Source organism: Curtobacterium sp. MCLR17_051, assembly GCF_003234395.1.
Lineage (GTDB): Bacteria > Actinomycetota > Actinomycetes > Actinomycetales > Microbacteriaceae > Curtobacterium > Curtobacterium flaccumfaciens.
This window is the reverse complement of record NZ_QKTA01000011.1, coordinates 1-57,671: the sequence shown is the minus strand read 5'-3', so window position 1 is coordinate 57,671 and position 57,671 is coordinate 1. Positions and strand designations below refer to the sequence as shown.

Annotated in this window: 46 protein-coding genes and 1 tRNA gene (1 of these 47 running past the window's edge); 29 read left to right on the top strand and 18 right to left on the bottom strand. The window is 72.1% G+C overall.

Going from position 1 to position 57,671, the window contains the following annotated elements; translation table 11 throughout:
- Positions 1 to 659, bottom strand: partial view of a M3 family metallopeptidase gene (locus DEJ06_RS10725; RefSeq protein WP_111039272.1) — the start only. The gene continues 1,366 nt to the left of window position 1, outside the view; the window shows 659 of its 2,025 coding nt (coding positions 1-659); its start codon is at positions 657 to 659; the stop codon falls past the left edge of the window.
- A gap of 227 nt (positions 660 to 886) precedes the next feature.
- On the bottom strand, positions 887 to 1,468 hold the full coding sequence (locus DEJ06_RS10720) for a TetR/AcrR family transcriptional regulator (protein WP_111039271.1): 582 nt from the start codon (positions 1,466 to 1,468) through the stop codon (positions 887 to 889).
- A gap of 122 nt (positions 1,469 to 1,590) precedes the next feature.
- Here DEJ06_RS10720 and DEJ06_RS10715 point away from each other — a divergent pair, with 122 nt between their 5' ends.
- Positions 1,591 to 2,430 (top strand): alpha/beta fold hydrolase, encoded by an 840-nt coding sequence (locus DEJ06_RS10715; RefSeq protein WP_111039270.1) that lies wholly within the window; start codon positions 1,591 to 1,593, stop codon positions 2,428 to 2,430.
- Positions 2,431 to 2,549: 119 nt separating this feature from the next.
- Here DEJ06_RS10715 and DEJ06_RS10710 read toward each other — a convergent pair whose 3' ends face one another.
- Positions 2,550 to 2,801: a hypothetical protein gene (locus DEJ06_RS10710; RefSeq protein WP_027464702.1), complete on the bottom strand. Its 252-nt coding sequence runs from the start codon at positions 2,799 to 2,801 to the stop codon at positions 2,550 to 2,552.
- A 65-nt stretch (positions 2,802 to 2,866) separates the two neighbouring features.
- Positions 2,867 to 5,461: a valine--tRNA ligase gene (valS, locus tag DEJ06_RS10705; protein WP_258372495.1), complete on the bottom strand. Its 2,595-nt coding sequence runs from the start codon at positions 5,459 to 5,461 to the stop codon at positions 2,867 to 2,869.
- A gap of 288 nt (positions 5,462 to 5,749) precedes the next feature.
- Here valS and proP point away from each other — a divergent pair, with 288 nt between their 5' ends.
- Positions 5,750 to 7,312: a glycine betaine/L-proline transporter ProP gene (proP, locus tag DEJ06_RS10700; RefSeq protein ID WP_246552629.1), complete on the top strand. Its 1,563-nt coding sequence runs from the start codon at positions 5,750 to 5,752 to the stop codon at positions 7,310 to 7,312.
- 149 nt (positions 7,313 to 7,461) lie between these two features.
- On the opposite strand, the gene DEJ06_RS10695 is transcribed toward proP, so the two are convergent.
- From DEJ06_RS10695 to DEJ06_RS10680, 4 genes are read right to left on the bottom strand one after another with little or no spacing between them, the layout of a single operon-like run.
- Positions 7,462 to 9,201 carry an ABC transporter ATP-binding protein gene (locus DEJ06_RS10695; RefSeq protein WP_111039269.1) on the bottom strand — a complete coding sequence of 580 codons (1,740 nt, stop codon included), beginning with the start codon at positions 9,199 to 9,201 and terminating at the stop codon, positions 7,462 to 7,464.
- Positions 9,198 to 10,097 carry an ABC transporter permease gene (locus tag DEJ06_RS10690; protein WP_111039268.1) on the bottom strand — a complete coding sequence of 300 codons (900 nt, stop codon included), beginning with the start codon at positions 10,095 to 10,097 and terminating at the stop codon, positions 9,198 to 9,200. Before DEJ06_RS10690 ends, DEJ06_RS10695 begins: the two co-directional genes overlap by 4 nt.
- Complete coding sequence (locus DEJ06_RS10685) at positions 10,094 to 11,089, bottom strand: ABC transporter permease (protein WP_111039267.1); 996 nt, start codon at positions 11,087 to 11,089, stop codon at positions 10,094 to 10,096. Before DEJ06_RS10685 ends, DEJ06_RS10690 begins: the two co-directional genes overlap by 4 nt.
- Positions 11,090 to 11,094: 5 nt before the next feature.
- Positions 11,095 to 12,714: an ABC transporter substrate-binding protein gene (locus DEJ06_RS10680; RefSeq protein ID WP_111039266.1), complete on the bottom strand. Its 1,620-nt coding sequence runs from the start codon at positions 12,712 to 12,714 to the stop codon at positions 11,095 to 11,097.
- A gap of 32 nt (positions 12,715 to 12,746) precedes the next feature.
- Here DEJ06_RS10680 and DEJ06_RS10675 point away from each other — a divergent pair, with 32 nt between their 5' ends.
- Positions 12,747 to 13,346: a TetR family transcriptional regulator gene (locus DEJ06_RS10675; RefSeq protein ID WP_111039265.1), complete on the top strand. Its 600-nt coding sequence runs from the start codon at positions 12,747 to 12,749 to the stop codon at positions 13,344 to 13,346.
- A 341-nt stretch (positions 13,347 to 13,687) separates the two neighbouring features.
- Here DEJ06_RS10675 and DEJ06_RS10670 read toward each other — a convergent pair whose 3' ends face one another.
- A complete protein-coding gene (locus tag DEJ06_RS10670; protein WP_111039264.1) occupies positions 13,688 to 14,710 on the bottom strand; it encodes a cation diffusion facilitator family transporter in 1,023 nt (340 codons plus the stop codon).
- 244 nt (positions 14,711 to 14,954) lie between these two features.
- On the opposite strand from DEJ06_RS10670, the gene ileS reads away from it, so the two are divergent.
- Genes ileS through DEJ06_RS10645 form a run of 5 tightly spaced genes read left to right on the top strand, consistent with a single transcriptional unit; the run spans position 14,955 to position 21,508 of the window.
- Positions 14,955 to 18,212 (top strand): isoleucine--tRNA ligase, encoded by a 3,258-nt coding sequence (gene ileS / locus DEJ06_RS10665; protein ID WP_111039263.1) that lies wholly within the window; start codon positions 14,955 to 14,957, stop codon positions 18,210 to 18,212.
- Positions 18,209 to 19,777, top strand: a complete 1,569-nt coding sequence (locus tag DEJ06_RS10660) for a folylpolyglutamate synthase/dihydrofolate synthase family protein (RefSeq protein WP_181436848.1) — start codon at positions 18,209 to 18,211, stop codon at positions 19,775 to 19,777. Before ileS ends, DEJ06_RS10660 begins: the two co-directional genes overlap by 4 nt.
- Entirely contained in the window at positions 19,774 to 20,190 is a 417-nt protein-coding gene (locus DEJ06_RS10655; RefSeq protein ID WP_051596525.1) for a DUF4233 domain-containing protein, read from the top strand. The genes DEJ06_RS10660 and DEJ06_RS10655 overlap by 4 nt, the downstream gene beginning before the upstream one ends.
- A gap of 35 nt (positions 20,191 to 20,225) precedes the next feature.
- Positions 20,226 to 20,645 (top strand): nucleoside-diphosphate kinase, encoded by a 420-nt coding sequence (ndk, locus tag DEJ06_RS10650; RefSeq protein WP_017885984.1) that lies wholly within the window; start codon positions 20,226 to 20,228, stop codon positions 20,643 to 20,645.
- 14 nt (positions 20,646 to 20,659) lie between these two features.
- On the top strand, positions 20,660 to 21,508 hold the full coding sequence (locus tag DEJ06_RS10645; protein WP_111039262.1) for a thioredoxin domain-containing protein: 849 nt from the start codon (positions 20,660 to 20,662) through the stop codon (positions 21,506 to 21,508).
- 68 nt (positions 21,509 to 21,576) lie between these two features.
- Here the strand turns inward: DEJ06_RS10645 and DEJ06_RS10640 are convergent, their stop codons facing one another.
- The gene (locus DEJ06_RS10640; protein ID WP_111039261.1) at positions 21,577 to 22,440 is read right to left on the bottom strand and encodes a thioredoxin domain-containing protein; all 864 of its coding nucleotides are present in this window, start codon (positions 22,438 to 22,440) and stop codon (positions 21,577 to 21,579) included.
- A 31-nt stretch (positions 22,441 to 22,471) separates the two neighbouring features.
- Positions 22,472 to 23,074 (bottom strand): vitamin K epoxide reductase family protein, encoded by a 603-nt coding sequence (locus tag DEJ06_RS10635; protein WP_164941242.1) that lies wholly within the window; start codon positions 23,072 to 23,074, stop codon positions 22,472 to 22,474.
- A 347-nt stretch (positions 23,075 to 23,421) separates the two neighbouring features.
- On the opposite strand from DEJ06_RS10635, the gene DEJ06_RS10630 reads away from it, so the two are divergent.
- Complete coding sequence (locus tag DEJ06_RS10630) at positions 23,422 to 26,424, top strand: Rne/Rng family ribonuclease (protein ID WP_181436847.1); 3,003 nt, start codon at positions 23,422 to 23,424, stop codon at positions 26,422 to 26,424.
- Position 26,425: 1 nt separating this feature from the next.
- Positions 26,426 to 27,355 carry a hypothetical protein gene (locus tag DEJ06_RS10620; RefSeq protein WP_111039258.1) on the top strand — a complete coding sequence of 310 codons (930 nt, stop codon included), beginning with the start codon at positions 26,426 to 26,428 and terminating at the stop codon, positions 27,353 to 27,355.
- A 95-nt stretch (positions 27,356 to 27,450) separates the two neighbouring features.
- Here DEJ06_RS10620 and DEJ06_RS10615 read toward each other — a convergent pair whose 3' ends face one another.
- Positions 27,451 to 27,723 carry a DUF4031 domain-containing protein gene (locus tag DEJ06_RS10615; RefSeq protein WP_071405560.1) on the bottom strand — a complete coding sequence of 91 codons (273 nt, stop codon included), beginning with the start codon at positions 27,721 to 27,723 and terminating at the stop codon, positions 27,451 to 27,453.
- A 179-nt stretch (positions 27,724 to 27,902) separates the two neighbouring features.
- Between DEJ06_RS10615 and rplU the strand changes: the two genes are divergently transcribed.
- The 15 genes from rplU (at position 27,903) to DEJ06_RS10540 (ending at position 44,178) form a co-directional block, all read left to right on the top strand.
- On the top strand, positions 27,903 to 28,211 hold the full coding sequence (rplU, locus tag DEJ06_RS10610) for a 50S ribosomal protein L21 (RefSeq protein WP_027464715.1): 309 nt from the start codon (positions 27,903 to 27,905) through the stop codon (positions 28,209 to 28,211).
- A gap of 12 nt (positions 28,212 to 28,223) precedes the next feature.
- Positions 28,224 to 28,475 (top strand): 50S ribosomal protein L27, encoded by a 252-nt coding sequence (gene rpmA / locus DEJ06_RS10605; RefSeq protein WP_017885976.1) that lies wholly within the window; start codon positions 28,224 to 28,226, stop codon positions 28,473 to 28,475.
- A gap of 104 nt (positions 28,476 to 28,579) precedes the next feature.
- Positions 28,580 to 30,124, top strand: coding sequence for a GTPase ObgE (gene obgE / locus DEJ06_RS10600; protein WP_111039257.1), 1,545 nt, complete (start codon positions 28,580 to 28,582; stop codon positions 30,122 to 30,124).
- Positions 30,125 to 30,131: 7 nt separating this feature from the next.
- The gene (proB, locus tag DEJ06_RS10595; RefSeq protein ID WP_217499638.1) at positions 30,132 to 30,950 is read left to right on the top strand and encodes a glutamate 5-kinase; all 819 of its coding nucleotides are present in this window, start codon (positions 30,132 to 30,134) and stop codon (positions 30,948 to 30,950) included.
- A 414-nt stretch (positions 30,951 to 31,364) separates the two neighbouring features.
- Positions 31,365 to 32,630 (top strand): glutamate-5-semialdehyde dehydrogenase, encoded by a 1,266-nt coding sequence (locus DEJ06_RS10590; protein WP_111024155.1) that lies wholly within the window; start codon positions 31,365 to 31,367, stop codon positions 32,628 to 32,630.
- Positions 32,631 to 32,670: 40 nt separating this feature from the next.
- Positions 32,671 to 32,871: a hypothetical protein gene (locus DEJ06_RS10585; protein ID WP_035807661.1), complete on the top strand. Its 201-nt coding sequence runs from the start codon at positions 32,671 to 32,673 to the stop codon at positions 32,869 to 32,871.
- An 11-nt stretch (positions 32,872 to 32,882) separates the two neighbouring features.
- A complete protein-coding gene (gene nadD / locus DEJ06_RS10580; protein ID WP_027464719.1) occupies positions 32,883 to 33,482 on the top strand; it encodes a nicotinate-nucleotide adenylyltransferase in 600 nt (199 codons plus the stop codon).
- A complete protein-coding gene (locus DEJ06_RS10575) occupies positions 33,479 to 35,005 on the top strand; it encodes a hypothetical protein (protein WP_111039256.1) in 1,527 nt (508 codons plus the stop codon). The genes nadD and DEJ06_RS10575 overlap by 4 nt, the downstream gene beginning before the upstream one ends.
- A 132-nt stretch (positions 35,006 to 35,137) precedes the next feature.
- Positions 35,138 to 35,512, top strand: coding sequence for a ribosome silencing factor (rsfS, locus tag DEJ06_RS10570; RefSeq protein WP_027464721.1), 375 nt, complete (start codon positions 35,138 to 35,140; stop codon positions 35,510 to 35,512).
- A 108-nt stretch (positions 35,513 to 35,620) separates the two neighbouring features.
- Positions 35,621 to 35,693: transfer RNA gene (locus DEJ06_RS10565), tRNA-Ala, on the top strand.
- A 79-nt stretch (positions 35,694 to 35,772) separates the two neighbouring features.
- On the top strand, positions 35,773 to 36,696 hold the full coding sequence (locus DEJ06_RS10560; RefSeq protein WP_111039255.1) for an aldose 1-epimerase family protein: 924 nt from the start codon (positions 35,773 to 35,775) through the stop codon (positions 36,694 to 36,696).
- Positions 36,675 to 38,192, top strand: a complete 1,518-nt coding sequence (locus tag DEJ06_RS10555) for an anthranilate synthase component I family protein (RefSeq protein WP_111039254.1) — start codon at positions 36,675 to 36,677, stop codon at positions 38,190 to 38,192. The genes DEJ06_RS10560 and DEJ06_RS10555 overlap by 22 nt, the downstream gene beginning before the upstream one ends.
- Before the next feature lie 46 nt (positions 38,193 to 38,238).
- Positions 38,239 to 39,108, top strand: coding sequence for a hypothetical protein (locus DEJ06_RS10550; RefSeq protein ID WP_258372594.1), 870 nt, complete (start codon positions 38,239 to 38,241; stop codon positions 39,106 to 39,108).
- Positions 39,105 to 40,733, top strand: a complete 1,629-nt coding sequence (locus DEJ06_RS10545) for a DNA polymerase Y family protein (RefSeq protein ID WP_084741164.1) — start codon at positions 39,105 to 39,107, stop codon at positions 40,731 to 40,733. The genes DEJ06_RS10550 and DEJ06_RS10545 overlap by 4 nt, the downstream gene beginning before the upstream one ends.
- Positions 40,734 to 40,767: 34 nt before the next feature.
- On the top strand, positions 40,768 to 44,178 hold the full coding sequence (locus tag DEJ06_RS10540; protein WP_111039253.1) for an error-prone DNA polymerase: 3,411 nt from the start codon (positions 40,768 to 40,770) through the stop codon (positions 44,176 to 44,178).
- Between the two features lie 27 nt (positions 44,179 to 44,205).
- On the opposite strand, the gene DEJ06_RS10535 is transcribed toward DEJ06_RS10540, so the two are convergent.
- Together DEJ06_RS10535 and DEJ06_RS10530 are read right to left on the bottom strand one after the other, a co-directional pair.
- Entirely contained in the window at positions 44,206 to 45,717 is a 1,512-nt protein-coding gene (locus DEJ06_RS10535; protein ID WP_111030518.1) for a cell wall metabolism sensor histidine kinase WalK, read from the bottom strand.
- A complete protein-coding gene (locus DEJ06_RS10530; protein ID WP_017885962.1) occupies positions 45,714 to 46,391 on the bottom strand; it encodes a response regulator transcription factor in 678 nt (225 codons plus the stop codon). The genes DEJ06_RS10535 and DEJ06_RS10530 overlap by 4 nt, the downstream gene beginning before the upstream one ends.
- Positions 46,392 to 46,586: 195 nt before the next feature.
- Here DEJ06_RS10530 and DEJ06_RS10525 point away from each other — a divergent pair, with 195 nt between their 5' ends.
- Positions 46,587 to 46,901 (top strand): hypothetical protein, encoded by a 315-nt coding sequence (locus DEJ06_RS10525; RefSeq protein ID WP_110864838.1) that lies wholly within the window; start codon positions 46,587 to 46,589, stop codon positions 46,899 to 46,901.
- 10 nt (positions 46,902 to 46,911) lie between these two features.
- Here the strand turns inward: DEJ06_RS10525 and DEJ06_RS10520 are convergent, their stop codons facing one another.
- Positions 46,912 to 48,006, bottom strand: coding sequence for an aromatic acid exporter family protein (locus tag DEJ06_RS10520; RefSeq protein WP_111039309.1), 1,095 nt, complete (start codon positions 48,004 to 48,006; stop codon positions 46,912 to 46,914).
- Positions 48,007 to 48,086: 80 nt separating this feature from the next.
- On the opposite strand from DEJ06_RS10520, the gene DEJ06_RS10515 reads away from it, so the two are divergent.
- Entirely contained in the window at positions 48,087 to 49,331 is a 1,245-nt protein-coding gene (locus DEJ06_RS10515) for a phosphotransferase enzyme family protein (RefSeq protein WP_071405569.1), read from the top strand.
- 567 nt (positions 49,332 to 49,898) lie between these two features.
- Positions 49,899 to 52,025 (top strand): DEAD/DEAH box helicase, encoded by a 2,127-nt coding sequence (locus tag DEJ06_RS10510; RefSeq protein WP_181436793.1) that lies wholly within the window; start codon positions 49,899 to 49,901, stop codon positions 52,023 to 52,025.
- Between the two features lie 106 nt (positions 52,026 to 52,131).
- Here the strand turns inward: DEJ06_RS10510 and DEJ06_RS10505 are convergent, their stop codons facing one another.
- Positions 52,132 to 52,404 (bottom strand): mycoredoxin, encoded by a 273-nt coding sequence (locus tag DEJ06_RS10505; protein WP_071405571.1) that lies wholly within the window; start codon positions 52,402 to 52,404, stop codon positions 52,132 to 52,134.
- Between the two features lie 58 nt (positions 52,405 to 52,462).
- On the opposite strand from DEJ06_RS10505, the gene DEJ06_RS10500 reads away from it, so the two are divergent.
- Complete coding sequence (locus tag DEJ06_RS10500; protein WP_071405572.1) at positions 52,463 to 53,992, top strand: CYTH domain-containing protein; 1,530 nt, start codon at positions 52,463 to 52,465, stop codon at positions 53,990 to 53,992.
- Positions 53,993 to 54,103: 111 nt separating this feature from the next.
- On the opposite strand, the gene DEJ06_RS10495 is transcribed toward DEJ06_RS10500, so the two are convergent.
- Together DEJ06_RS10495 and DEJ06_RS10490 are read right to left on the bottom strand one after the other, a co-directional pair.
- Positions 54,104 to 56,275 carry a S9 family peptidase gene (locus DEJ06_RS10495; RefSeq protein ID WP_111039250.1) on the bottom strand — a complete coding sequence of 724 codons (2,172 nt, stop codon included), beginning with the start codon at positions 56,273 to 56,275 and terminating at the stop codon, positions 54,104 to 54,106.
- A gap of 29 nt (positions 56,276 to 56,304) precedes the next feature.
- Positions 56,305 to 57,671: Fic family protein (locus tag DEJ06_RS10490; protein WP_111039249.1), on the bottom strand; the 1,367-nt coding region annotated here is incomplete at its 5' end.

Sequence of the window (57,671 nt, the reverse complement as noted above, 5' to 3'; positions counted from 1 at the left end):
AGCGGCAGCGTGATGAGCCAGCCGTCGAGGCCCCGGTCGGCGGCAGCGGCGGCCGCGGCGGACTTCGCCCCGTCGTCGAGCCCCTCGAGCTCGTCCTCGCTCGTCACGTGCACGGCAGAGTGGTTGGTGTCCTCGAGCAGGTTCCGCTCGAAGGTCGTCGTGAGGGTCGAGAGCTCCTGGTTGATCGCGGTCAGACGCTCCTTGCCCGCGTCGTCGAGGCCCGCGCCCGCCAGGGTCATCTCGGCGTGGGTCCGCTCGACCAGGCGCAGCGCCTCACCGGTCAGCCCGGCGGCTTCGGCACCGTCGAGCACCTCCTGCACGCGGGCGTACAGGCGGGAGTCGAGCGTGATCGCGTCACGGTGGGCGGCGAGGAGCGGGGAGACCTCGGACTCGAGGTCGTGCAGCTCCGAGGTCGAGTCGGCCGACGACAGCGTGAAGAACACGTGGCTGACGCGGGTCAGCAGCTGCCCGGATCGCTCGAGTGCGACGAGGGTGTTCTCGACCGTCGGGGCGTGCGGGTCGGTGGCGATGGCCTCGACCTCGGCGCGCTGCTCGGCCATGCCGGCCTCGAACGCCGGTCGGTAGTGCTCGAGTCGCACGTCGCCGAAGGGCGGCAGGGCGTAGGGGAGGGTGCTCGGGACGTCGAACGGGGTTGCCATCTGCCCACCCTATGCACGGGTGCTGGAGTCCGTTCCTTCCCATGACACCCGGACTGGGAAGCGGGATCGGGCGTCCCTGGTCGAAAGAACGTACCCGGTACGCCCGGAACGACCAGGCACGCCCGGAACGGCCCGGCGAGCGCACCGGCGCCCGGCGCGACCAGCGGACGGACGGGAGGCCCGTGGCGGCGCCGCCACGGGCCTCCCGTCCGCTCGCTGGTCGCGTGTCAGCGCATCGCAGCGTCGATCAGGGTCACCGCGGCACGACGCGCGTGCGCGGCCGGCGCCGTGGTGCCGGCGATGGCCGCGGTGGTCTGCGCGCCCTCGGCGAGCAGTGCGAGCTGCGCGGCGAGTTCCTCGGCGTGCTCGGGGTCGGCGACGACCTCGGCGGTGAGGCGCTGCACGAACTGCTGGAACGAGTCCTTGTGCGCACGCGCGATCTCGGCGACGGCGGGCGAGGTCGCACCGAGCTCGCCGAACGCGTTGATGAACCCGCAGCCGCGGAACGTGTCGTCGCCGAACCACGACTCCAGGAAGTCGTAGACCGCCAGGAGCTTGTCGCGCGGGCTGGTCGCAGCCTCGACTGCGCCGTGCACGCCCTGCTCCCACATGTCGTGGCGGCCGGCGAGCACCGCGGCGATGAGCTGCTCCTTGCCGGGGAACGCCGCGTACAGCTTCTTGAGGGAGACCCCTGCGCCCGTGCGGATCTCGTCCATCCCCACGGACTGGATCCCGCGCGTGTAGAACAGCTGGTCCGCGACCTCGACGATGTGTGCTCGGACGTCCGGCTCGACGGTGCTGGTGGCCATGTGTGTACCCCGTTCCCTGAGTGTTCACCGTTCTCGACTTGCGCCGGGAACGGGCGTTCTCTACTGTAGTCCACATCGGCGGAGAACGATCGTTCTCCGCGATACTCAGGGAAGGAACGATCATGGGTGCCATCACCGTCGGAACCGAGAACAGCGTCGACATCGAACTCCACTACGAGGACAAGGGCCAGGGGCAGCCGATCGTGCTGATCCACGGCTTCCCCCTCGACGGCAACTCGTGGGAGGGGCAGGTCCCGATGCTCCTCGAGGCCGGCTACCGCGTCATCACGTACGACCGCCGTGGCTTCGGCCAGTCCTCGCAGCCGTCCACCGGCTACGACTACGACACCTTCGCCGACGACCTGCACACGGTCCTGACGACCCTCGACCTGCGCGAGGTGATCCTCGTCGGCTTCTCGATGGGCACCGGCGAGATCGCCCGCTACATCGGCCGCCACGGTGAGGACCGGATCGCGAAGGTCGCGTTCCTCGCCTCGCTCGAGCCGTTCCTCGCCATCACCGAGGACAACCCCGACGGCGCCGGCCCGATGTCGTTCTTCGAGGGCATCGCCGCCGACGTGGCGAAGGACCGTTACGCGTACTTCACGAACTTCTACCAGGACTTCTTCAACCTGTCGGAGAACCTCGGCACCCGCATCTCCGAGGAGCAGGTCCGCAACGCCTGGAACATCGCGGCCGGCTCCGGCTCGATCGCGTCCGCCGCAGCACCCTTGACCTGGCCGACCGACTTCCGTCAGGACATCCCGAAGGTCACCGTCCCCGCCCTGATCGTGCACGGCACGTCGGACAACATCCTGCCCATCGACGCCACCGGCCGACGCTTCACCCAGGCACTGCCCGCGGCGGAGTACGTCGAGATCGAGGGCGCCCCGCACGGCCTGCTCACCACGCACACCGCCGAGGTGAACGAGGTCCTGCGCACCTGGCTCGCCGAGTCCTGATCCCTCGGCGATCACGCGGGCGCTCCCCGGCGGGGGCGCCCGCATCGTGAGCACGAATGGTCGGGTTCCCACCGGGGACCCGACCATTTCTGCACTCCAAGCGAACCGCTCGCCGCGCGCTAGTCCTCTTCGCCCGCGTCGTCGGGGTTCGTCACCTGGGCGTGCCCGAGCGCGTCGAGGTGGATCGAGGTGCCGTCGTCGAGCTCGACGATCGGCTTGCCCTCCAGGAACGTCAGCGTCCATCCCCACGTCGCCGTGTCGACGGACTCCGCCGCGAGCTCGTCCTCGACCCCGCGCACGGCGACGACCATCGTCTCGGGCAGTCGCGCAGGCGGCTCCCCACCCACGTTCCAGCGTGTGCCCAACTGCATCCGTGCCTCCAGTCCGGTGGTTGACGGGCCGGGTCACCAAGGCGACCCGGCCCGGACAGGCGACGTTACGCCTGCTGTTCCTCGAGCTCGATCTCGGTGACGGCGAGCTCGTCGCCGTCGACGAACGACAGGTTCTCGATGCGGCCGACGGCCGCCAGGTCGACCGCCGCGCGCTCGATGAGCACCCGCGTCTCGGCGGGCGCCGCGACGACCGCACGCGTCACGGGCGTCTTCTGGGACGCCTTCGCCGCCGTCTTCGCCCCGCGGATCCCGATGAGCGCCTGCCCGACGGCCGCGAGCAGCCCGGTGGGGGCCGCGTCGGTCGGCAGGTCGGCAGCGGTCGGCCAGGAGGCCCGGTGCACGCTGGTGTCGTGGGTCCAGGCCCACACCTCCTCCGTCGCGTACGGGAGGAACGGTGCCAGCAGGCGGAGCAGCACGTCGATCGCGCCGCGCAGCGCCAGGACCGCGCTCGCCTGCGTCTCGTGCGTCGCGTCGGACGCGGTGCCGTAGGCGCGCTCCTTCACGAGCTCGAGGTAGTCGTCGCAGAACGTCCAGAAGAAGCGCTCGGTGATCTCGAGGGCACGGGCGTGGTCGAACCCGTCGAACGCCGCGGTGGCCTGCTCGACGACCGCACCGAGCTCGGCGAGCATGTCGACGTCGAGCGCCTCGGTGACGCTCGTGGCGCCCTCGGGCAGCGGGAAGCCGTAGACGAACTTCGCCGCGTTGAGCACCTTGATCGCCAGACGGCGGCCGACCTTGATCTGCTTCGGGTTCTGCGGGTCGAACGCCGCGTCGGTGCCGAGCTTGGACGAGGCCGCCCAGTAGCGGACCGCATCGGCGCCGTGCTGCTCGAGGATCGACAGCGGCGTGACGACGTTGCCCTTCGACTTCGACATCTTCTTGCGGTCGGGGTCGACGATGAAGCCGGAGATGGAGGCGTGCTTCCACGGCACCACGTCGGCCTCGAGCTGGCTGCGGAGCACGGTCGTGAACAGCCAGGTGCGGATGATGTCCTGCGCCTGGGGGCGGACGTCGTACGGGTACACCAGATCGTAGAGCGCCGGGTCGGTCTCCCACTTGCCCGCGAGCTGCGGGGTGAGCGACGAGGTGGCCCAGGTGTCCATGACGTCGAGTTCGCCCTGGAACCCGCCGGGCACGCCGCGCTGGTCCTCGGTGAAGCCGGGGGCGGGCTCGGAGGCCGGGTCGACGGGCAGTTGTGCCTCGGTCGGCACGATCGGCTGGTCGAACACCGGGTTGCCGTCGGCGTCGAGCGGGTACCAGACGGGCAGTGGCACGCCGAAGAAGCGCTGGCGCGAGATGAGCCAGTCGCCGGACAGGCCACCGACCCAGTTGTCGTAGCGCACCCGCATGAAGTCCGGGTGGAACGCGATCTCCTCGCCGCGCTGGCGGAGCGTGCTCTTCAGCTGCTCGTCGCGCGCGCCGTTCACGATGTACCACTGGCGGGTCGACACGATCTCGAGGGGCTTGTCGCCCTTCTCGAAGAACTTCACCGGGTGCTGGATGGTCTTGACGTCACCGATCAGCTCGCCGGACTCGGTCAGCGCGTCGACGACGACCTTCTTGGCCGAGAACACGGTCTTGCCGGCCATCTCGGCGTAGAGCTCCCGGCCCGTCGCGGACTCGATCCAGGCGGGCTCGTCCGAACGCACGCGGCCGTCGAAGCCGATGATCGCGCGGTTCGGCAGCTGCAGCTCGCGCCACCACACGACGTCGGTGGTGTCACCGAAGGTGCAGACCATCGCGATGCCGGCGCCCTTGTCCTTCTGCGCCAGGTGGTGTGCGAGCACCGGGACCTCGACGTCGAACAGGGGGGAGCGGACCGTGGTGCCGAAGAGGTCCTGGAACCGCTCGTCGTCCGGGTGCGCGACCAGGGCGACGCAGGCCGGCAGGAGCTCGGGGCGGGTGGTCTGGATGACGACGTCGTCGCCGCCGTCGGTGCGGTGGAAGGCGATGCCGTGGTACGCGCCGGGCATCTCCTTGTCCTCGAGCTCGGCCTGCGCGACCGCGGTGCGGAACGTGACGTCCCACAGGGTCGGGGCGTCGGCCTGGTAGGCCTCGCCGCGCTCGAGGTTGCGCAGGAACGCGCGCTGGGCGCTCGCCCGCGAGGTGTCGTCGATGGTGCGGTACGACTGGGTCCAGTCGACCGACAGCCCGAGCGTGCGGAAGAGCTCCTCGAACTGCTGCTCGTCCTGCACGGTCAGGCGCTCGCACAGCTCGATGAAGTTGCGGCGCGACACGGGCAGCTGGTCGGCGGCCTTCGAGGACTTGCCGTCCCCGCCCTCGAACGGCGGCGTGAACTCGGGGTCGTACGGCAGCGTCGGGTCGCAGCGGACGCCGTAGTAGTTCTGCACACGGCGCTCGGTGGGCAGACCGTTGTCGTCCCAGCCCATCGGGTAGAAGACGTGCTTGCCGCGCATGCGCTCGAACCGGGCCTTGAGGTCGGTGTGCGTGTACGAGAACACGTGCCCGATGTGCAGCGAGCCGGAGGCGGTGGGCGGCGGGGTGTCGATCGACCAGACGGCGTCACGGTGACCGGCGGCGTCGCGGTCGAAGCGGTAGGTGCCGTCCTGTTCCCAGACCGGCCCCCAGACCTGCTCCAGTCCGTCGACGCTGGGCTTCTCGGGCATGGGCTTGGTCATGGGTGTGCCTTCCGTACGTGTGTGCGGCACCGAGTCCGTGATGAGGTGCCTGAGTGTTCCGCGCCTGACGCGCGGTGCCCCAATCGTAGCGGCCGCGCACGCGCACGCAGGCGGACGAACCGGTCGGACGCGGCCATCACCGAGCAGCGCCTAGCACACCGAACTGTCGGACACGCCCGGAGCCTGCTAGTCTTCCTGGGTTTGTCCGGCGAGCGCAGGGTTCGCAGGAGCTGCAACGTCGCCGTCCGCCGGACGCCCGAAGGAAGCACCGCACCCCGGAGGAACGACTTGGCACCGAACAACGCACCCCACCCGCACGGCGATCGGCCGTTGCGCACGAAGGGCGCCGCGAAGCGCGCTCGTCGCGATCTGACGAAGGACGACGTCACCGTCGTCGAGGAGTCGCTGCTCAAGCGTGCCGTCGCGGCTGCCGCGCTCGGCAACGCCATGGAGTGGTTCGACTTCGGCATCTTCGCGTACCTGACGGTCACCATCTCGCAGGTGTTCCTGCCGCAGGGCGACCCGGCCGCGAACATCGTCGCCACGTTCGGTTTCTTCGCCGCAGCGTTCATCGTGCGCCCGATCGGCGGTGCCGTGTTCGGCCCGATCGGCGACAAGATCGGCCGACAGAAGGTCCTCGCGCTGACGATGATCCTGATGGCCGCCGGCACGCTCATGATCGGCCTGATCCCGTCGTACGACACGATCGGCTTCTGGGCCCCGGTCCTGCTGCTCGTCGCCCGCTTCGTGCAGGGCTTCTCGACCGGTGGTGAGTACGGCGGCGCCGCGACCTTCATCGCCGAGTACTCGCCCGACAAGCGCCGCGGCTTCATGGGCTCGTGGCTCGAGTTCGGCACCCTCGCCGGCTACGTGCTCGGCGCCTCGATCGTCACCGGCCTGCAGTTCGGCCTGTCCGAGGACGCCCTGCTCAGCTGGGGCTGGCGCATCCCGTTCATCATCGCGGGCCCCCTCGGCCTGATCGGCCTCTACCTGCGCCTCAAGCTCGAGGAGACCCCGGCGTTCCAGAAGCAGCAGGAGCAGGCCGCCGAGCGCGAGGGCCAGAAGACCCCGTTCCTCAAGCTCTTCGCCGAGAACTGGCGCTCGCTCATCATCTGCATCGGTCTGGTCCTGGTCTTCAACGTGACCGACTACATGCTGCTGTCGTACATGCCGACCTACCTCGAGCAGAACCTCGGCCAGAACGCCACGTTCGGCCTGATCCTCATCGTCATCGTGATGCTGCTCATGATGGTCGTCATCACCTTCGGTGGCCGGCTGTCCGACAAGTTCGGGCGCCGTCCGGTGCTCGCCGCCGGCTGCATCGGCTTCATCCTGCTGTCCTGGCCGGCCCTCAAGCTGGTCCAGACCGGCACCGGTGTCGGCGTCTTCGCCGGCCTGCTGATCCTCGGCGTCGTGCTGGTCACGTTCACCTCGACCATGCCGTCGACGCTGCCCGCGCTGTTCCCGACGATCATCCGCTACGGTGCCCTGGCGATCGCGTTCAACGTGTCGGTGTCGCTCTTCGGCGGGACCACCCCGCTCGCGACCGCCGCGCTCATCAACGCCGCGAAGGACGCCGGGTACGGCTGGGCCGAGGACATCCCCGCGTTCTACCTGATGCTCGCCGCCGTGATCGGCCTGGTCGCGGTGTACTTCACCAAGGAGACCGCCGCGAGCCCGCTCATGGGCTCCGGCCCGACGGTCGGCTCCGAGGACGAGATCGCCGGCGTGATCGAGGACTACAACGACCCGACGTCGGAGCTCGCGCAGTCCGACTGGGCGAAGGACTTCTCGACGAGCGAGATCCCGATCATCTCGGCCGACGCCCAGAAGGAACCCTCCGGTTCCTGACCACGGGGCCGCCCCGCGGCAACCCGGCCAGGAGGCCCGGTGCACGTTCCGTCTCGGAACGCGCCCCGGGCCTCCTGGCCGTTCAGGGCCGTCGGTGACGTCACGCGCGCAGCGACAGTCCACGGGCAGGAGCGCGCGTGGACTGTCGCTCAGTCCGTGAGGTCGGCTGCGGTCCCCGCTGCGGGGCCGGCTGCCAGCCGCTCCGCGGCGTGCAGCAGCCGCGCGGTCACCGGGTGCGCCGGGCGCGCGAAGACCTCGGCGGCGGGGCCGTGCTCGACGACCGCGCCGCGGTGCACCACGAGGACGTCGTCGGCCATCCGCCGGACCGCCCGCAGGTCGTGCGACACGAACACCATCGCCACGCCGGTCTCGTCGCGGAGCCGTTCGAGCAGCCGCAGCACGGCGTCCTGCACCGTGGCGTCGAGGGCGGTCACCGGCTCGTCGAGCACGATCACCTCGGGGTCGGTCGCCAGCGCACGGGCGATCGCGAGCCGCTGTCGTTGCCCGCCGGACAGGGTGCGGGGGGAGCGGGACCGCAGCACGGGGTCGAGGTCGACCTGCCGCAGGGCCGCGTCGACCCGGTCGCCGAGCGCACCGCGCGCCCGCCGTTCGTCACCGCGTGAGAACGCGTCGGCGAGGACCCGCTCCACGTTCCACCGTTCGTCGAACGTCGCGCCGGGGTCCTGCACGACGGCCGCGAGCCGGTGCCGTCGGGGGCGTCGCTCGCGCTCGGGCAGCGGGACCCACGGTTCGTCGTCGAGCGTGACCGTGCCGGCGTCGGGCGTCTCGAGCCCGAGGAGCATCCGCGCCAGCGTCGTCTTGCCCGAGCCCGACGCGCCGATCACCCCGAGCACCCGGCCGCGTTCGAGCCCGAACGACACGTCGTCGACCGCGAGCACCCCGTCGTACTCCCGCGAGAGCCCCTGCGCCGCGAGCACGTCCCTCGCACCGTGCGAGGTTGCCCGCTCGGTGCCGCGGCTGCCGATCGGCGCACGGTGCGGAGTCGTGCGGTCGGTGCGAGGTTGGCCGCTCGGTGCATCGTCAGACGGCTGCACGGAGCCATCGACCTCGCACCGGTCTGCGAGATCGGCACCGTGCGCCGGCGCGGGCGCAGCCGCCGCGGCAGCGCCGGCCGCGCGCACCAGCGCCCGGGTCGCGGGGTGCTGCGGCGCCGCGAAGACCTCGGCGACCGCGCCCTGCTCGACGATCCGGCCCTCGTGCACGACGGCGACCCGGTCGGCCCACCCCGCGACGAGCCCCAGGTCGTGCGTGATGACGAGCAGCCCGGCACCCCGGGTCTGCGCGCCACGCAGCTGTTCCATCACGGTGACGGCGACCCCGGCGTCGAGCGCCGTCGTCGGTTCGTCGGCGACCAGCAGCGCGGGGGACCCGATGGTCGCCGCGGCGATGAGGGCCCGCTGTCGCATCCCGCCCGACAGTGTCCCGGCGAGCCGGCCGTCGGTCGCGATGTCCGGGTCGAGGCCCACGGCGGCCAGGGCGTCGCGCACGGCGTCCACGCGCTCGGCCGCACGCATCTCGGTGTGCAGGCGGAGGCTGTCGGCGACCTCGCGCCCGACGGGGCGCAGCGGGTCCAACGCGCCCAGGGCCTCCTGGCCGACGTAGCCGACCCGTGATCCCCGCAGCCGGCGCCACCGCCGGTCCGTGTACCCGCCGACGTCGACGCCGTCGACCGTGAACACGTCGGCGTGCACGGCGGCGCCGGGCGCGGACAGACCGAGCACGGCGCGGGCGGTGACGGTCTTGCCGGAGCCGGACGCCCCGACCAGGGCAACGCACTCGCCGGCGTCGACGCGCAGGTCGACACCGTGCACGATCGGAGTGCCGCCGATGGCGACGGTGAGCCCGCGGACGTCGAGGACGGCGCTCACCGCGCGGCCCCGGTCCGTCGGATCGCCCGGCCGAGCACGGTGACGGCGGTCGCGAGCACCACGATCGCGAGTCCGGGGAAGGTGCTCATCCACGGCGCGGTCTGCAGGTAGGTGCGACCGTCGGCGAGCATCGCGCCCCACTCCGGCGCGGGCGGGGGCGTGCCGACCCCGAGGTAGCTCAGCGCCGAGGCCCACACGACCGCCTGCCCGACCCCGAGCGTGGCGACGGCGACGACGGGCCAGAGCGCCGTCGGCAGCACGTGCCGGACCACGGTGCGGGCGGGGAAGCGGCCGAGCAGCACCGCCGTCTCGACCACCTGCGAACCCCGGGCGGCGCGGACCAGGCCGCGCACGATCCGGGCGTAGCCGGGAGCGGTCGCGAACCCGACGGCGAGCACCGCCGGCACCGGACCCGGACCGGTCACGGCGATGACGACGAGGGCGACGAGCAGCAGCGGCAGGGCGAACGCGACCTCGGTGACGCGGCCGATGACGGCGTCGAGCAGGCGTCCGAGTCGTCCGGCCCCGGCACCGAGCCCGGCGACGACGCCGAGCAGGACGCCCACGCCGCCGCCGATCAGGGTCGCGGCGACGCCGACGACGAGCGATGCCCGGGTCCCCGCGACCACCCGCGCCAGGACGTCGCGTCCGGACTCGTCGGTGCCGAACGGGTGCGCGCCGCTCGGGGCGGCCAGGGCATCTGCGGGGTGCACCGCGAGTGGGTCCCCGCCGCCGAGCAGGGCGGGCCACACCGCCGCCACGACGGCGACCAGGACGACCACCCCCGCGGCGATGCCGCCGGCGCCGAGCGTCCCCCCACGGACGCGCTCGGTGCCGACGGCGGTCTGGTGGCCGGGCGCTCCGGTCTGGAGGCCCGGGTCGGCGATCCCGCTCACCGCGCGCCCGCCGGACGGCCGGGCCCACGGCGTCGTGCAGCACCGGGGCGCAAGGCCGCGTGCCGTGCGGTGCTGCGCGGGTCGACGGCACGCTCGACCAGGTCGGCCACGGCGAGCACGACGACGTACGCGGCCGCCGACACCATCGCGATGCCGGCGACGAGCGGCATGTCCCGCTGGGTGACCGCGGTGACCAGGGCACGGCCGATGCCGGGCAGGGCGAACACGGACTCGACGACCACGGCCCCGGAGACGAGCGACCCGAAGGCCCACGCGGACAGCGCGATCCCGGGCAGGGCGGCGTGCCGGAGCAGGTGCCGTCCGAACAGGCCGAGGCGGGTCTCGCCCCGACCTCGGGCGGCGAGTGCGAAGGCGGAACGCTGCGCGTCGACCACGCCGTCGCGCACGGTCTCGGCCAGGTACCCGGCGACCGGCACGGCCACGGTCAGCACCGGGAGCACCCAGCCGCGCGCGGTGCCGTCACTGACCGCCGGCACCCACCCCAGGGACGTGGCGAACACCACGATGAGCACGCTGCCGAGCCAGAAGTGCGGCATCACGCTCGCGGTGACGCTCAGGGCGCTGGTGAGCCCGGCGGCGATCCGGCCGCGCTGCGTCGAGGCCCAGGCGGCGACGATCGCCAGCACCCAGGCGACGACGAGGCCGGCGACCGCGAGCGTCAGCGTGACGGGCAGCTGCTGGGCGAGGAGCGTCGCGACCGGGGTGCGGAAGGCGTACGAGTCGCCGAGCTGCCCGGATGCCAGGCGTCCGAGGAACACCGCGTACTGCACCAGGACCGGCTGGTCGAGGCCGTACTCGTGGCGGACCTGGGCGACGGCCTCGGACGAGGCCTGCGAGCCCGGTCCGCCGAGGATCGCGAGCGCCGGGTCACCGGGGATGAGCCGGATCGCGACGAAGACGATCGTCGCGACGGCCCAGAGCACGCCGATGCCCCCGGCGAGCCGCCGGAGGGCCCACCAGACCCATCGCATCCGTGTCAGCGGTCGATCCAGGCGGTGCCGAACCAGGGCGTCGAGACCGGGGTGGTCCGGATGCCGTGCACGGCCGAGCGCACCAGGAAGTGGTTCTGCTGGTCGTACAGGGGGAGCACGGTGTCGCTCGCCAGGATCGCCTTCTGGGACTGCTCGTACAGGTCGGCGCGCTCGTCGGCGTCCGAGGTGCGGGCGGCCCGCTCGAGCAGCCGGTCGAGCGCGGGGTCGTCGAGCTGGGCGAGGTTCGCGAAGTAGCCCGACGGTGCCGGTTCGATGCTCGCGCTGTCGTACAGGATGCGCAGGACGTCGGGGCCGACCTTCGTGTACGGGGCGCTGACGACGTCGTACTCGTTCGCGGCGAGGGCGGCGTACCAGCTGGACAGGTCGAGTTCGTCGAGCACGACCTTGAACCCGACGGCCTTCTCGGACGCCTGGATCTGCTGGAACAGGCTGCGCTCGGCCGGCACCGACTGGTTCGTCGAGACGGGGAACGTCACGGTGAGCTGCTGGCCGTCCTTCTCGCGGATGCCGTCGGACCCGACCTTCCACCCGGCGTCGTCGAGGAGCTGCTTCGCCTTGGTGGGGGAGTAGTCGAACCGGCTCTTCTCGGAGTACGCGAGCGGCTCCGCGCTCGAGAGCACCGAGTACGAGCGCTTCGCAGTGCTGAGGAACAGCGACTGCAGGCCGGGGTCGATCTCGGCACCGGCGATGAAGGCCTGGCGCACCGCTTCGTCGCGGAACACCCCGTGACCGGAGTTCAGCTCGAGCCGGTTCGAGGCGCCGGGGCGCGGGGCGTCGAGGTCGCGGATGGAGCCCTTCGCCGACGCGGCCTTGAGCTGGTCGGGCTGGGCGTTGTCGATCACGTCGACCTGACCGGACTGCAGTGCGGCGTAGCGCGAGGTCGAGTCCGGCAGGAACCGCCACGTGATGCCGGACACGCGCGGCTTCGTCGCGCCCCAGTAGTCGGCGTTCTTCGTCAGGGTGACGCGGTCGCCGTGCTTCCAACCGGTGACCTCGAAGGGGCCGGTGCCGACGGGGGACTCGCAGTTCGTCGCCTGCTTGCGCTCGAGCGCCTTCGGGGACTCCATGCCCACCCAGGGCTGCGAGAAGGACTCGAGCAGCGCGCTGTCCGGCCGGCTCAGCGTCAGCGTGACGGTGCGCTCGTCGGTGGCGGTCGCCTTCGTGATGGACTGCAGCGCCAGGTAGCCGGTGCTCGAGGCGGTGGCCGGGTCCTGCACGTGCTCGATGTTCGCCACGACCGCGGCGGCGTCGAACGGGGTGCCGTCGGTGAAGGAGACGTCGTCACGCAGGGTGAACGTCAGGGTCTTCCCGTCGTCGCTCGTGCTCCACTTCGTCGCGAGTTCCGGCGTGGGCTTGCCGTCCTCGAGCCCGACGAGCTCCTCGATGTACTGCGTCGCCAGGAGTGCCTGCGGGTAGTTGCCGCCGACGTGCGGGTCGAGGCAGGTCGGTTCGGCGTCGCCGGAGGCGTAGGTGAGCGTGCCGCCCGCGACCGGGGTGCTGCTCCCGGTGCTCGTGCTCGGTCCGCTGCAGGCAGCGAGGACGAGCAGGACCGCCGAGGCGCCCGCGACGGCGGTGAGGGTTTTCTGTACTGAGTCCAAGATCATGGCTGACCGAGTCTAGCGGTTTACTGGGGCCCATGGACGAACCGATCCGCCGCGGTGGCCGACCCCGACGCTCGAGCGCCGAGGTGCTCGCGGACGCCGCCGCCGAGCTCTTCCTCGAGCAGGGGTACGGACGCACCACGGTCGACCAGATCGCCGCCCGCGCCGGGGTCAGCCGCGCGACGTTCTTCAACTACTTCCCGGCGAAGGCCGACGTGATGTGGCTCGAACTCGACGCCGCCGTCGCCGGTCTGCCCGGGTACCTCGCCGCCTCGAGCGAGCCGAGCGTCGTCCGGGCCGTCGAGCAGGCGCTCCTCGCCGCTGCCCGTGCCCACGACCCCGAACGGGTGCCGTGGGCCGTCGCGCAGGCCGAGGTGATGGGCATCGGGCCCGAGCTGGTGGCGGGCGTCGCGGTCCGGGTGACGGCGCAGCACGAGGCCGTCGCCGCCTTCGTCGCCGGCCGCACGGGGGAGCAGCAGCGCTCACTCTGGCCGCAGACGGTGTCCGGCGCGATGCTCGGTGCCGCCGCCGCGGCGTTCGGGGTGTGGGTCACCGACGGGGTCGGCCGCCGTGCGCTCGTCGAGTACGTCGCGGCGGCGCTCACCCCGGTGGTCGCGGGCCTCGACGCCCGCTGACACGCCGGCGTCTTCGCGCGACGCCGCCTCGACGGCGAGACGCCGTTGAATCCTGCGGCGTCTCGAGCACGTGGCGGCGTCTTGCTGACACGCCGGCGTCCCACGGGCCGCGCGCGGGGCGGTGGACGTGACGGGCGGCGGACGGGAGGCCCGTGGCGGCCTGGCACCGCGCCTCCCGTCCGACGCTCGGTCGCCCACGGAACACGCCGGCGTCTTCACCTGACGCCGCCTCGACGGCGAGACGCCGCTGAAACCGGCGGCGTCTCGAGCACATGGCGGCGTCTTGCTGACACGCCGGCGTCCTGCGACACCAGCCCGCCGGCCACCCACCCAGTCGACGCTCAGTCCGTGCGCAGGGTCCCCGCGCCCCCGGACGCCACGTCCGAAGCCGTCCCGTCCCGCACGACCTCGGGCACGTCGCCGTCGGTCGGCACCAGCGACTCGTCGCCCGGGTAGCTCAGGGTGAGGACGGCCTCCTCGATGTACGGGCTGTCCTCGAGCGACTGCTCGACGTCGCGCAACCGCACCGCCACGTGCTCCTCGGTCTCGTTGCCCGTCAGGTCGACGGCCGCGACGAGGTACACCCGCGACGGCCCCACGAACTCCAGGTGCAGGTAGGTGACCCGCTCGACCTGCGACCGGCCCAGCAGCTCGACGAGCACCGCGTTCTCGAGCTCCGGGGACGTGCTCTCGCCGAGCAGGAACCGGCGGTTGCGGTCGATCAGGACGATCGCGACGACCCCGAGCAGCACACCGATCGCGATGGAGCCGAGCGCGTCGAAGACCGCCAGCCCGGTGACCTGGTGCAGGAACACCCCGAGGAACGCCACGACCAGGCCGATCAGCGCCGCCGCGTCCTCGGCGAACACCGCACGGAGCGTCGGGTTCGACGACTGCAGCACGTGCCGCAGCACCGGGACCTTGCGCTTCGTCGCGGCACCGTGCGCCTGCCGGTACGCCTGCAGGAAGCTCGTGCCCTCGAGCAGGAACGCGACCCCGAGCACGACGTAGTTGAGCACGACGTCCTCGGCCGGCCCGGTGTCCCCGAACTCCGAGATGCCGTGGTAGATCGACACGATCGCACCGGCCGTGAACAGGCCGAACGCGGCGAACATCGACCAGATGTACGTCTCGCGTCCGTACCCGAGCGGGTGCGCGGTGTCCCGCTTCTTGCCGCCCCGTCGTTCCGCGACGAGCAGGAACACCTCGTTGCCGGTGTCCGCCCAGGAGTGCGCCGCCTCGGCCACCATCGAGGCCGAACCCGAGACGAGCGAGGCGACCGTCTTCGCGATCGCGACGAGCAGGTTCGCCCCGAACGCGATCAGGACGGTGACGAGTGACTCGGGGCGTTCTTCTGCGGGCATCACTCAAGCATGCTCCCGTCCGGTAAAGTCGTGTTCCACGAGCGTCGATCCGGCCATCACCGGGGAGCTTCCGGAAGAACGCGGAGCGCACCAGCGGCTCCGTCAGTAGAACCGGGCGGGTTCGGGACCGTCACCACCCCCGACACAGAGTGGTCGCACAGCGCACGTTGGGCGGCAAACGAGGTGGTACCGCGGAACCTGTTTCCGTCCTCGTGGAGATCGAGCGAACCCACAAGGAGTCCCGGTGCCGTACCCGTTGAACGCCGACGCCGATGGCGTCGTCCCCTCGCCGAGCTTCCCCGCCGTCGAGCGGGGCATCCTCGCCTTCTGGAAGCGCGACGACACGTTCCAGGCGTCCATCGACGCGCGACAGGGCTGCCCGGAGTGGACCTTCTACGACGGCCCGCCCTTCGCCAACGGCCTGCCGCACTACGGGCACCTGCTGACCGGCTACGCCAAGGACGTCTTCCCGCGCTACCAGACCATGCGCGGCAAGCAGGTGCACCGCCGCTTCGGCTGGGACACCCACGGCCTGCCCGCCGAGCTCGAGGCGATGCGGCAGCTCGGCATCACCGAGAAGCACGAGATCGACGCCATGGGCATCGACGTCTTCAACGCCGCCGCCAAGAAGTCCGTGCTGCAGTACACCGACGAGTGGCAGGAGTACGTCACCCGCCAGGCGCGCTGGGTCGACTTCGAGGACGACTACAAGACCCTCGACGTCACCTTCATGGAGAGCGTGCTCTGGGCGTGGAAGCAGCTCTGGGACAAGGGCCTGGCGTACGAGGGCTTCCGGGTCCTGCCGTACTGCTGGAACGACCAGACACCGCTGTCCAACCACGAGCTGCGCATGGATGACGACGTCTACAAGATGCGCCAGGACCAGTCCGTCACCGTCTCGTTCCCGCTGCACGGCTCGCGCGCGGACGCGCTCGAGCTCACCGGCGTGCGGGCACTCGCCTGGACGACGACCCCCTGGACCCTCCCGACGAACGCCGCGTTGGCAGTCGGTCCGGACATCGCGTACGCGGTCGTCCCGGCAGGGCCTGGAGGCGCGGCTGACGGTGGCGACGCCGGTTCCGTCTCCTACCTGCTGGCGTCCGACACCGTGGCCGCGCACGCGAAGGAGCTCGGCTACACCTCGGGCGACGAGGCGCTCGCCGCCGTCGCGCGCACGCTGACGGGCACCGAGCTCGACGGCGTCGAGTACGAGCGTCTGTTCGACTTCCTGGCCGACGCCGAGGGCTACGAGCACGCATGGCGCATCCTGGTCGCCGAGTACGTCGAGACCGGTGAGGGCACCGGCATCGTGCACCAGGCCCCGGCCTACGGTGCCGACGACCAGGAGGTCTGCGCCGCCGCCGGCATCCCCGTCGTGCTGTCCCTCGACGAGGGCGGCGTCTTCACGTCGCAGTTCGGCGAGGTCGCCGGCATGCTCTGGTCGGACGCGAACAAGCCGCTGACCAAGGCGGTCCGCGACGCCGGGCGACTGCTCCGCCAGGCGTCCTACGAGCACAGCTACCCGCACTGCTGGCGGTGCCGGAAGCCCCTCATCTACAAGGCCGTCTCGTCGTGGTTCGTCCGCGTCACCGAGCTCCGTGACCGCATGGGCCAGCTCAACCAGGACATCAACTGGGTGCCGGACAACGTCAAGGACGGCCAGTTCGGCAAGTGGGTCGGCAACGCCATCGACTGGTCGGTCTCGCGCAACCGATACTTCGGCACGCCGATCCCGGTGTGGCAGTCCGACGACCCCGAGTACCCGCGCACCGACGTGTACGGCTCGCTCGCCGACATCGAGCGCGACTTCGGTCGCCTGCCGGTGAACGCCGAGGGCGAAGTGGACCTGCACCGGCCGTTCATCGACGACCTGACGCGGCCGAACCCCGACGACCCCACGGGCAACTCCACGATGCGCCGGATCACCGACGTGTTCGACGTGTGGTTCGACTCCGGCTCGATGCCGTACGCCCAGGTGCACTACCCGTTCGAGAACCGGGAGTGGTTCGAGTCGCACAGCCCGGCCGACTTCATCGTCGAGTACATCGGGCAGACGCGCGGCTGGTTCTACGTCATGCACGTGCTCTCCACCGCGCTGTTCGACCGGCCGGCGTTCCAGAACGTCATCAGCCACGGCATCGTCCTCGGCTCGGACGGCCAGAAGATGTCGAAGTCGCTCCGGAACTACCCGGACGTCTCCGAGGTCTTCGACCGCGACGGCGCCGACGCCATGCGCTGGTTCCTGATGTCCTCCTCGGTGATCCGCGGCGGCAACCTCGTCGTCACCGAGGAGGGCATCCGCCAGGGCGTCCGCGAGTTCATGCTGCCGCTGTGGTCGACGTACTACTTCTTCACCCTGTACGCGAACGCCTCGGGCCCCGACGGGTACCGGGCCCAGCGCCGGACCGACTCGACCGACGTGCTCGACCGGTACCTGCTCGCGAAGACCCGGGTCCTCGTCACCGACGTCCGGACGCACCTCGACGCGCTCGACACCCCGCTCGCGGCCCAGGCCGTCCGCGACTTCGCCGACGTGCTCACGAACTGGTACGTCCGCCGCTCGCGCGACAAGTTCTGGACCGGGGCCGACGCGGACGCCGGCGCCGAGACCCGTGCGGCGTTCGACACGCTGTACACCGTGCTCGAGACCCTGAACCGGGTCGCCGCCCCGCTCGCGCCGCTCGTCACCGAGGAGATCTGGAAGGGCCTGACCGGCGGACGCAGCGTCCACCTGACGGACTTCCCGGACCCCGACGAGTTCCCCGCCGACGACGCCCTCGTCGACGCGATGGACCGCGTGCGCGACGTCGCCTCGAAGGGCCTGGCGCTCCGCAAGGCCACCGGCAAGCGCGTCCGCCTGCCCCTGGCCACGCTGACCCTGGTGGTGCCGGACCCGGCCGCGGTCGAACCGTTCGCCGACATCCTGCGCGACGAGCTCAACGTCAAGCGCGTGGTGCTCGAGGCCCAGGCCGAGGAGTCGCTGGCGCAGTACGGCATCGAGCGGAAGCTCACCGTCAATGCCCGCGTCGCCGGCCCCCGCATCGGCAAGCAGGTGCAGCAGGTGATCCCGGCCGCCAAGAAGGGCGACTGGACCGCGACCGACTCCGGCGTGACCGTCGGTGGCGTCGACCTGATCGAGGGCGAGTACTCGCTCGACCTCACCGTGGCCGACGCCTCGGTGGCCGTGGCGTTCCTCGACGAGGGCGGTTTCGTGGTGCTCGACACCGTGACGACGCCCGAGCTCGAGGCCGAGGGGCTCGCCCGTGACGTCGTCCGCGCCGTCCAGCAGGCCCGCCGCGACGCCGACCTCGACGTCAGCGACCGCATCGCCCTGACCCTCCGGGTGGACGACACGGCCGACGGCGCGGTCCGCGCGCACCAGGAGCTCATCGCCGGGGAGACCCTGGCGACGAGCGTCGAGATCGTGCCCCTCGGGGTGGACGACACCACCACCGACGTCGGTGACGGTGCGAAGGTATCCGTGGAGGTAGCACGCGCATGAGTGACCACGACCAGTACGACGACCACGAGGCGAACGAGGAGTTCGTCGGACACGACGAGCTCGACGGTCACGGTGTTGACGGGCGCGACGCGGACGGCATCCGGATCCCGGTCGGCCCCTCCGGCGACGCTCCGGCCGACGCCGTGCCCTACGGCGGCGACGACGACGAGGTCCGCCGCGTCGAGGCCGCCCTGTACGCCCGCATCGGCGAACAGGCCCCCGAGCGCCGGCTGACCGCCACGCGCCGCGCCGTCGAGCTGCTCGGCGACCCGCACCTGGCGTACCCGGTGATCCACGTCACGGGCACGAACGGCAAGACGTCGACCGCGCGCACCATCGAGAGCATCGTCCGGGCCCACGGTCTGCGGACCGGTCTGATGACGAGCCCGCACCTGGTGTCGATCCGGGAGCGCATCGTGGTCGACGGCCAGCCGATCGCGGCCGACCGGTTCGTCGAGAACTGGGACGACATCGCCCCGGTGCTCGAGATCACCGACCGCGAGCTCGCGGACAAGGGCGAACTCCCGCTGACCTTCTTCGAGGCGCTCACGGTGCTCGCCCTGGCATGCTTCGCCGAGGCCCCCGTGGACGTCGCCGTGATCGAGGTCGGCATGGGCGGCGAGTGGGACTCCACCAACGTCGTGCAGAGCCAGGTGTCGGTGTTCACGCCGATCGCCATCGACCACGCGAAGCAGCTCGGTGCCACGGTGGCCGAGATCGCCCGCACCAAGTCGGGCATCATCAAGCCGTCGTCCGCCGTGGTGTCGAGCCGGCAGGTCCCCGAGGCCCTCGCCGAACTCGAGCGCGCCGCCGAGCTCACCGAGTCCACCCTGGCCGTGGAGGGCACGGTGGGCCCCTTCGAGCCGGTACCTGACCGTCGCGAAGCGGCGGGCAGGCCGAGCTCGCAGGGATTCAGCGTCGTCGACGTCACCCCGGCCGTGGGCGGACAGCTCATCACCGTGCAGGGCATCGCCGGCCGCTACGACGACCTGTTCCTGCCGCTGTTCGGCCGGCACCAGGCCGAGAACGCCGCCGTGGCCATCGCGGCGGTCGAGTCGTTCCTCGGCCGCGGGGCCCAGGCCCTCGACGAGGACGTCCTGTCCGAGGGCATCGCCGGCACGACCAGCCCCGGTCGCCTGCAGCCCATCGCGACCGACCCGACCGTCGTCGTCGACGCCGCGCACAACCCGCACGGTGCGAAGGCCCTGGCCGAGGCGCTGCCGGTCGCGTTCCCGTCCGAGCACGTCGTCGGCGTCGTCGGGATCCTCGGCGACAAGGACGCCCGCGGGTTCGTCCGCGCGCTCAAGGACACCGTCGCCACGTTCGTCGTGACGCAGCCGCCGGGGGAGCGTGCGCTCGACGCGGACGAGTTCGCCCGGGTCGTCGTCGACGAGGTCGGTGAGGACCGCGTCGTCGTCGAGCCCTCCCTGGCGTCCGCACTGCAGGAAGCGCGCAGCCTGGCCGACGAGGCGGACGCCGAGGACGCCCTCGTGCTCGTCGCGGGCTCCATCGTGATGGTGGGCGCGGTCATGGACCTCGTGCACCGCGAAGGCGAGGCGAAGTGACGGACGCACCACGGGCCTCCCGGCCGGGCCGCGCACCGCGCACCCGGAAGCCGCGCCGCGAACGCGGGGCGCAGGAGAGCCTGCTCTCGATCACGCTCGTGCTCGAGGCGATCATGTTCTTCTTCCCCATGCTCGTCGTCTTCGGCAAGGGCACGCTGCCGCCCGCAGCGGCCTTCGGCGGGGGCATCGGCGCGATCATCGTCCTCGCAGCTGCCTCACGTCTGACGGGCAACCGGGCCGGTGTATGGTTCGGGTGGCTGCTGCAGGCGGCCATCCTCGCCACCGGGTTCATCGAACCGTTCATGTTCGCGGTCGCCGTGGTGTTCCTGGCGCTGTGGGTCTTCTGCTTCGTCAAGGGCGGTCAACTGGACCGTCAGAACGCCGCGCGCCGAGCGGCCATGGGCGAGGACTGACCACCACATTCGACCCCGAACACAGGGAGTACTGCGTGTCCGACTTCGAAGAGACCCTCGTCCTCGTCAAGCCCGACGGCGTCGCCCGCCAGCTGACCGGTGAGATCCTCCGCCGGATCGAGGCGAAGGGCTACGAGCTCGTCGACCTGAAGATGCTCACCGCGCCGCGTGACCTGCTCGACGCGCACTACGAGGAGCACCAGGGCAAGCCGTTCTTCGAGCCGCTCGTCGAGTTCATGCAGTCCGGTCCCGTCGTCGCCGTGCGCGTCGCCGGCAACGGTGCGATCGCGGGCTTCCGCTCGCTCGCCGGCACCACCGACCCGACCTCGGCCGCGCCCGGCACGATCCGTGGTGACCTGGGCCGCGACTGGGGCCTCAAGGTGCAGCAGAACCTGGTCCACGGTTCGGACAGCCCCGAATCGGCCGCGCGCGAGCTCGCGCTCTGGTTCGCCTGAGCGACGGGGACGACGTGACGAACAACGACCGACCCACCAAGAACGAGCGGCGTCAGCACGCCCGAGAGGTCGCACGCCAGCGCGCCGACGCCGAGAAGCGCCGCAAGCGCCGCAACAAGTGGTTCCTGCAGGGCGGCATCGGCCTGGGCATCGTGGCGATCGCCGCGATCATCGCGATCGTCGTGGTGAACGTGAACAACGCGCCCGTGGTGTCCGCAGCCGGGCCGAAGAACATGGCCACCGGCGCGATCCAGTTCACCGGCCAGGACGGCAAGGTCACCCCGGTGACCACGCCGGCCGTCTCCCCGACGGGCTCGGCCTCGCCGGTCCCGACGGCGAACAGTGACGGTGCCGTGACGGTCACCGAGTACGTCGACTGGGCCTGCCCGGTCTGCAAGCAGTTCGAGGCGGCCTACTCCGACCAGATCCTCGACAAGGTGAAGTCGGGCGACGCGACCCTGGCGATCCAGCCGGTGTCGATCCTCGACCGCAGCTACGCGGGCTCCCGCTACGCCAGCCGTGCCGCGAACGCCGCCATGTGCGTGGCGAACTACGCACCGGACAAGTTCCTCGACGTGCAGACGCAGTTCTTCGAGAACCAGCCGGCCGAGGGCACCAAGGGCCTGACCAACTCCGAGATCGCGAAGCTCGTCAAGGCGGGCGGCGCGACCGGTTCGGACCTGTCCCAGTGCCTGTCGTCCGAGCAGTTCAAGGGCTGGGTGACGAAGTCGACGCAGGCCGTCACCACGAACGAGGCGCTCGCGGGCACGCAGGGCTTCGGCACGCCGACCATCGTCGTCGACGGCAAGCGCCTGGACGACCTGAGCACCGTCATCACCGCGATCGACGCCGCGGCGAAGTAGCACTCCCCGAACGACCGACGGCCCTCGCTCCCATCCGGGAGCGGGGGCCGTTCGTCGTCGGGAGGGGGCTAGGACGCCCCGCCGTGCTCCCGGACGAAGGCCGCGAACGCGTCGACGTCGGCGAGGGATGCCGCACCGTCCGCGTTGTACTGCTCGCCGTCGACGATGATCGTCGGCGTGCTCGTGATCCCGTCGAGCGACGAGTTCGGCACCGGGTCGTTCATCGCCCGATTCGTGGCGTCGGCGACCCACCCGGCGAAGTCCTGCCGGGTGATGCACGGTGTCACGGCCGGGTCCGTCGCCCCGGCTTCGTGCGCGAGGGACGCCAACTCGTCGTTCGTGAGTCCGCGCGTGCTCTCCGAGGGCTGGTGGTCGTAGAGCGAGCTGTTGAAGGCCAGGAACGCGTCCGGGTCGTGGTCCGCGACGCACGCGGCAGCCGCAGCGGAGCGGGTCGAGTACCGCGATCCGAGCGACACGCGGTCGAGCAGCCCGAGCGGGTGCAGCTCGAGGGTGGCGGTTCCGTCCTCCACCCACTGCCGGATCCGGGGCATCTGGGCCGTCTCGAACTGGTTGCAGTACGGGCACATGTAGTCCGCGTAGATCGTGATCGCGGTCTTCGAGCCGTCCTGCTCGGTCGGCGTCGGGGTCCCGCCGTCGGGCACCGCTCGCGTCTCGACGGGCACGATCCTGCCGCGCACCCCGGTGAGCAGGACGCCGTCGCTCGCCGTGTTCCGTGGACCCGGCCCGGCGGGCTGCACGGAGTTCGCGAGCACCAGGACGACCACCGCGACCACCGCGAGGCCCGCGACGATGATCCCGATGATGCCGAGTGTGCGGAGGCGCCGGCGTCGAGACTGCTCTGCCGCCCGTGCCGCTCGCGCGCGTTCCCGTGCGGCGTCGCGGCGCGCCCTGCTGCTCTCGTGCTCGCTCATCGATCCCGAGCGTAGGGGCAGCGGGGACGGCTCAGAAGCTGGTGAGGACCGCGGGGAACTTGATGATGATCGTGACGATGATGACCAGGTAGTTCGCCAGCACGAACGCCCAGCTGAACGGCAGGAGCGACCGCCCGACACGCTGTGCCCCGGCGCCGAAGCGACCCTGGGCGGCGTTCCAGATCGTGAACACCCAGAACATCGGGATCGTCATCGACCAGACGAGCATGCACCACGGGCACAGCGCGCCGATGACGAACACGGTCTGCGTGAACAGCCAGGTCACGAACACCCACGCCAGGAAGACCCCGGCGTTGAAGACGATCCAGAACCAGCGCGAACCGTTCCGGAACCCGGCGAGCAACAGCACGGCGACGGCGATCGGGGCGACGAACCCCATGACGCCGAGCAGCGGGTTCGGGAATCCGAACAGGTGCCCCTGCCAGCTGGCCATCACGTCGGAGCAGTTGATGAACGGGTTCACGTCACAGCTCAGGACGGCCTTCGGGTTCTCGTACTTCGTGAACTCGTCGAGGACGAGCCGGAACGAGCCGAACAGGCCGACGATCCCGGTGACGAGCAGGAAGACCGCCATCGCGATCGGACGACGGGGGGCAGGTGCAGACGCGGTCACGCGGTCATCATCGCATGCGGGTTCCGGTGCTTTCCGGGTGCGGCATGCGATAATGCCTGGAGGTCGTGCGGCCAACCGCACACCGAAGAGAGCTTTCCGAGTGACGCCCCACCGGGCCGAACCCGGACGATCCGGTGCGGTGAGAGCGCACTGTGGTCGGGCAGCGTCACTCCGATGCCGAGCCGGAACGGGCCGGGTGCCCGGACCGGAACGGGCGCGGACGCAACGAGAAGTTGACGCGGACCGATCACGAGACAGCGAGCGCGGGGGCGTCGACGCCGCCCGCCACGACACAGAATTCCCGCCACCCGAAAGGGTGCGAGTGGGGCCGAGGAGTGCACCAGTCCATGGTGGAGCAGAACAACGACAACACGACCAACGACGAGAACGCGCCGAAGCGCCGGAGCCGCCTGTTCGGCGGTCGCCGCGCCCGGTCGTCCGGCCAGGAGGCCCGTGGGGGCGCCGAGCAGGCACCCCACGCCGACGAGACCCTCGCGCTGACGGGCGGCGCTGACGCCCGTCCCGCGGCCAGCGTCGCGTCGGCCGGTTCGCCGGCCTCTCCCGATTCGCCGGACTCGCCCGACTCCCCGGCATCGCCGGCGTCGCCCGTCGAGCCGACCGACACCGGGGCGGTCTCCGTCGCGGTCGAGGCGGTCGCCGACAGCGGTGCCGAGCCGCACGACGTGAGCACGCTGACCGGCGACCTGCCGGTCGTGACGGGCGACCGGTCGGCCACCGCGACCGACGGGGCGGACGCGGACCGCGCCTCCCGTCCGGCCGACGCCGCACCGACGGCCGAGGTGAGCGGCGACGCCGCACCCGCCGACGAGCCGTTCGTGCCGAAGGCCACGAGCACGCTCAGCCTGATCTTCCACGCGCCGGTGCTGCCGGAGCTGCCGCAGCGCGCGCCCCGGTTCGAGCGTGACCGCGACCGCGACCGCGACCGTGACCGCGACGAGGACGACCGCTACGACCGCGAGGACCGCTTCGACCGCGACCGTGACGACCGCGACGACCAGGGCGGCTCGCGCCGTCGCTCGCGTCGCCGTGGTTCGAGCGCCGACCGCGAGGCCCGCGAGCCGCGCGACCACCAGGAGCCGCGCCGCCGCGAGCCGGAGCTCATCACCGAGCCGCAGCGCATCAAGGGCTCGACCCGGCTCGAGGCGAAGAAGCAGCGCCGTCGTGACGGCCGCGATGCCGGACGCCGCCGTCAGGTGGTCAGCGAGGACGAGTTCCTCGCCCGCCGCGAGAGCGTCGACCGCCAGATGATCGTCCGCTCCAGCTCGTCGACGATCGAGATCGGCGTGCTCGAGGACGGCATCCTCGCCGAGCACTACATCACCAAGTCCGAGAACGTGTCGCTCATCGGCAACGTCTACCTCGGCAAGGTGCAGAACGTCCTGCCCTCGATGGAGGCGGCGTTCGTCGACATCGGTCGTGGCCGGAACGCCGTGCTCTACGCCGGTGAGGTCGACTGGAACTCCGTCGAGACCGGCAACCACGGTCGCCGCATCGAAGCAGCGCTCAAGCCGGGCGACAAGGTCCTCGTGCAGGTCACGAAGGACCCGGTCGGCCACAAGGGTGCCCGCCTCACCAGCCAGATCTCGCTGCCGGGTCGCTACCTGGTCTACGTGCCGAACGGCTCGATGAACGGGATCTCGCGCAAGCTGCCGGACACCGAGCGTGCCCGACTGAAGAAGATCCTGAAGGAGGTCCTGCCGGAGCACGCGGGCGTCATCGTGCGCACCGCTGCCGAGGGCGCGACCGAGGAGCAGCTCACCCGCGACGTGCAGCGCCTGACCAGCCAGTGGGAGGCCATCCAGAAGAAGGTCGCCGGTGGCCACGCCCCGGTGATGCTGCACTCCGAGCCCGACCTGCTCATCAAGATCGTCCGCGACGTCTTCAACGAGGACTTCACGAAGCTGATCATCGACGGCGAGGCCGCCGGTGGCACCATCGACGAGTACCTGTCGGCCGTCGCCCCGGACCTCAAGGACCGCGTCGTCCGCTATGAGGGCCCGGACTCCTTCGAGGAGTTCCGCCTCAACGAGCAGATCGACAAGGCGCTCGACCGCAAGGTCTGGCTGCCCTCCGGTGGTTCGCTCGTCATCGACCGCACCGAGGCCATGACGGTCGTCGACGTCAACACGGGCAAGTTCGTCGGCTCCGGCGGCAACCTCGAGGAGACGGTCACGAAGAACAACCTCGAGGCCGCCGAGGAGCTCGTCCGCCAGCTCCGCCTGCGCGACATCGGCGGCATCATCGTCGTCGACTTCATCGACATGGTGCTCGAGGAGAACCGCGACCTCGTGCTCCGCCGCCTGGTCGAGTGCCTGAGCCGTGACCGCACGAAGCACCAGGTCGCCGAGATCACCTCGCTCGGCCTCGTGCAGATGACCCGCAAGAAGATCGGTGTCGGCCTGCGCGAGTCCCTCGACGAGGTCAACGCGAAGATCAACGACAACAACGCCGACCCGGGCCCGAGCAAGGGCCGTCGCAAGGGCCGCGCCGGGAACGGCAACGAGAACGGCCGATCCGACAACGGCAACGGCAACGGCAACGGCAACGGCGGCAAGGGGAACTCCGGTTCCTCGGGGCAGTCGAACGGTGCCTCCGGCCAGGCGCACCAGATCACCGACGACGTGAAGAACGCGCTGTCGCGGATCGCCGCCTCGACCCTGTCGCACGACGAACAGGAGGCCGCAGCGGCTGCCGTGACCGCGACGGAGGCCACGGCACCGTCGTCGGCCGACGCGTCGACCGGCCCGGACAGCACGGGTGGCGAGCAGCCGACCGGTTCGAAGCGTCGTCGCCGTGGCCGCGGCGGACGCGGGGCAGAGCAGCAGAGCGGAGACCAGCAGAGCGGCGACCAGCAGGCCGCTGCCGACGCTCGGGCCACCGATGCACCGCAGGCATCCGCTGCCGAGCAGTCGGACGCGCCGGGATCGTCGGTCACCGCTGAGCCCGCCGTGATCGTCGAGCCCGAGGCGCGCGCGCCGAAGGGTGCTGCTCCGGCCGTCACCGAGCCCGCAGCCGCACCGAAGGCGAAGGCCCCGGCCCGCCGTCGCGTGAGTTCGAGCGCCACCGTGACGCCGACCGACAACACCGTCGCGATCCTGGACATCCCGATCGCCGCGGCGCCCAAGCGCGAGCCCCGCGCGGTCGCCCCGGACGCCGAGTCCCTGCTCGACTCGGTGCTCCAGGCGCTCCCGGAGCCGAAGCAGCCCGGACAGGGGCGCTCGCGCTCCCGCCGGGTCTCCTCGCCGAGCATCAGTGCTCCCGCCACGCCGACGGAGGAGTCGACCGACGACGCCGACGGCTCCGACGGCGCAGTGATCCTGGGGAACTGACGTGACGAACCCGGGCGACCCGCAGCAGCAGCGTGGGTACTACGGTGTGGGCTGGTCCCAGCCCGCACCGCCCGGCCCGGGTGCCCAGCAGCCCGGCGGCCCGGTGCCGCCGCAGCAGGGCGGTGTGCCGCAGTACGGGCGTCAGCCCGGTGCCGGTGCGCCGTACGCCCCGCCGCGGCCGCCCCGTGCCCCGGCCGACCCGCGCCGGGCCTTCGCGCCCGGCGCCTCGGTGACGAACACGGCCGGTGCGCTCATCGCCGTGGTGGCCCTGGTGCTCGTCGAGTTCGTGTCCGGGCTCTTCGGGCTGCTCGGCACCTCGCTCGTGGTCAGTCCGTTCCGGCACTACGGCGCCGGCACGAGCCTGCTCGGCAGCTTCACGACCGGGGTCTTCGTGGCTCCGTTCCCGTACTACGTCGGCGCGTTCCTGGCCCTGGCGTTCCTGACGCCGATCGACCGCCGCAGCCCGCTGCCGAGGCTCCTGCTCCGCGTGGTCCTCGCCGGCGCCGCGGGCACGGTGGCCCTGATGCTCGTCGGGGTGTTCACCGGCTCGTTCGGAGCGGCCACCGCCGGCGGCTCCCAGCTCGTCATCGACGTGCTCACGCGGCCGCTGCAGAACGGTCTGCCGTTCACCGTGATGCTCCTGGCGACCGCCACGGCGGCCTGGCTCTGGCTCGGTCGGCCGCGCCGCGGACGTGGCTCGTCGACGACTCCAGGGATGCCGGGCACCGTCCGACCCGCCGACGCGGTCCCGCCCTCGACGATCCAGCCGCAGGCACCGCAGCAGGGACAGCAGCAGCCGCCGGCACCGTACGGGCAGGGGCGTGTGCAGCCCGACCCCCACGGCCAGTACGGCGGGCAGTACGGCGCCGGGCCGCGCCCAGACCAGCAGCAGCCCCCGGCGAACCCCTGGGGCGGTCCAGCGCCCCGCTGAGCCCGTTCGCGCGGCCCTGCGAGCCGGCGGCGCACCGTGGGCGGTGCCGGGCGGGGCGGGCCAGCACCGCGCCTCCCGGGCGTCCGGACGGGCGGTCAGAGGCCGCGCTTGTCCCGCTGCGCCACGCGCAGCCCACTGCGGATCAACCGCAGCACGAGCTCGCGTCCGGTCACGGCCGAGGCGCCAGCGGCCACCAGTTCGTCGTACCGCGAGAGCGGGACGTCGTAGTGGTCGTGGTCGAACGCACGGCGCGGCACACCGGCCCGCGCAGCGAACGCGTGGAGTTCCGCGTAGGATTCATCACTGACGAGGTGCGACCACAGTGTGTCGTGGGCGGGCCACGTCGGTGGGTCGATCAACACGGTCACCGTGCAATCGTACGGGTGTCGCCGTTTGACCGGACCCAGGGTGATCGAGTATTCTCGGTCCCTGGTGTCAGCGGGCCGTTCTGCCTGCGTCGCCGATCGGGCCCGGCCTTCCGGGAGCCGCTCGTGCAGAAGTGGGCACCCGAGACTTCCCTCAAGCAGAGTTACGTAAGGATTTCCACGTGGTTTACGCAGTAGTGCGCGCCGGCGGCCGTCAGGAGAAGGTCGAGGTCGGCACCATCCTGACCATCGACCGTGCCAAGGCGGACGACAAGGGCAACATCGACCTCGCCCCCGTGCTCCTCGTGGACGGTGACAAGATCACGTCGGCGGCTTCCGAGCTCGCGAACGTGACCGTCACCGCCGAGGTGCTCGACGACCTCCGTGGTCCCAAGGTCATCATCCAGAAGTTCAAGAACAAGACCGGGTACAAGAAGCGCCAGGGTTTCCGCGCTGAGCTGACCCGCGTCAAGATCACCAAGATCGCGTAAGGGAGTCAACTCATGGCACACAAGAAGGGTGCGAGTTCCACTCGCAACGGTCGTGACTCGAACGCACAGCGCCTCGGCGTGAAGCGCTTCGGTGGCGAGGTCGTCAACGCCGGCGAGATCATCGTCCGCCAGCGCGGCACGCACTTCCACCCGGGCGCCAACGTCGGCCGCGGTGGCGACGACACGCTGTTCGCCCTCTCGTCCGGTTCGGTCGAGTTCGGCACCAAGGGTGGCCGCAAGGTCATCAACATCGTCAACGCGTAGTCGTTCGAACGACTGCAGCTGGAGGGGCGGGCCGAGTGCCCGCCCCTCCTTCGCTTTTCCCGCCGACGATCCCGTCGGCACAACGAAACACCTGGAGTGGACCCATGGCGACCTTCGTCGACCGCGTGACCCTGCACCTCAGCGCGGGGCACGGCGGCAACGGCTGCGTGTCGGTCCGCCGTGAGAAGTTCAAGCCCCTCGCCGGGCCCGACGGCGGCAACGGCGGTGACGGCGGCGACATCGTGCTCGTGGCCGACCCGCAGGTGACGACGCTGCTCGGCTACCACCGTTCCCCGCACCGCTCGTCGAAGAACGGGCAGCCCGGCATGGGTGACCACCGCAGCGGTGTCAGCGGCGAGGTCCTCGAGCTCCCGATGCCCGTCGGCACCGTGGTGTACGACGAGTCCGGCGAGGTCATCGCCGACCTCACCGAGCCCGGCATGCGCGTCGTCGTGGCCCCCGGTGGACAGGGCGGCCTCGGCAACGCGGCGCTCTCCACCACGAAGCGCAAGGCCCCCGGCTTCGCGCTGCTCGGCACCGAGGGCTGGGCGGGGGACATCAGCCTCGAGCTGAAGACCATCGCCGACGTGGCCCTCGTCGGGTTCCCGAGCGCCGGCAAGTCCTCGCTGATCGCGGCCGTCTCCGCCGCCAAGCCGAAGATCGCGGACTACCCGTTCACGACCCTCACGCCGAACCTCGGCGTCGTCGAGTCCGGTGACACCCGCTTCACCGTCGCCGACGTCCCCGGTCTGATCGAGGGCGCGTCCGAGGGCAAGGGCCTGGGGCTCGAGTTCCTGCGCCACGTCGAGCGGTGCGAGGCGCTGCTCCACGTCATCGACTGCGCCACGCTCGACCCGGGCCGCGACCCGATCAGCGACCTCGACGTCATCCTGGGCGAGCTCGAGCGCTACCCGGTCCCCGAGGGCCAGGTGCCGCTGCTCGAGCGCCCGCAGCTCATCGCCCTGAACAAGATCGACGTGCCCGAGGCGCAGGAGCTCGCCGAGTTCGTCACCGCCGAGCTCGAGGGCCGCGGCTACCGCGTCTTCCCGATCTCCACGGCGTCCCGCAAGGGGCTCCGCGAGCTGACGTTCGCCCTCGCCGACATCGTCGAGCAGGCCCGTGCCGCCCGTGCGGCCGAGCCGGTCCCGGAGCGCATCGTGCTCCGCCCCCGCTCGGTCAACGAGAAGCCGTTCACCGTGCGCGCCGAGGGTGGCGAGGAGCACCGCTTCTACCGCGTCCGCGGCGCCAAGCCGGAGCGCTGGGTCCAGCAGACCGACTTCACCAACGAAGAGGCGATCGGCTACCTGGCCGACCGGCTCGCGAAGCTGGGCGTCGAGGACGGCCTGTTCAAGGCCGGAGCCGTCGCCGGCTCCACCGTCGTCATCGGTGGCGACGGCGGCATGGTGTTCGACTGGGAGCCCACGCTCACGTCGACCGCGGAGCTCATCACGAGCGCCCGTGGCACCGACGCGCGCATCGGTGCGACGTCGCGTCCGACCCGCAACGAGCGGCGCGAGGAGTACTTCGAGCGGATGGACGCCAAGGCGGCCGCCCGTGCCGAGCTCGAGCAGGAGCGCGTCTCCGGGCTCTGGGTGGACGACGAGGTGGTGACCAGCGACCAGCTCGGCACCGGCGACCAGAAGGACTGACCGCGGCATGACCGACACGACCGCCCGCACCGACCTCGGACCCGTCACACGGCGCGAGGACATCCCGCGTGCGCGGCGGATCGTGGTCAAGGTCGGCTCGTCCTCGGTCAGCGGTGACGCCGCCGGCCAGATCGGCCCCCTGGTGGACGCGCTGGCTGCCGCCTACGGCCGGGGGACCGAGGTCGTGCTCGTGTCGTCCGGTGCGATCGCGACCGGGTTCCCGTTCCTCGGACTCGAGGGCCGGCCGGACGACCTCGCCACGCAGCAGGCGGCGGCGGCCACCGGGCAGAACGTCCTGATGTTCCGGTACCAGAAGGAACTCGACCGGCACGGTGTCGTCGCGGCGCAGATCCTGCTCACCGCCGGCGACCTGCAGAACCCCACGCACCGGGTGAACGCCCAGCGCGCCATCGACCGCTTGCTCGCCCTGCGCGTGCTCCCGATCGTGAACGAGAACGACACCGTCGCCACGCACGAGATCCGCTTCGGCGACAACGACCGGCTCGCGGCCCTGGTGGCCCGGCTGCTCGGAGCCGATGCCCTCGTGCTGCTGTCCGACGTCGAGGCGCTCTACACGGCGCCCCCGGAGCAGCCCGGCGCGACCCGCATCGACGAGGTGCCGTTCGGCGACGAGCTCGCCGGGGTCACCTTCGGCTCGATCGGCACCGCCGGCGTCGGCACCGGGGGAGCGGGGACCAAGGTCGCCGCCGCGCGGCTCGCGGCCGAGGCGGGCACCGCGGTGCTCGTGACCGACACGGCGCTGGTCGACCGCGCGCTGGCGGGCGAACACCTCGGTACCTGGTTCCACGCCGCGCCGCGTCCCTGACGCAGCCCGCACCGCGCCCGGAGCGGCGGCAGCGAGTGGTCACGACGCGCCGTCGGCACGGCGTCGACTGGTCGGAGACCGTCGGCGCTGGCGTCGCGGAGCGACGGTCTGTGACCGCTCGCGTGGCGCAGGACGACGTGTCGTGACCGGTCGCCGAGGTGAACGCGACCGCCTGGAGGCCCGGCGCAGGTCCCGGGGACCGGTGCCGGGCCTCCAGGCGGTCACGACTCCCCGTCGGGACGCCGTCGAACGGTCGGGAACCGTCGGTATGGGCGGCGCGGAGCGACGATCTGCGACCGCTCGGCAGGCGGGTGACGACGTGTCGTGCCCGCTCGGAGCGGCGGACCGAGCCTGGAGGCACGGCGAGCGCCCGGCACGCCCGTCACGAACCGAGGGCGGACCTACAATCGGTCCATGTCGTCGATCGCGCCCGCCCCGACCCTCACCGACAAGCTCGTGGCGGCACGGGCCGCCTCGTCGGCGCTCGCGACCGCGACGACCGCCGTCAAGGACGCCGCCCTCGGTGCGATCGCCTCGGCGGTGCGTGCCGCGACCGACGAGATCGTCGCCGCGAACCACGACGACCTGGTCGCCGGCGAGGACGGCGGGCTCTCGTCCGGGCTGCTCGACCGGCTGCGACTCGACCCCGTCCGGATCGAGGCCCTCGCCGCCGCGGTCGAACACGTCGTCGGGCTGACCGACCCCGTGGGCGAGCACGTGCGCGGGTCGCAGCTGCCGAACGGACTCCAGCTCACCCAGGTGCGCGTGCCGTTCGGTGTCGTCGGGGCGATCTACGAGGCACGCCCGAACGTCACCGTCGACATCGCCTCGCTCGCGCTCAAGTCGGGCAACGCCGTCGTGCTCCGTGGCGGATCGGCGGCCCAGCACACGAACGCCGTGCTCGTCGCCCGGATCCAGGACGCGGTCGAGTCGGTCGGCCTGCCCCGCGACCTGGTGCAGACCATCGACGAGTTCGGCCGCGCCGGTGCCACCGAGCTCATGCGCGCACGTGGCCTGGTCGACGTGCTGATCCCGCGGGGGAGCGCCGCGCTCATCCAGACCGTCGTCACCGAGTCGCAGGTGCCCGTCATCGAGACCGGTGCGGGCGTCGTGCACGTGTTCCTCGACGCGTCCGCACCCGAGCAGCGTGCGGTCGACATCGTCCTGAACAGCAAGGTGCAGCGGCCGAGCGTGTGCAACGCCCTCGAGACCCTCCTGGTGCACGAGGCCGCGGCCGAACGGCTCCTGCCGGTGCTGGCCGACCGGCTGCGGGCGTCCGGTGTGACGCTGCGCGGCGACGACGCCACGCGGGCGATCGTGCCCGGGGTGCTCCGCGCCACCGACGACGACTGGGCGACCGAGTCGATGGACCTCGACCTGTCGATCCGTGTCGTGCCCGACGTCGACGCGGCGATGGCGCACATCGCCCGGTGGTCGACGCACCACACGGAGTCGATCGTCACGAACGACGTCGACACCGCCGAACGGTTCCTGGCGACCGTCGACTCGGCGGTCGTGATGGTGAACGCCTCGACCCGGTTCACCGACGGCGGCGAGTTCGGTTTCGGGGCCGAGGTCGGCATCTCGACGCAGAAGCTGCACGCGCGCGGCCCGATGGGTCTGCCGGAGCTCACGAGCACGAAGTGGATCGTGCGCGGGTCCGGGCAGATCCGCGGCTAGACTGAACGGCGTCTTTCCCCGACCGAACGGAGCACGAACGATGACCCTCCTCGCAGAAGCTGCTGAGCACGCCTCCGGGGCGCCCGCGTTCGTGTTCCCGATGGTCGGCGCCCTCTTCTTCATCTTCCTCGGCTTCGTGACCTGGAGCTTCCGCGACGTGGCCTACCGCCACTCCCAGAAGTTCGAGGCCACCCGCCACCACGAGACGGGTGTCGACGAGTTCGGTCACACCAAGATCTGACCGACCACTCGATGCTCGAGACCACCGGACGGCCACGCATCGGTGTGATGGGTGGCACGTTCGACCCCATCCACCACGGGCACCTGGTCGCGGCGTCCGAGGTGGCGCGGGCCTTCGACCTCGACGAGGTCGTCTTCGTCCCCACCGGACAGCCGTACATGAAGTCCGACGTCACCGACGCCGAGCACCGGTACCTGATGACCGTGATCGCCACCGCGTCGAACCCGATGTTCACCGTCAGCCGCGTGGACATCGACCGCCCGGGGCCGACGTACACCGTCGACACCCTGCGGGACCTGCACGAACAGCGACCGGATGCCCAGCTCGTCTTCATCTCGGGCGCAGACGCCGTTCAGCAGATCGTCGACTGGAAAGACCATGATGGTCTCTGGGACCTCGCGCACTTCGTGGCCGTGACGCGTCCGGGACACGCCTTGAGCCTCACCGGATTGCCCGAGCGGGACGTAAGCTTGCTCGAAGTCCCTGCACTGGCCATATCCTCGACGGATTGCCGTGACCGGGTTCGACGGGGGTTCCCCGTCTGGTACTTGGTTCCCGACGGTGTCGTCCAGTACATCTCCAAGCACCATCTGTATCGGAGCGTTGCATGAGTTCGTCCGACGCGCAGCCGCCCCTGTCGCGGCGCCAGGCGCGCGAGCGGGAGCGTGCCGCCGCGGCCGGTTCGCAGCCCGCCACGCCGCCCCCGACCGTCGCCGCACCCGCCGCCGAGACCCCCGAGTCTCGTCGCCGCCCCGGGTCGCACGTCGCCCCGGCCCCCGGTGGCCCCGCCCAGTCGTCCGCGCCGGCATCGGCGCAGACCGAGTCCGGGTCCGACCAGTCCGTCCCGGTGTCGGCGCCCGCGGCCGGTGTGCCGCCGTTCCCGCCGGCCTCCGCGACCGAGATCGTCCCCGGTAGCGGTGGGCTCACCCGTCGCCAGATCCGGCAGCTCCGTGCCGCAGAGCGCCAGGCGGTCCTGCCGGTCCCGCTGCAGAACCCCACGCCCCAGTCGTCCGACCGCACCGTCGAGGACGTCCTCGGGTCGGTGGACACGATCGACCCCTCCGCCGCGCCGCAGAGCGCTCCGGACGCCGAGGCCGCGCACGACGAGCAGCCCGCTGCCCCGACGGTCCTCGACCAGGCCGCCGTCGCCCAGGCCACCGAGGCCGACGGGTCCCCGGACGCGCTCGAGCCCCTCGACGAGGCCGCCGCGCACGCCGAGGAGCCCCGCCGTCACCGGTCGACGTGGTCACCGCCCGCCGACGTCACCGAGCCCGACGCGTCCGCGACCGACGTCCCCGACTCCGATGCGCCGGAGACCGGCGCACCGGCTTCCGACGCCTTTGCGGAGGGGACGACCGACGCCCCTGCGGACGAGACGACCGACGTCGCACCGGCGGACGAGTCATCCGAGGACGCTCCGGATCGGTCTGCCGACGACGCTCCCGCTCCCGCTGCCGGGTCGCAGCCCGCCGTCACGCCGGTGCCGATCCCGACGAACGCCGCCGCGGCGACCCCCGCGGTGTTCCCGCTCTCGCTCGACGCCGAGGACGACGACACCAACGAGGTGCCGCTGCCCGAGCCCGCCACCGAGGCCCCGAAGGTCCCCGCGGCGTTCCAGCGTCCGACCGAGCCGAAGCCGGTGACCACGGCCTTCGCGCCGCCCGCCGGCCACTGGTCGCAGCAGGCGCACGACTCGAACGACTCCGAGGTGCACGACGCCGAGACCGGCACCCGTCGCGTCGCGGTGACGAACACGAACGCGATCATCCTGCCGAACTCGGCGCTGGCCGACCCCACCGGTGCCCTCAACGCGACGGGCGAGGTGATCCTGACCGGGTCGATCGACCTGCCGGCGTCGCTGTCGTCGACGGGGTCGCACCGGCCGATCGACGGCGCCGAGGTCGACCGCCTGCTCGAGCAGCAGGACGAGCAGCCCGAGACCGACGCCAGCCCGGTGCGGGCCAGCCGCGCGGTGTCCAGCCACACCTCGACCCGTCAGGTCGTGCTCGCCGCCGCCAAGCCGAAGGAGTCGCGCACGCCGCTGATCCTCGGTGTGACGGTCGGCGCGGTCGGGCTGGCCGCGGCCGGCGTCATCATCACCGCACTGCTCACCACCCACGCGTTCGGCGGCTGACCGCTGCCGTCCTCGACGTCCGTTCTCCACCACCCCGCCGACCCTGGCCTGGCCGCTGTCGGCGGGGTGGCTTATGATCGTGACCCATCAAGCGAACCGGCTGTCCGTCGGTTCGACGACCGGAAGGAATCCGTGACCGCCTCCACTCGCGCACTGGAACTCGTGCAGGCCGCAGCACTCGCGGCCGACGCCAAGCAGGCCGAGGACCTCGTCGCTCTCGACGTGACCGGGCCGTTGCAGCTCACGGACGTGTTCCTGCTCGCAACCGGTCGGAACGAGCGCAACGTGCAGTCCATCGCCGATGCCGTCGAGGAACGCCTCCTCGAGCTCGGTGCCAAGACGCTCCGCCGCGAAGGCCGTACCGAGGGCCGCTGGGTCCTCATCGACTTCGGTGAGATCATCGTGCACGTCTTCCACGACGAAGACCGCCAGTACTACTCGCTCGAGCGTCTCTGGGCCGACTGCCCGACGATCCCGCTCGAGCTCCCGGTGGACCACACCGCCTGATCAGCGACGCGCCCGGGTGACGGCTTCGATTTCGTTGCCCGGCGTTCGCATGGTGTACGCTTCTATGGTGCCTCCGGGGAACCGGTTGGTACGAAAGCAGCACGATCTGGGTCTGTGGCGCAGCTGGTAGCGCACCTGCATGGCATGCAGGGGGTCAGGGGTTCGAGTCCCCTCAGATCCACCCTCAACCCCGTCGTTCATCGGAACGGCGGGGTTTTTCGTGCGCCCGGCGGGACTCGGTGGCCCGATACGCTGAGCGCATGAGCAACGACGCGCCGCTGTCCGGGTCCCCGCTGACGATCGCCTCCGCCGGGTACACGGCCGACATCGCCACCGTCGGAGCGACACTGCGGACCCTGCGGCACGAGGGCCGAGACCTGGTCGTCCCGTTCGACGCCGACGAGGTCCGCCCGGTCTTCCGCGGTGCCGTCCTGGCCCCGTGGCCGAACCGGATCGTCGACGGCGAGTACTCCTTCGGCGGCGTCGACCACGAGCTGGCCCTCACCGAGCCCGCACGGCACCACGCCCTGCACGGACTCGTCGCGTGGACGGACTTCCGCGTGCAGGAGCAGGCGGACGACCACGTGGTGCTCGCCACGACCGTCCAGGCGCAGCAGGGCTACCCGTACCGCGTCGAGGTCACCGTGGAGTACCGGCTCGACGCCGAGGGGCTGCACACGACGATCACCGGGACGAACACCGGGGCCGAGGACGCACCGTGGGGGACCGGCCCGCACCCGTACCTCGTCGCGGGTGCCGGCACCGTCGACGACTGGACCCTGACGCTCCCCGCCGCCCAGGTGCTCGAGGTGACGCCGGACCGGCTCATCCCGACCGACCTGGTCCCCGTGCACGACGAGTTCGACCTGCGCACGCCCACGCTGATCGGCGACCGGTTCATCGACCACGCCTTCACCGGCTTCAACCGCGACGCCGCCGGCCTCGCCACCATCGCGGTCACGGCGGCGGACGGTCACGGGGTCCGTGCGACCTTCGGGCCGGAGTGCGGCTGGGCCCAGGTGCACACCGCCGACCACGTCGTCCCCGAGTACCACCGCGCCGGTCTCGCCGTCGAGCCGATGACGTGCGCCCCCGACGCCTTCAACGACGGCGAGGACCGCGGCCTCGTGGTGCTCGTGTCCGGCGCCTCGCACGCCGCCGCATGGACGATCGCCGCGATCTGACCACCGCCGACCCCGGCGTCCGCGTCGAGGTCCGCCGACTCGACCCGGTCCCCGACCTCGCGGCCCTGGCGGCGCAGGTCACGGGGGACCTGGTGTGGCTCGACTCCGGCCTGCCCGACGGCGCCCCCGCCACGGCTCGGCCCCGGGCGCGCTTCTCCGTGCTGGCGTGGACGGACGGGCCGTTCGCCGCCCGGTTCCGGCACCAGGACCGTCGTGCGCACCTGACGGTCGCCGCGCCCGCCGAGGGGTGGTTCGGGCCCGCCCGATCCGAGGAGCGTCCGGCCTTCGCGGTGCTGGCTGACCTGCTCCGACGCACGCCCCGCCTGCCCGAGCCGGTCGTCGGGTGCGGGTTCGCGCTGGGCTGGGTCGGGTTCCTCGGCTACGAGCTCGGCCGCGAGTCCGGCGGCCCGGGCCGCACCGCCGACGGGTACGCCGACGCCGACCTGCGGTTCGTCGACCGCGCCGTCGTCGTCGACCACACCGGTGGCGCCTGGGCGCTCGCGCTCGTCGCCGACGCGGAACCGGCGGCCAGTGCGCGGAACCGCGTGTGGCTCGAGGAGGTGCCCACCCCCACGACGTCGGACGGCGTCGTGGACGCGGCCACGGGCCTCCCGGCCGGGGTGTCCACGGCGACCGGACGCGTCACGCGCGCCGCCTACGAGCGGGCGGTCGACGCGTGCCGCGCGGAGATCCGCGAGGGGAACGCGTTCCAGGTCTGCCTCACCACCGCCTTCGCGGTCGGACTGGAGGCCCGTGGCGGCCCCGGTACGGACCCGCACCTGGGCGAGTACCTGCGGATGCGGGCGGCCGACCCGGTGCCGTTCGGCGCGTTCCTGCGGCTCGGCCCGCTGCGCGTGGCGAGCCGGTCACCGGAGCGGTTCCTGCGGATCGACGCGGCCGGAGCGGTGCTCGCGGAGCCGATCAAGGGCACGCGGCGGCGGCTCGCCGACGCGGTGGCGGACGCGGCTGCGCGGGACGACCTGGCGGCGAGCCCGAAGGACCGCGCCGAGAACGTGATGATCGTCGACCTGCTGCGGAACGACCTGCTGCGGACCGCGGTGCCCGGGTCGGTGCACGTCGAGCGGCTGTGCGCCGTCGAGACGTACGCCAGCGTGCACCAGCTGGTCTCGACGATCGGGGCGGTGCTGCCGCCGGGGACGTCGCGGGCCGACGTGGTGCACGCGGCGTTCCCGCCGGGGTCGATGACCGGGGCGCCGAAGAGCAGTGCCACGGCGATCGCGGACCGGCTCGAGGGGGCGCCGCGCGGGGTGTACTCCGGGGCGATCGGGTACTTCTCGGCGAGCGGGGCAGTCGACCTGTCGGTGGCGATCCGTAGCCTCGTGACCGTGCTCGACGAGTCGGGGGCGGTGCGTTCCCGGACCCTCGGAGCCGGGGGAGCGGTGACCTGGTCGTCGGTGCCCGCGGACGAGGCGGACGAGGTCGAGACCAAGACGCGGTCGGTGCTCGGCGGGGTCGGGGCGGTCGCCAACTGGTGAGCTGATGCCCTGATCCGAACACGTGTTCGACTAGGACTGTCCGCGGATGTCGGACGCGATTGACATCATCGAACACATGTTCGAATATGAGGGCATGCAGACGGCGGCGGCACTCCGGTCGCCCACCCCGGACCGGGGCGGGCGGAGCGGTGCTGCACGCGGCGGCAGCGGTGCGGGCGGTGGCGGTGCGCGCCGTGGGCCGGACCACCTGAGCGATGCCCGGGCCGCGCTCGACCGCATCACGTCCCTGCGGTCCCGGGTGGCCGACATGGAGTCCACCCGGGTCGACACCGCTGGGCTCCCCACGGCCCCGGCGCTCGAACCCCTGCTGCCCGGTGGCGCGATCCGGGTCGGTGGCACCTACGCTGTCCCCGAGTCGGTGCTGCTCGCGATCACCATGCTGCAGGCAGCCTCGGCGGCCGGGGCGTGGTGTGCGGTCGTCGGGGTGCCGTCCTTCGGGATCGAAGCCGCCGCCGCCGCGGGGATCGACCTCGAACGGCTCGTGCTCGTCCCCAATCCGGGCGACCAGTGGCTCGCCGTGACGGCGGCGATGGCCGACGTCGCCCAGATCGTCCTCACCCGACCGCTCGGCCGGGTCGTGCCGGGCGACGTGGCACGGCTGTCGGCCCGCCTGCGACAGCGCGGTGGAGCACTCGTCGCGCTCGGCTCCTGGCCCGGGGCGGACGTCACGCTGCGGGTCACGTCCTCGACGTGGAGCGGCATCGGTCAGGGCCACGGCCACCTGACGGAGCGCCGGGCCACCGTGACCGCGACCGGGCGTGCCGGCGCGGTGCGTCCGGCGACCGCCGAGCTGCTCCTGCCCGCGGCCGACGGTGCGGTCCGGGCCGCCACACCGGTGCCGATGGTGGGCTCCGGGGACACCCGCGTGCTGCGGCCCGTGGCGGTGGCGTCGTGATCGCCTCCGGGCGCGTCCGGACCGACGCGATCACGCGGGGAGCGGCACTGCCCGAACCACCCCCGACCCGGACGATCGTGCTCTGGTGCCCGGACTGGCCGGTCATCGCGGCGGCTCGGGCCGGTGGCACCCCGCCGGAGCAGCCCCTCGCCCTGACCGCGAAGGGACTCGTGTTCGCGAGCTCCGCGTCCGCGCGTGAGCAGGGTGTCGTGCGGGGGCTCCGCGTGCGTGAGGCGCAGGCGCGGTGCCCCGAGCTCCTCGTGCAGCCCTACGACGACGCCCTCGACCACCGCGCCTTCGAGCCCGTCATCCGTGCGGTCGAGGCGGCTGTCCCGGGGGTCGAGGTGCTGCGGCCGGGCACCCTCGCGCTCCGTGCCCGCGGGCCGGCCCGGTACTACGGCGGTGAGCGCGCGGCGGCGGCGACCCTCGCCGGCATCGCGGCCGACCACGGCGCCCCCGCGGTGCGGGCCGGGGTGGCCGACACCCCGTTCGCGGCGGACCAGGCCGCCCGCGCCCGTCCGGTGCGTCCCGGCGAACGGGTGCGCCTCGTGCCCGTCGGCGGATCGGCGGACTTCCTCGCGCACCTGCCGCTCGGTGTGCTCGGCGACCCCGACCTCACGACGGTGCTCGACCGGCTCGGCATCACCACGCTCGGCGACTTCGCGGCACTCGGCGACGAACAGGTGCGGGACCGCTTCGGCGTGGCCGGGGCGTTCCTGCACCGGTTGGCCGGGGGCCGCGACCCCCGCGAGATCGCGGCGCGGGAGATCCCGCCGGAACTCCGGGTCGAGGCGTCGTTCGAACCCCCGCTGGACCGTGCCGACCAGATCGCGTTCGCGTTCCGGCGTTCCGCCGACGACTTCGCCGAGCGACTCCGGGCCGCGGGGCTCGTGGCGACGACCATCCGCGTGGGGATCGTCGACGAGCGCGACATCCTGCTCGAACGGACCTGGGCGCACCCGCGCTGGTTCGACGCCGCCGACGTGGTCGACCGGGTGCGGTGGCAGCTCGCCGGCGGGGTGGACCCCAGCGGGCTCGAGGCGCCGGTCACCTCGGTCGTGCTCGAGCCGGTCGCCGTCGACGACATGGCGAACCACGAGCGCGGGCTGTGGGGCTCCGGCCCGGACGAGCGCGTGCACCACGGCCTCGCCCGGATCCAGGGCATGGTCGGCCACGACGGTGTGGTGAGTCCGCGCATCGGTGGGGGCCGCACCCTGTCCGAGCGCGTGGTGCTCGTGCCGTGGGGCGACGCACCCGCCGGCGGTGAGCGAGCCCTGGCGACCGTCCGCGACCGACCGTGGCCCGGCAAGCTGCCCGGCCCGCCCCCCGCCACCGTGCTCGAGCGCCCCCGACCGGTCGACGTCGTCGCCGTCGGCGGTGCGAGCGTCGACGTCGACGAGCGCGGCGTGCTGTCCGGCGCACCCGACCGGTTCCGCGCCGAGGGCGACCGGGGCGGCGGGTTCTCCGCCGTGACGGCCTGGGCGGGGCCGTGGCCGCTCGTCGTCCGGTGGTGGGAGTCCGGCGGCCGACGCCTGCACCGGCTGCAGCTCGTCGATGCCGAGGGGCGTGCCTGGTACCTGGTGCTGGCGGACCACCGCTGGTGGGCCGAGGCGATCGCGACGTGACCCCGACCACCACCACCGACAGGAGCGTGACCTGATGGGCTACAGCAACCCACCCATCCCGTGGTCGCAGTTCGAGCGCGCGCTGTCCGACAAGCGGAGCCCGGGCACGGCCCACGACGGCGACGGCGGCGACAGCCCGGCGTGGTCGCGGAAGCGCGAGCCGTACGTCCCGTCGCCGCTGGACACCGACGGCAGGCCCGTCGTGCCGTACGCCGAACTGCACGCACATTCGGCCTTCAGCTTCCTCGACGGCGCCAGTCAGCCCGAGCACCTGTTCGAAGAAGCCGCTCGGCTCCGACTGCACGCCCTCGCGCTCACCGACCACGACGGCTTCTACGGGGCTGCCCGGATGGCCGAGGTCGCCGAGTCGTACCCGCAGGTCGGCACCGTCTTCGGCACCGAGCTGTCCCTGGGGCTGACCGAGCCGCAGAACGGTGTGCCCGACCCCGAGGGCTCGCACCTGCTCCTGCTCGCCGACGGCCAGGACGGCTACCACCGGCTCGCCGGCGCGGTGACGAGCGCACACCTGGCAGCCGGGTCCGAGAAGGGCAGCCCGCAGTACGACCTCGACGACCTCGCCGCGCGGGCCGACGGGCACTGGCGGGTCCTCACCGGCTGCCGGAAGGGCTCCGTGCGGCAGGCCCTCGAGCAGGGTGGCGAGTCCGCCGCCGAGACGGCGCTCCGGGTGCTGCTCGACCGGTTCGGCAGCCGCAACGTCGTCGTGGAGCTGCTCGACCACGGCGACCCGCTCGACAGCGCCCGCAACGACGCCCTGGCCACCCTCGCCGCGAAGCACGCGCTGCCCCTGGTCGCCACCGGCAACGTGCACTACGCCACCCCCGACCGGTTCCCGGTGGCGACCGCGCTCGCGGCGGTGCGCGCCCGCCGCAGCCTCGACGAGATCGACGGCTGGTTGCCGGCCGCCGACACCGCCCACCTGCGCTCCGGCGCCGAGATGGCCAGACGGTTCGGGCGCTACCCCGGTGCGATCGAGCGGACCGTGGAGCTCGCCGACGAGCTCGGGTTCCGGCTGAAGACCGTGCAGCCCGGGCTGCCCGACCTCGACGTCCCGGACGGGCACACCGCGATGTCGTGGCTCCGCGAGCTCACGTGGACGGGTGCCCGGCGGTTCTACCCCGGCAGCGCCGACGGCGTCGACCCCCGCAAGCGGGAGCGCATCGAGCGTGAGCTGTCCGTGATCGAGGAGAAGAACTTCCCGGGGTACTTCCTGATCGTGCGCGACATGGTGCAGTACGCCCGCGGTCGGGGCATCCTCTGCCAGGGGCGGGGCTCGGCGGCGAACTCGGCGGTCTGCTACCTGCTCGAGATCACCGCGGTGGACTCGATCCGGTACGGGTTGCCGTTCGAGCGGTTCCTGTCGGCGATGCGCGACGAGGAACCCGACATCGACGTCGACTTCGACTCGGACCGCCGCGAAGAGGTGATCCAGTACGTGTACGCCAAGTACGGCCGGCACAACGCCGCCCAGGTCGCGAACGTCATCACCTACCGGCCCAAGGGCGCGGTGCGCGACATGGCGAAGGCGCTCGGCCACAGCCCCGGGCAGCAGGACGCCTGGTCGAAGCAGGTCGAGCGGTGGGGGTCGGTGACCGAGAGCCAGGACCACGACATCCCGCCCGCGGTCGTCGGGCTCGCGAGCGACGTCCTCGGGTTCCCGCGGCACCTCGGCATCCACTCCGGCGGCATGGTGCTGACCGACCGTCCGGTGGGCGAGGTCGTGCCGATCGAGCACGCCCGGATGGACGGCCGCACCGTGTTGCAGTGGGACAAGGACGACTGCGCCTACATGGGGCTCGTGAAGTTCGACATGCTCGGGCTCGGCATGCTCGCGGCCCTGCAGTACTCGTTCGACCTGGCGGCAGAGCACTGTGGGGAGCGCTGGGAGATGCACTCCATCCCGAAGGAGGAACAGGGGGTCTACGACCAGCTCTGCCGCGCGGACACGATCGGGGTGTTCCAGGTGGAGTCCCGCGCGCAGATGGGCACCCTGCCCCGACTGCTCCCGCGGCGGTTCTACGACCTGGTGATCGAGGTCGCACTCGTCCGCCCCGGGCCCATCCAGGGCGGCGCGGTGCACCCGTACATCCGCCGGCGCACGGGCGAGGAACCGATCACCTACATGCACCCGGCGCTCGAACCCGTGCTCGAACGCACCCTCGGGGTCCCGCTGTTCCAGGAACAGCTCATGCAGATGGCGATCGCGGTCGGCAACTGCTCCGGTGACGACGCCGACCTGCTGCGACGGGCGATGGGGTCGAAGCGCGGGCACGAGAAGATCGACCGGCTGCGCGACAAGCTCTACACGGGGATGGCGGACAACGGCATCCACGGGGCCGATGCCGACGCGATCTACGCGAAGATCCAGGCGTTCGCGAACTTCGGCTTCGCGGAGAGCCACTCGATCAGCTTCGCCCTCATCGTCTACGCGAGTGCGTGGATGCGGCTGCACTACCCGGGGGCGTTCCTGGCGGCACTGCTCCGGGCGCAGCCGATGGGGTTCTACTCACCGCAGACCCTGGTCGCCGACGCCCGGCGGCACGGCGTCCGCGTACTGCGACCGGACATCCTGCGGTCCGGGGTCGACGCCACGCTCGAACCGCTGCCGGACGGGGACGCCCCTGCCGGTGACGACGCGTGCCTGGCCACCGAGCAGCCACCGGTGCTGCCCTTCGACAAGGCGCTCCCCGACGACACCGCGAGCCACCGACGCGACGGTGCCTTCGCCGTGCGGCTCGGGCTCGCCGAGGTCGCGTCGCTCAGCCGGAAGAGCGCCGAGAAGATCGTCGCGGAGCGGGACGCGAACGGCCCCTTCCGCGACATGTCGGACCTGGCCCGCCGGGTCGGGCTCACCACGCCGCAGCTCGAGGCCCTCGCCGCCGCCGACGCCTTCGCCCCGTTCGACATCGACCGCCGCGGTGCGATGTGGTCGGCTGCCCAGGCGGCCGCCGAGCGTCCGGACCAGTTGCCGGACACGCAGGTGTTCGTGCAGCCGCCGCTGTTCGGGCAGATGACGAGCGGGGACGTGCTCATCGCCGACATGTGGTCGACGGGCATGACGACCGACGACCACCCCGTCCGGCACGTGCGCGACCGGCTCGCGGCCCGCCGGGTGCTCAGCGTGCAGGACACCGCGACCGCCGAGACCGGACGACGGGTCGAGGTCGGCGGGATCGTGACGCACCGGCAGCGTCCGGCGACGGCCTCCGGCATCACGTTCCTGAACGTCGAGGACGAGACCGGGCTGGTCAACGTCATCTGCAGCGTCGGGGTCTGGGGGCGCTTCCGCCGGGTGGCGCGGGAGTCCCCGGCGGTGATCGTCCGGGGCATCCTCGAGCGCTCGCCCGACGGGGTGGTCAACCTGGTGGCGGACCGCATCGAGCACCTGTCGCTGTCCGTCCGCACCCGCTCGCGGGACTTCCAGTGAGTGGTCTGCTCAGGCGAGCCGTCGTGCTCAGCGCACCTCGGGCAGGCGGATCGTGACCTCGAGCCCACCGGCGGGCACGTTGCGGAGCGACGCCGTGCCTCCCGCCCGTTCCGCCACCGCACGCACGATCGCGAGTCCCAGCCCGGAGCCGCCGGGCAGGGCGCCGGCACCGGTCGACGGGTCCGGGTTCGGGCGGGACGTCCGGGCCTCGTCCGGACGGGTGAATCGGTCGAACGCCACCGGGATGAAGGACTCGGGCACGCCGGGGCCGTCGTCGGTGATCTGCAGCACGCCCTCGCCGCCGGTGCTCCGCCAGGACACGAAGATGCCGCCGCCGCGGGGGAGTGCGGCCACGGCGTTGCCCGCGATGTTCGTGACGAGCTGGGCCATCCCGCCGGTGTCGATCCGGTACCGCGGTTCGACGGTGCCGCCGCCGATGCCCGGGCCGGAACCGCCGACGGCGACGGGCGGCTCGAGGTCGAAGTCGACGGTGACGTCCTTCGCCGACGCGATGAGCCGGACGCGGTCGACCGCGGCCATCACCTCGTCGCCGAGGTCCGACCACGCGGTCTCGGGGCGCCGGTCGCCGTCCTGTTCACGGCGCTCCGACTCCTCGATCCGCGACAGGGCGAGCAGGTCGTTCGCCAGCCGTGACAACCGCGCGACGCTGTGCTTGGCGCGTTCGATGTGGGCGGCGAGGGCGGCGGCGTCGTTGCCGTCGAGCGAGGCGAGGTCGAGCTGGGTCGTCAGGATGGCCAGGGGCGTCCGGAGCTCGTGGCTGGCGTCCGACACCATCTGGCGTTCGCGCTCGGTCGCCTGCCGGGTCCGGGCGAGGAAGGCGTTGAGCGTGGTCGCCAGGGACGCCAGCTCGTCCTGGGCGGGGCCCACCGGCAGTTCGGCACGCTCCGGGGCCACGGAGAGCCGTTCGGCCTCGCGGCGCATCCGGTTCACCGGGCGCAGCGCGGTGGTCGCGAGCACCCAGGACGCAACGCCGAAGGCGAGCAGGATGGCCAGACCGGTCAGCGACAGCGTCGTCGTGAGGTCGTCGACGACGATGGCCTCGGCCTGCGAGTTGCGGGCGGCGACGACGGTCCAGCGGCCGGCCTCGTTGACGGGGTGCTCCACCACGACGCGGTACTCCGAGCCGGATGCCGTGATGATCGAGGTGCCAGCGGGGGTGGACCGCAGACTGCCGAGCGCCTGCTCGACACGATCGGGCATCGTCGACAGCACGATCTCGCCGGACGGGGACACGACGGCGACGAGCTGCGCGTTGCCCGGCGGCGAGAGGTCGGGGTCGCTGTCGACCTCGAGCGTGGCGACGTACGGGTCGGCATCGGCGTCGAGCAGGGTGCGGGTCGCACTCGCGACGACGCTCACCACCTGGAACCGCATCACCAGGACGAGCAGCAGGATGACGATCGCGGCGATCGCCGTCGACCCGATCGTGATCCGGGCACGCAGCGACAGCAGACGCAGCGGCCGGATCGGACCACCGCGTCGGCGGTCCGATCGTGGGGCGTCGTCGGCCCCGCTCACGCCCCGAGCAGATCCAGGCGGTACCCGCGACCGCGGACCGTGGCGATGGCGACGGTGGCCTCGTGCGCGGTGAGCTTCTTGCGGAGGTACGAGATGTACTGCTCGACCACGTTCGGGTCGACGTGCTGCGAACCGTCCCAGACCTCTTCGAGGATCTTCGGGCGGTCGACGACACTGCCGGCGGACCGGGCGAGCAGTCGGAGCAGGGCGAACTCGGTGGGGCTCACGGCGACGCGCTGGCCCTTGATCGAGATGCGGCGGGCCTCGGAGTCGATCGACACGTCCCCGACCTCGATCGTGCGGGGTGCCCCGGCGGACTCACGACGGCCGAGCGCACGCAGCCGAGCGGTGAGCTCGGCGAAGGCGAAGGGCTTGGTGAGGTAGTCGTCCGCGCCCGCGTCGAGCCCGAACACGCGGTCGTCGACGGCGTCGCGCGCGGTCACGAGCAGGATCCGCACGGGGTCCTCGCGCTCACGGATCCGCCGGGCGAGCTCGAAGCCGGACATGCCGGGCATCATCACGTCCACGACCGCCAGGTCGAACGCCTGCTCGCCGAGGGCGATGAGCGCCTCGACACCGTTCTCGACGGCCGTGACCCGGTACCCCTCGGCCGCGAGTCCGCGTTCCATCAGGGCACGCATCTCGTCGTCGTCCTCGACCACCAACAGCCGCATAGTGGACCTCCTCGGACCCATCGTGGCATCGAACCGGCGCGGAGGGCCGTTCTCCGGGTCCGACTCGCTGAATCTCGTCACAGGTCAAAGCAGAACGGTCTGTCCCACGTTCTAGGGACGTGAGCGCCGCTTGCTTCGTTGCTAGGCTCCGGCAGCGGACAGCGCGACCCGATGCGCCGCCCGCACTGGGGGATCATGAACGACTCGATCGACCACCCGGCCATCGTGCGCCTGCGCGCCGAACTGGACGCCGCGTGGAAGGGCATCGGCGCGCTCGCGCAGCTGGAGGACGCTCCGCGCGACCGCGTGGTCGCGGAACTGCGGACGGCGGTACCGGACGTGGCGAGCCGTGCTGCACGCGAGGTCGGCACCGAGGCCGTCGTCGCGGAGATCAGCCGGTACGCCGACGCCGGCATCCCGGGTGCGACCGCGACCGACGTCGTGCCGACCGCGGTGATCTGGTCGGACGTCGTGCGCACGGCGTCAGAAGCGGCCTGCGCAGCGCGCTGACGCGGACTGACTAGTCGTCCTCGCCGAGCAGCTCGCCACGCACCCGTCGGATGTCCTCGAGCAGCGCACCGATGAGCACCCAGTGCCGGGAGTTCGGCCGGACCACCTCGAGCGGCGCGGTGAGCGCCGGCTCCGATGCCTCCGCCCACGGCCCGACGTCCGGCCCGGAGGCAGCGGTGTCCGCTCGGCCGACCCCGTCCACCGGGTCGAGCCGTGTCGACTCGACCCGCGCACTGAGGGCCCGGACGTCCGCACCGATCCGTGCCACCTCGGTCGCGATGCCGTGCACCACCGGGTCGTCGCGCAGGTCCGGTGCGGTGTTGTCGCGGATCGCCCGGGTCATCCCGGTGACCCGGGTCACCAGGACGCGCAGGTGGTCGGTGGTCACCACGTCGCGGTCGAGGATCGTCCGGTGCCGGCCACTGCGCGGGTTCATCGTCAGGGACTCACGCGCCGACCCCAGGGACGCCTCGGCCTTGGCATGCTGCTGCCGCAGTGCGCGGGCCGCGACGAGCGCCTCGTCCCAGCGCTCGCGGTCCCACCCCTCGGTCAGGCCGATCGCGATCCGCTCGAACGCCACCGCGGTGTCGCGGGCGAGCCGGGCGACGGCGAGGTGCGCCGGTTCGAGCAGCACGGGCGGCACGATGAGCGCGTTCACGACCAGGGCGACGATCGCACCGATCACGGTCTCGAGGATCCGGTCGGCGGAGTAGTTCGGCGTCACGACCCCGGCGGTGAGCACGAGCATCCCGCTGATCCCCACCTGGGTGGCCGAGGTCGGGGTGAGCCGGAGCGCCCATGCGATGAGGATCGCGAGCACGATGACGAGCAGCACGACGAACACGCCGTCGCCGAGCAGCAGGTGGAACCCGGTGGCCAGCACGACGCCGATCACCACGCCCGCGCTCCGCTCGAGCCCCTTCACGAACGACTGGTTGATGCTCGGCTGCACCACGAGCAGTGCAGCGATCGCCGCGAAGGTGGGGAACGGCCCCTGGATGACCAGGCGGCAGAGGAGCACGGCGGCGACCACCGCGACGGCGGTCTTCACGACCTGCAGGAACGGCGTGCGACTGGAGCTGCGGAGACGCGCGACCGGGTTCACACCGACCACGGTAGCCACCGGCCGCGCGCCGAGCCGTGCACGAACGCGACGAAACCCGCGCGACACGGTTGACTGATGTCGTGTGGCCCAACCATGAGCGCGTCATCCCGCAGGCCTTCGCCGGCTCCGGGACCTCCGTGGTGGCCGCGCGGGCGCACTCCGTCGAGCCCTCGGGCAACGGCTACCTGTACGGCTACGAGGTCGACACGGTGGACCGCAACGGCCAGCGCGCCACGGTCCTGACCTACGTCGACACCGGCGGCACCCACGACCAGAACAGCGCGATCGTCACCGACCCGGCGACGGGCGACCCGGTGTCGGTGTGGGCGTACCCCAACGACCCCGGCCTGCCGGTGCTGCCGCAGGTCACCTACCGCGACGCCGTCGCCGAGCTGCTGACCACGCTCGGCATGCCCGTCACCGACCCGGTGCTCACCGTGGCGGCATACCGGCCCGGCAAGCGCGCGGTCGTCCGCGTGGACGCCCCCGAGCGCACACTGTTCCTGAAGATCGTCCGCCCGCACCGGGTCGCGCCGATCGTGCAGTCGCACGAGCAGTTCGTCGCGGCCGGTCTGCCGGTGCCGCGTGTGCTGTCCAGCCGTGGCGACGGCCTGCTCGTGCTCGAGCGCATCCGCGGCGTGCCCGCCGGCAGTCGCATCCTCGACATCGCCGACGACCCCCGTTTCGTGGCGTCGCTCGCCGCGCTGAGCGGTCGGGTCGCCACCGTCCCGATGACCCAGCAGGCCCGCGCCGACGCGATGGACCACGCCGACTGGCACCGTCGCACGCTCATCGCGGCTCTTCCGCGCGACGCCGAGGAGATCGACCGCCTGTACGACGCCATCGGCCGCCGCTCCATCGGCTGGTCGAGCTCGACCAAGCAGGTCGTGCACGGCGACCTGCACCTGGAGCAGGTCTTCGTCGACGAGGACGAGCCGTGGCGCATCTCCGGCCTGCTCGACATCGACACCGCGGGCTGGGGCTTCCCGGTCCGCGACGTCGGTGCCGTTGTTGCCCACCTCGTGGTCACCGGGCTCTGGCACCGGTCCCGAGGCGACGCCGAGCGCGGCGCCGCCGCCGAGCGCCTCGCCGACGCGATCGCCCGCGACTGGGTCGCGCGCAACCCGCGCGAGGCCGACCGCATCGGACCGGCCATCGGCGCCCAGCTGCTCGCCCACGCCGGCGGCCAGGCGACCACCGGTTCCGCCAACGGGATCCAGACCGCCCAGCAGCTCCTCGCCGCGACGCAGGCCGCCCTGGCGGACGCGGCCCCGAGCCTCCCGACCGGTGGTTCGACCCGCCCGCGGTCCGCACCGCAGGTCTGAGACGCGACGCCGCTGTCGCGAAAGCGACAGTTCTGCGCGGAGCATCCGCGGCGTCCTGTCGCTTTCGCGGGGTCACCGGGGCAGGGAACCGGAGACGTGTCGCTTCGGTGGGGTGAACACGACCGGAGGACGGACTGGAGGCCCGGGTCGGGCCCGCCACGGGCCTCCCGTCCGCCGTCGCGACGCGCGCGGGCAACGCGCCGGTCGCCTCCGTCGGTGGTCCGGGAGTAAACTGAGCGCGCACGCACCGCGTTCCCGCGTGCCGCGTCGATTCCGGACGCAGCCGTCGATCACTTGATCGACGCGGGGACCGGGCCGTGACCGCCCCGAGGGGGCATCACGTGCGTGTGACGACGCCGGATCCCGGCGCGGACCGTCCGAACCTGCTCCCGGCAGGTGCTCGTGTGGAACGGCTCGCGGGAGTCCACCGGACGTCCCGATGCGGGGACCGGCGATGCGGTGGGCCACGGTGGCCCGCAGCTGAACCGGAGCCGCGCCAGGCGCCGGTGCAGGACTTCCCGCCCCACGGGCGGATCGCCCCGACGTGTGGGCGGAACAGGAGGAGCGTTGGCTCGATCAGGCACCCGGCGTGCTGCCGGCGGGACGCGGACCGCGTCACGCCGCACCAGGCCGCTGGACAACGACGGCGTCATCCCCGTCCTCGCCCGCGCTGTGCGCGAGGTCGAGGCCGCGGCGCAGCGCGGACCGCTCAAGGCATCGAACCGGACGAAGTTCCAGGCCGTCGCCCTGCTCATGCGCGAAGAGCGCGCGCGGGTGAAGGCCGACACGGAGCTCACCGACGCGCAGCGCGCCGAGCAGCTCAAGCGGCTCGACGGCGTGGCCACGATCCTCGCGAAGACGGCGGCGCGCGACACCAGCGTCATCCAGCTCCTCGCCGAAGAGGTGCAGGTGTCCGAGGCGACGCGTGCGGTCAAGCGCGACATGATGATCGCCGGCGGCATGGAACTGCAGCCGGAGGACCTCGTCATCGCGTCCGAGCCGGCCGCGGTGGTCGAGACCCCGGTGCGGGCCGTCGTGCCGCAGGCGGTCGTGCAGCGCCAGCTGGCGAACCCCTTCATGCCGCCGGACTTCGCCCTCGCCGACCAGCCCGTCGCGCACCCGCGTCGCCTGGCGAACTGGGAGCTGTTCGGGCCGCTGTTCAAGTCGTTCGAGTACGGCGCGGGCGGGGGAGCGGCGACGATGCCGCTGCCGGAGCCCACGACGCTGCACTCGCGCTCGGGCACCACGCTCATGAAGCACCAGGCGGAACTCGTCGCCGCCGCGTCGCAGGGGCACCGCACGTTCCTGCTCGCCGACGAGCCCGGCCTCGGCAAGACCGCACAGTCGCTGCTCGCCGCCGATGCCGCGAACGCGTTCCCGCTGCTCGTCGTCGTGCCGAACGTCGTCAAGACGAACTGGGCGCGTGAAGCCGAGCGCTGGGTGCCGAACCACCGCGCCACGGTGATCCACGGGGACGGCAACGACCTCGACGGGTTCGCCGACATCGTCATCGTGAACTACGAGATCCTCGACCGGCACGCCGGGTGGCTCGGCAACTTCGGGTTCAAGGGGATGGTCGTCGACGAGGCGCACTTCATCAAGAACAGGGACTCGCAGCGCGCCCGGTTCGTGCTGCAGATCGCCGAGCGCATCCGGCAGCGCACCGCCGCACCGCTGCTCATGGCGCTGACCGGTACGCCGCTGATCAACTCGGTCGAGGACTTCCGCACCATCTGGGAGTACCTCGGCTGGATCGACGACAAGAAGCCGCGCGCGAAGCTCATGAACGAGCTCGAGGAGATCGGCCTGACGCCGGCCGACCCCGGGTTCTTCGTCGAGGCCCGCCGTGCCGTCATCGACCAGGGCATCGTCCGACGCCGCAAGGTCGACGTCGCCGCGGACATCCCGGCACGCCGGATCGCCGACATCCCCGTCGAGCTCGACGGTGACGAGGGTCGCTCCATCCGCGACGCCGAGCGCGAGCTCACCGCGAAGCTCGTCCGCCGCTACCACCAGGCGCTCGACGCCCGCACCGGGCAGGACCCGGTCGTCGGCATCGACCACAAGCTGGTCCGCCAGGTCGCGCGCTGGGAGCTCGAGGACCAGGACGCCTCGTCGACCGGCGAGAACGTGTTCTCGATGGTCCGCCGCATCGGCCGGGCCAAGGCCCAGCTCGCGGCCGACTACGCGGCACAGCTCGCCTCGAACGTCGGCAAGGTCGTGTTCTTCGCGAAGCACCTCGACGTGATGGACCAGGCGGAAGAGGTGTTCGCCCGTCGCGGGCTGCGCACCGCCACGATCCGCGGCGACCAGACGCCAACGCAGCGCACGGCCGAGATCGACTCGTTCGTGAACGACCCCGACGTCGCCGTCATCGTCTGCTCGCTGACCGCGGCCGGTGTCGGTCTGAACCTGCAGGTGTCGTCGAACGTCGTGCTCGCCGAGCTGTCGTGGACGAGCGCCGAGCAGACCCAGGCGATCGACCGCGTGCACCGCATCGGGCAGGAAGAGCCCGTCACCGCGTGGCGCATCATCGCCGCGCAGACGATCGACACCAAGATCGCCGAGCTCATCGACTCGAAGGCGTCCCTGGCCGCCCGCGCGCTCGACGGTTCGGACGAAGAGGTTGCCGACTCCGGTGACATCCAGCTCGACGCGATGGCCGCGCTGCTGACCGAGGCGCTCGGCGGCTAGCGCCGGCGCGCCCGGCGCTGACAGCAAAACACCGGTGTTCGCACTCTGAACCGCGTCATGCGCGTGTTCGGAGCGTGAACACCGGTGTCTTGCGAGGAGGACCTGCTCAGATGCGGGACTGCACCTCGGCCAGGGACGGGTTGGTCGCAGTCGAGCCGTCGGGGAACACCAGCGTCGGCACGGTCTGGTTGCCGCCGTTGACCTCGGCGACGAGCTCGGCGGTGCCCGGGGTCTGCTCGATGTCGACCTCGGTGAAGGGCACCCCGGCCTTCGACATCTGGTTCTTCAGCCGGGCGCAGTAGCCGCACCACGTGGTGGTGAACATCGTGACGCCGCCGGCTTCGGGCGTGAACTGCTCGCGGGTGATCGTGTCGCTCATCCCTGCAGGCTAACCCCGGGTGCGGGGAAACCTCGCAGCGCCTGGTAGACAAGAGCGTGTGAGCCACACGCACCTCGAGATCGAGCGCACCTACGACCTGCCCGAGGGCGGTGCCCTCCCCGACCTCGTCGGCGCGGGCGGCATCCTCCGCACCGAGCACCAGGAGCCGTTCGAACTGGACGCGACCTACTGGGACACCGAGCGGTACGACCTGGTGGCCGCGCGGGTGACCGTCCGCCGTCGCACGGGCGGCCCCGACGCCGGCTGGCACATCAAGCGCTCGGAGTCGGACACGGTCCGCCACGAGCAGCAGTTCCCCCTGACCGACGACGCCGACACGGTGCCCGACGAGGTCCTCGCCGCGCTCTTCACGGAGCGTCGTGGCCGCGGGCTGCGTCCCGTCGTCCGGATCACCACCACCCGCACCGTCACCCGACTGCTCGACGAGGACGGCGACCAGATCGCCGAGCTCGCCGACGACCAGGTCACCGCCCAGCGCCTCGACGACGACGCTCCGGAGACCCCGCGCACCTGGCGCGAGGTCGAGGTCGAGACCGTCGACGGCGTCGACCCGCAGATCGCCCACGAGCTGTTCGCGGCCCTCGACGGGCGCTTCGCGGCCGTCGGTGCCGGCCCCGCCGCCGTCGCGTCCAAGCTGGCACGCGGGCTGGCAGGAGCACCGGCACCGCGCCTCCAGACCGAGGAGAAGCCGGCCAAGGGCACGACCGCACGCATCCTGGCGAAGCGGGTGCGCAAGCTGCGCGTCGCGCTGCTCGGCCAGGAGGCCCGGCTCCGCTCCGGCGACACGGCCGACCTCCGGCAGGCGGCCGACACCACCCTCGAGATCGCCGCGATCCTGGGCGCCTACCGCCCGGCGTTCCCCGACGGCGAGGCCGTCGACCGCGCCGCCGAGGCGGCGGACGGCCTCGCGGGCGTCACCGCGCGTGCGGCGCTCGCCGAGTACCTGATCGACCGGCTGCCGCGGGCGTCGTCGCCGGCGCAGGACGACCTGGTCGATGCGATGACCCGCGAGCGCATCCTCGCCTCGACCCGGGAACGTCGCGACCAGGCGGTGCGGGACGTCGTCGCGTTCCTGCACGGCGAGCCGTTCCTCGAGCTGCTCGACGCCCTCGACGACGCCGCCGAGCGCCCGGCCCCGACGGCGTGGTCGCTCCGCGCACCGAAGCAGGTCGCGCAGGACGTCGGCGCCGACGTGAAGCCGCGTGTGCGCGAACTCGTCCGGGCCGCCGTCGCCGACGACACCTCGGACACCGCTGCCGAGCGCGAGGCCGCCGACCGGACCACCACCGAGGCCGCGTGGCAGGAGACGATGCGCGCCCGGATGGCGATGGACGTGCTCGGCGACGACGCGTTCCCGCATGCGCTGTGGAAGCGGATCGGCACCGCGGCCGACGTGCTGACCGAACGGGTGCGGTCCCTGCACGCCCTCGACATCCTGCGGGCGAACGCGGCGATCGCCGAGCGTGGGGGCGAGGGCACCTTCGGGTACGGGGTGCTCGCCGGGGACCGGGTGCGCCTGGCCGAGGAGTCCTACGACGAGGCGGTGCACGCGCTCAACCGCGTGTGAGCGAGGTGCGCGCTGCGTGCGCTGCGTGCGCTTTGTTCGCTTGGTGAGCAGAAGAGGTCGGGTCCCGCGTTCGGACCCGACCTCTTCTGCTCACGAAGTGCGAGGCGTTGCTCAGCCCGCGGCGATCGGGTTGGCGGTGGCCGCGGCGGGCGTCTCGTCGGCGAGCCCGAGCACGTCGAGCAGCCAGGCGAGTTCGAACGCCCGCTCCTTCCACGACGCGTAGCGACCGCTGACACCACCGTGGCCGGCGGACATCTCGGTCTTCAGCAGCACCGGCGCGCCGACCTCGCGGAGCTTCGCGGTCCACTTCGCGGGCTCGACGTACAGCACGCGGGTGTCGTTGATCGAGGTCACGGCGAGGATCTGCGGGTACTGCACGTCGTCGCGGACGTTCTCGTACGGGGTGTACTCGCTCATGTAGCGGTAGACCTCGGCGTCGTGCAGCGGGTCGCCCCACTCGTCCCACTCGATGACGGTGAGGGGCAGGTCCGGGTCGAGGATGCTCGTCAGCGCGTCGACGAACGGCACGGCGGCCAGGATGCCGGCGAACCGCTCGGGTGCGAGGTTGGCGACCGCACCCATCAGGAGCCCGCCCGCGCTGCCACCCTCGGCCAAGAGGCGGTCGGCGCTCGTCCGGCCGGACTCGATCAGGTGCTCGGCGACCGCGACGAAGTCGGTGAACGTGTTCTTCTTCGTCAGGGTCTTGCCGTTCTCGTACCAGTGCCGGCCGAGCTCACCGCCACCACGGACGTGCGCGACGGCGAAGACGACACCGCGGTCGAGCATCGACAGGCGCATGACGCTGAAGCCGGGGTCGATCGAGTGCTCGTACGAGCCGTAGCCGTAGAGGTGCAGCGGTGCCGGGGTGCCGTCCTCGACGGCGTCACGACGCCAGACGAGCGAGATCGGCACGCGGGTGCCGTCCGACGCGGTCGCCCAGTCGCGCTCCTGCACGTAGTCGGCCGGGTCGTAGCCGCCGAGCACGGGCTGGCGCTTCAGGACGGTGACCTCGCCGGTGGCCAGGTCGAGGTCGCTGACCTCGGAGGGGGTGACGAACGACGTGTACCCGATGCGGAGCGTCGGCTGCTCCCACTCCGGGTTGCCGCCGAGCCCCGCCGAGAACAGTGCTTCGTCGAAGGGGACCTCGTGCGCGTCGCCGTAGCCGTCGCCCTCGATCGGGATGATCGCGACGCGGGGGAGCGCCTCGGACCGGTACTCCAGGGCGAGGTGTCCGGCGAAGGCGTCGACCGACTCGATGCGGCGCTCGGTGTGGTGCGCCACGACGACGCGGCGGTCACGCTCGGACGTCGGGTCGTCGGCGGGGACGTCGACGAGCTCGAAGTTCTCGGCGCCGTCGTTGTGCAGCACCAGGAACCGGTCGCTGCCGCCCACGATGGCGTGCTCGATCTCGTACTCGACGCCCTCGCGCCGGGGCCAGACGACCTGGAACTCACCGGTGGGGTCCGCAGCGTCGAGGACGTGCGCCTCGGACGTGATCTTCGAGCCGAGCTCGATGACGATGTACTGCGACGAACGGGTGACACCGACACCGACCCAGTAGCGGTCGTCGGGCTCTTCGAACACCAGGACGTCCTCGGACGCCGCGGTGCCGACCGTGTGGCGCCAGATCTTGTCCGGACGCCACGACTCGTCGACCGTGGGGTAGAACACGTAGCGGCCGGCCGGGTCGAACGTGGCGCCGGCGCCCGTGTTCGGGATGGCGTCGCCGAGGTCGGTCCCCGAGGCCAGGTCGCGCACGTGCAGGGTGTACCGCTCGTCGCCCTCGACGTCGATGCCGTACACCAGGCGGGTGCCGTCGTCGCTGATGTCGTACGTGCCGAGGGAGAAGAACTCGTGGCCGTCGGCCAGCGCGTTGCCGTCGAGGACCACCTGCTCGCCGGGGAGCGTCGACTCGCCCTCGACGACGGCGGGCGGCGTCCAGTCGTCGGGGCCGGCGACGGGCACGCGGCAGTGCACGCCGTACTGGCTGCCCTCGGCGGTGCGGGTGAAGTACCACCAGTCGCCCATACGGACCGGCACGGAGAGGTCGGTCTCCTGCACGCGGCTCTTCACCTCGGCGAAGATGCGGTCCCGCAGCGGCGCGAGGTGCGCGGTCGCGGCGTCGGTGTGGGCGTTCTCGGCTTCGAGGTACGCCAGTGTGTCGGGGGATTCCTTGTCCCGCAGCCACTCGTAGTCGTCGACGAAGTCGATGCCGTGGTGGGTCCGTGTCACGGGCCGCTTGGCGGCGCTGGGCGGGGTGGATGCGGTGTGCTCGTTGCTCACCGTCCCACCCTATTCGCCCGCACCCCCGGTCAGGCCGCCGTGCGCTCGCGCCCGCCCACCGCCGCCTGCACCCGCTGCTCGAACGCCTCGAGCTCGTCGACCACGGCCGGTGCGACCCACGCCCGGTCTCGGACACGATCGGTGACCGGACGGAGCACTCCCGCCAGCACCAGGTCGTGGGTGACGCGCTCGACCTCGTCGGTGGTGAGCAGGGTGTCCAGGTGCGCTTCGGTCAGGACGGGGTCGTCGGCGAGCGCACGGCCGACGACGGCGTGCGGGCCCGAGGCGCAGGGGCCGACGGACCGATCGGCGTCGTGCTCGGCGAGCAGCAGGGCGCTCAGGGTCGCCTCATCACAGACCGTCCCGATCGCGAGGGCCAGGTCGACCACGAACCCGGTGACCTCGCCGTCGCGGTACTGCTCGAGGTGCCGGAAGTACCGCCGCCGATCCGCCGCGAGCGCGGTGGCCACCGGTGCCGTGACCGTGGTCGTCACCCCGCGACGCCGGAGCACGGCACCGATCAGCGCGCGACCGATCCGACCGTTGCCGTCGGTGAACGGGTGGATCGACTCGAACTGCGCGTGGGCGATCGCGGCCTGGGCGATCGGGTGCAGGTCCACACGGTGCACGAACGCGAACAGGTCGGCCATCAGCGGTGCAACGAACTCGGGCGGTGGTGGCACGTACACGGCGTCGCGGGGCGTGGCGCCGCCGCCGATCCAGTTCTGCACGTCGCGGTACCGGCCGGCGTACCGTCCGTCCACCGGGTCGTCGCGCATCAGCAGGCGGTGTGCCTCGAGGAAGGAGGCCTCGGTGACGGTGCCCGAGTCCGCTCCGGACACCAGGTGCTCGACGGCGCCACCGGCCCGGACGACCGCGGTGGCCCCCGTGTTCGCGCGGATGCCGACGAGTGCCCGCGCCAGGTCGTCGATCGTCGCGGACTCGTCCTCGATCCGCGACGACGCGACGGCTTCGGTCCGGCCGAGCACGGACCCGAGCGGCGCGAGCCGGGAGCCGTGGTGGACGTCGAGGGCGCGCAGGGCCGTGGCGCTCCGGTCGAGCAGCGCGACGGTGTCGTCGTCGGGCGTCCACCGAGCCCTCGCGATGGACGGGGGCAGCGACACCCGTACGGTGGTCACCAGCCGGTCGTCACGGCACCCGCGGACGGCGCTGCGCCACGGTCGCTCGCTGCGTTCGTGCGTGGGCCAGGTGTCGCTCCGGTGTGCCATCCCGCGACGGTAGAGCCACCCGGACGCTCGACGCCAGGAATCGGTATTTCGCCCGCTCGCCGCCTGCGGCAGGAACACCACGGGGGTGTCGAACAGCGCGCCACGCGAACCGGTGTTGGTCAGCGTGAACGTGCCGCCAGCCAGCTCGTCGGGCTTGAGCTGGTTGT

What these genes read in the sequence shown, in the direction of transcription:
- DEJ06_RS10555 (WP_111039254.1), top strand. Translation starts at nt 36,675, where the DNA reads ATGGACGATCGCCGCGATCTGACCACCGCCGACCCCGGCGTCCGCGTC.
- DEJ06_RS10590 (WP_111024155.1), top strand. Translation starts at nt 31,365, where the DNA reads ATGTCGTCGATCGCGCCCGCCCCGACCCTCACCGACAAGCTCGTGGCG.
- DEJ06_RS10585 (WP_035807661.1), top strand. Translation starts at nt 32,671, where the DNA reads ATGACCCTCCTCGCAGAAGCTGCTGAGCACGCCTCCGGGGCGCCCGCG.
- DEJ06_RS10680 (WP_111039266.1), bottom strand. Translation starts at nt 12,714, where the DNA reads ATGATCTTGGACTCAGTACAGAAAACCCTCACCGCCGTCGCGGGCGCC.
- DEJ06_RS10715 (WP_111039270.1), top strand. Translation starts at nt 1,591, where the DNA reads ATGGGTGCCATCACCGTCGGAACCGAGAACAGCGTCGACATCGAACTC.
- DEJ06_RS10530 (WP_017885962.1), bottom strand. Translation starts at nt 46,391, where the DNA reads ATGCGGCTGTTGGTGGTCGAGGACGACGACGAGATGCGTGCCCTGATG.
- rpmA (WP_017885976.1), top strand. Translation starts at nt 28,224, where the DNA reads ATGGCACACAAGAAGGGTGCGAGTTCCACTCGCAACGGTCGTGACTCG.
- DEJ06_RS10630 (WP_181436847.1), top strand. Translation starts at nt 23,422, where the DNA reads ATGGTGGAGCAGAACAACGACAACACGACCAACGACGAGAACGCGCCG.
- DEJ06_RS10550 (WP_258372594.1), top strand. Translation starts at nt 38,239, where the DNA reads ATGTCGGACGCGATTGACATCATCGAACACATGTTCGAATATGAGGGC.
- DEJ06_RS10670 (WP_111039264.1), bottom strand. Translation starts at nt 14,710, where the DNA reads ATGCCCGCAGAAGAACGCCCCGAGTCACTCGTCACCGTCCTGATCGCG.
- DEJ06_RS10560 (WP_111039255.1), top strand. Translation starts at nt 35,773, where the DNA reads ATGAGCAACGACGCGCCGCTGTCCGGGTCCCCGCTGACGATCGCCTCC.
- valS (WP_258372495.1), bottom strand. Translation starts at nt 5,461, where the DNA reads ATGACCAAGCCCATGCCCGAGAAGCCCAGCGTCGACGGACTGGAGCAG.
- DEJ06_RS10685 (WP_111039267.1), bottom strand. Translation starts at nt 11,089, where the DNA reads ATGCGATGGGTCTGGTGGGCCCTCCGGCGGCTCGCCGGGGGCATCGGC.
- DEJ06_RS10710 (WP_027464702.1), bottom strand. Translation starts at nt 2,801, where the DNA reads ATGCAGTTGGGCACACGCTGGAACGTGGGTGGGGAGCCGCCTGCGCGA.
- DEJ06_RS10540 (WP_111039253.1), top strand. Translation starts at nt 40,768, where the DNA reads ATGGGCTACAGCAACCCACCCATCCCGTGGTCGCAGTTCGAGCGCGCG.
- DEJ06_RS10720 (WP_111039271.1), bottom strand. Translation starts at nt 1,468, where the DNA reads ATGGCCACCAGCACCGTCGAGCCGGACGTCCGAGCACACATCGTCGAG.
- proB (WP_217499638.1), top strand. Translation starts at nt 30,132, where the DNA reads ATGACCGACACGACCGCCCGCACCGACCTCGGACCCGTCACACGGCGC.
- obgE (WP_111039257.1), top strand. Translation starts at nt 28,580, where the DNA reads ATGGCGACCTTCGTCGACCGCGTGACCCTGCACCTCAGCGCGGGGCAC.
- nadD (WP_027464719.1), top strand. Translation starts at nt 32,883, where the DNA reads ATGCTCGAGACCACCGGACGGCCACGCATCGGTGTGATGGGTGGCACG.
- DEJ06_RS10575 (WP_111039256.1), top strand. Translation starts at nt 33,479, where the DNA reads ATGAGTTCGTCCGACGCGCAGCCGCCCCTGTCGCGGCGCCAGGCGCGC.
- DEJ06_RS10675 (WP_111039265.1), top strand. Translation starts at nt 12,747, where the DNA reads ATGGACGAACCGATCCGCCGCGGTGGCCGACCCCGACGCTCGAGCGCC.
- DEJ06_RS10660 (WP_181436848.1), top strand. Translation starts at nt 18,209, where the DNA reads ATGAGTGACCACGACCAGTACGACGACCACGAGGCGAACGAGGAGTTC.
- DEJ06_RS10525 (WP_110864838.1), top strand. Translation starts at nt 46,587, where the DNA reads ATGAACGACTCGATCGACCACCCGGCCATCGTGCGCCTGCGCGCCGAA.
- DEJ06_RS10640 (WP_111039261.1), bottom strand. Translation starts at nt 22,440, where the DNA reads ATGAGCGAGCACGAGAGCAGCAGGGCGCGCCGCGACGCCGCACGGGAA.
- DEJ06_RS10505 (WP_071405571.1), bottom strand. Translation starts at nt 52,404, where the DNA reads ATGAGCGACACGATCACCCGCGAGCAGTTCACGCCCGAAGCCGGCGGC.